The following is a 55,255-nucleotide window of genomic DNA, read 5'->3' as shown; positions in this document are numbered from 1 at the left end:
CACCCTCAACCTGCACGCCCTGACCACGTTGGGCACGGACCTGCTGGCGGCGGTACTGCGCTGAGACGCCGTCCGCTCACCGTTCGACAGACCTGACCAGTCGAACAGGGTTCCTGACGCGGTCCGCTAAGTCGTCGACGACGACGCCAAATGGGTCAACCTGCGCTGCTGCTTCCCGCCGTATCGGCGGCTGCACGGGTTCACCCGCCGTCGGCAGGTGACGGGCTTGCTCACCGAACTCCGCGACCGGCTGCACGGAAAGAAGGGTGCGCCAGTGGCTCTGCTCGACTCGTCGGCCAGGTAATGGACCTCGCCAGGCTGCCTGATGATGCCAGACACTGCGGAGAAATTCCGCGACGGGCCTCGCAGGCCGTGCCAGTGTGAGTGCGTGGCAAAGATCGAGATGGCAGCTGTGTTTGCGGCCGGTCGCGGGGGTGGAAGTGGGAGTCTCTATGCGTATCGGGTGCGGGGGCTCGGCCGCAGCGGGGTAGTTCTGTGGATCGGTGGCAGGGATGACGAACCCGATCGGGTGCTGGCGTTGCCAGACGCCGATCACTGTCAGGTGCCGATGTTCATGACTGTTCGGCAGGCGCGGGTGTATGTGAGACGGCGGGGGCGGAGACTGGCCGCTTCCGAGACCGACACCTTGGAACTCGTCCGTGTCCAGCATTGGCTGGAGGCCCCGGAGCGCCGACGCGTCCCCCCGGGTGCGCTGCTGGATGCGTGGAACTTCTTCGAAGATCTGGCCCGAGGACTCGGTGAGGTCCACCGGCTGCCCCGGCAGAGCGCGGTGCACAACAGCGCCTACGAGAAGCTGTTCGGAGGCGAGTGCTCGGCATGGACTCCCGAGGAGCAACACGCGGTACTGGAACTGATCACGGCCGGGGTGGAGCTGTGGAACTCCTGCCCAGTGCTCATCAAGCCCTGTTCGAGTATTGCCTTGGACAGTGGGCGGGGAGTTCCCCGAGGCTGTTGAGGGCGAGGGGGCGAAGGGCGGCGAACTCGCCCTCGATCCGGTTCAGCCAGGAGCCACGGGTCGGCAGGAAGACCAGCGCGGCCTGATGGTCGGCCGCCCGGGTGCGGACCTTGTCATGCTTGGCGCTTGCGAACCGGGGCACCACGGCCGGACCGACCCGAACGGTATGGCCCTGGCAGACCATCTATGAGCGGTTCACCCGTTCGGAAGCGGACGGCTGGGTGCCGACCACATCGACCTCCACCAGCTCCACCGCGTCGACCCCGAGGTGCCCATCGAGGAGGTCTGGGACGCCGTGGCCGAGACCGTCACCGTCGGCAAGGCGCGTCGCATCGGCCCGTCCGAGATGAGCGCGGACCACGGAGGCCGCCCTGACCGCCCCCGTCGGCGCCCGATACTGACCGCCGACGCCGACCAGCATCCCATGACCACGAGGGCGCGGCAGCCTGCCACGCCCTTGTGGTGTGTCTTGCTTCGGAATGCAGCGAGACCACCGGTCATTGTCGGCCGGTGTGCGGCCCGCACCGCTGTATGGGGGACTGGGGCCGACCAAGGGCCGTGGCATCCCGACCGGCGACTCAGGAAACGAGGCACGCCCCGGCCCTGTCTCTCGTCGGCCCGCTTCAGCGGCGCGTCCAAATTCCGCTTCACCCGGTATGTGCTTATATGCTCTCTTTCGTGCTCCGGACTGGATGGATGTGGCCTCGTCGTCCTTTTCGTGGACGGTGGAGTCCTGCCCTGCTGTCACCGGTGATCTTGACCGCGGTCATCACGGGCCTGGCGTTCTCCACTCCGAGAAAGATCGCTTTCAGTCGCCTCCTGACTGCGGCACCCGCCCTCGCGGCGTCCGTCTGGCCCGTGCTGCCCACCGTCGTACTGGGAGCGGTCTGCGTTGCGATCATGATCGGGTTGAGCCTTGTCTACCCCGACCTGGGCACTTGGTTCACCGTGGGTGCCATTGCCACGGTCACTGTGGCCGCCGCGTACGCGTCTCGTGTCCGTATCCAGAGGGAACAGGCGTACGTCCAGCTCCGCCTGGTTGCGGAAGCGGCACAGAAGGTCCTCTTGCGCCCCCTGCCTCGTCGGGTCGGTTGCATCGAGATCGAGTCGATGTACGTCGCAGCCGCCGCGCAGGCCCGCATCGGCGGGGACTTCTACGAAGCCGTCTCCACCCCGTACGGTGTGCGACTGATCATCGGCGATGTGCGGGGCAAAGGCCTGCCCGCCGTAGGCGCGGCTGCGGCGGTGGTCAACTGTTTCCGGGAGGCCGCATACGACGAACCGACCCTGGAGGGCATCGTCCACCGCCTGGACGTCAGCAGCACCCGCCACAGCTGCACACTCCCCACCGGGGAACTGCTGGAGCAGTTCACCACCGTGGCGCTCGCCGAGTTCCCGCACCAGGGAGGCCGCATCAAGCTCCTCAACTGCGGACATCCTCCCCCACTGCTCCTGCGCCACGGCAAACTCCACGTCCTGAACCCCACCGCCGCCTCGCCGATGCTCAACCTTGCGGCACTCATCGGCACCGACTACATCACCGACACGATCATCTGTTGTTCCGGTGACCAGCTGCTCTTCTACACCGACGGCGTCATCGAGAGCCGCAACAGCAGAGGCGAGTTCTTTCCCTTGCAGGACTGGATGCGTCGCCAGACCTCAGCTGACCCCAGGGAACTGCTCGACACCCTTCATCGGGATCTCCTCCAGCACAGCGGTGGCGGACTCGACGACGACGTCGCGGCCCTCGCGCTGCGCCTTCATGACAACCCGACGGAGGGGATGGCCTGAGATACCGGTACGGAGATCGGGCCGAGCGCAGGCGCCGATCTCGATCAGGGAGTCCAGCCGCACCCGGCCGGCGCCGTCGATCTAGCCGCAACCGCCACCACGGCCAGCACGACGATGCCGCCACGTTCCAGGGCAAGGTCACGAACACCAGTACGAAGCCCCAGTGCAGCAAGGTCTGGTGGGAGACCTCGTTCGCGTCGCCCACCAGGCGAGCCTCCTGGCAGTCCCACACCGAGTCCCCGGTTCGGGTGTCTGAGCCTGGGGTGACATCACTGCACAGGGACATCGATGGGCCCTACGTCGAGGTGCTGTACGCGGATGCTCGGATGCTCCTCATCAGGCCAGCAGTGCGGACACCGCGGGCGGGCGGGGAATGGTGCCGGCTTCACCGGAACGGCCGTGTCGTTCCGGTGAAGCCGGTCGATCAGCGTGCGGTGCTCTTGCGTCGGTCAGCGGACCACGCGGACGGTCACTGGCATGGAAGTGCGATCCGTCTTCGCGTGCTGGTGGCGCTTGTCGGTCGAATACAGAACGGACCGGAACTGCAGCTCACCCGTGTGCGTGGTCTTGATGTTTGCGCGTGCATTGCCGTTGAAGCTCCGTGCGACGGCCTGCCAGTGGCCCCAGTGGCCGGGTTTGCCGGACCGCTCCTGTATGACGAGCACGGTGTACGGCTCAGCGTCGTCATCGCCCTGGCCATGCACCTTCACCACGTGACCGGCATGCGCGGTGTGGGGGGTGGCCTGAATCGAGATGTCGCTCTTCGCGAACGCCGGGGATGCCGCCAGCGCTGCTGCGGTCACGCCCAGCGCGCCGACCGCCACGAGCCGCTTCATACCAAGCTTCATGCTCGGGTCTCCTTGGATCTCTTTGCTCCCTTTGCACCAACTAGGATTCAAAGCTAACTAATTGATGCACTTTCACCGAAGAAGAGAGGCTGGCGCGCCAAGAAGTTGACCCCCGATTGTCACTACCTCGTAACTGGTGTCGGATGCCCACCGCGCTGCCTCACCGTGCGCTCACCGAGATGGGCTGTTTGACAGTCAACCCAGTTGTCCCAGGTCAGAGGCACTGCCTCCGCCTGGCTTCGTCGCCGAAGGACAACTCATCTCGAAACGACACAGCAGGCCGGGCTCCGGTGGACCGTGTGGTCCTCGGTCGCGGCGAACAAGCCGACGCAACGCTGACCAGCCCCAAAGGTAACAGGCCGGTCCAGATCGCACGTGCCACGAGCACCCGCTCCGTCTCGATCAGCTTCGCTTGTGCAGACCACGCTGGCACTCGGGCACCCACAGCGCGCGCCGGACGCGACCCAGCGAGTGACGTGACGCATGAGCCATTCCATCGGGCGCGCTGTCGAAGAGGTACGCACACAGCCGTCATCCGTCACTCGTCCGGACGACCCACCGGACATGTCGACCACCGTTTCGGGAACGGGTCACCCATGGGTCTGAACCACGGTGAGGCACCCGTCCTCGACGTGCTCGCTCGCAATCACGAGCCGACGAGCTGGGCTTCACGCCACCCGGGCACAAGCAGGCCCGTGGTGCGGAGCCGCGCGCCCGGGCCGTACTTTGGGACGCCGTGTTCTTCGGCGACGTCCTGGCCAACAGCGGCCTCGACGACCTGCTCGCCCGCGCCCGTGCACTGGGACGGGCCGAGGAGAGGAGCTGATGGCCGACGCGGTGCAAGCCGACCACACGTTCTTCTCGACGTGCGGCAGTTCTCTGTCGGTGAAGGCCACCATGCTGACGGTGACCTGCCCCCATGGAGCAGGTCACGCTGCCTGGCGACGCCTATTGCACCCGGCATGCAAAGGCCCCCGCCGACCGGGCTCCCGGCAGGATCGCCGCCGAGATGATCACTCCCTACCCGCCCGGCATGCCCGTCGTCCTGCTCTGCGAACGCCTGACCGAGCCCGTACTGGAGTGCCTGACCACGGGACTCGCGGAGCGCGGCCGAGGCAACGAAGCCGCGTATCGGGGCTACGCGTCACTTGCTTAAGCAGGAACCCGTCGCCCTTCCCAGCCGACGGTGCTTGGTGCCTCTGGGGTGCTCGGGCGAATGGCTCCGCGCCTGCCCCTCCGGTTCCGCCAGCGCCTCCTCACGAGGTCCGGTGATGTGCGCCGGCACGTGTGCTTCCAGGGGTTGCTCTGCCTGGCCTCGGCGGTCGGCTCGATGACCAGCCCTCATGTCGCCAGGTTCCTCGCCCCTCTGCCCCCGTATCACTTTCCACGCCAGGAGGCACGACGAGACCGGCGGGGCGGCATGCCCTGAGTGCAACCGCGTCGCTACGGCCCGACCTGGCCGAACGCGAGATGCTGCTCCACCGGGAACCGGCGGGGTGGCGGCCCCTGCCCCGCAGGTCGCGCGGGCAGGGGCCGTCCGGGCGGTTGCCAGAACCGCTTGATCAGATCACTGGCCGGGGACGCACCGGTACAGCGTCTGTGCGGTGGCTTCTCCCTCAGCCGCGCCGGTGACGTCCGGGGCGGTGGAGGCGGCGCCGGAGGAGTCCGAGCCTCCGTAGGCGGTAGCGGGGACGTGGGTGCAGGTGGACCGCACCCAGTCGGTGATCTCGGTGCTGGTTGTCGTCCCGCCGCCGAACCGTGATCCCATATCGCGGCCGCCGCCCAGCAGCACGTACTGGAGCTTGCCGGAGCTGACCAGCTGCCGGAACTGCGTTTCCGTCGGGAACGGCACCTTGCCGCTGAAACCGCCCAGCGGCAGAACACGCGCGCCGGTGCCGAGGATGTAGGGGGATGCGCTGTTCCAGCTAGTGGCGGCGAAAACATAGGCGGCCGAACCCCGACGCGCGGTGGTGTAGTCGAGCAGCTTCCGTTGGCTTGCGGTGAGTTTGCCGTCCTCGCTGAAGCCGCCGAAGCCGCCCATGCCTCGGCGGCCCGCACCGATGTCCCGCGCCGTGCCGCCTCCCCAGGGCGTCCGGCCGATCCGCGGGGCCGCCGAAGTCACCGAGCGGTGGCCGCGGTTCATGCCGGAGGGGCCGACCGCACCCATGCCGGAACTACCGTACGAGGGGTTGAAGATCTGCACTGCCCACGCGCTCGGCGCGATCAGTACGGCCGCGAGGGACGCGGCCAGTCCGGCGAGGGCCAGCCGCCCGCCGGAGGCGGCGCGACCAGGAAGGGACAGCACCAGGAGAACGACGGCGACGAGACCGAGTACGCCCACCGCGGGCCCCAGCCACGGCAGGAACGACGGGAACTCGCCGGCCAGGTACGCGCTCCACGTCGCCGTCGCCGCCACCGCGGCCGGCAGCACGCAGGCGCGTCGGCCGCCGGCCCGGAAGGCGCGCCACATCAGCGCGACGCCGCCCCCGGTGAGCGCGGCGAGCGGCACCGCGATCACGCCCATGTAGTACGTGTGGCCGCCGACGCTGCCCGCGCTGAAGACCATGAAGTATGTGATCAGCCAGGTGCCCCACAGCGCGAACCCGGAGCGGATCCGGTCGGTGCGCGGCTTGCCCCGGCGCCAGAGCAGACCGCAGACAAGGGCGATGGCGGCGATCGGGTACAGCCAACCGGTCTGCGAAGCGAGCGCCGTGTCGAACATCTTGGACCAGCCGTTCTGGCCTCCGCCCAGGCCGCCACCACTACCGCCACCGGCCTGGCCCTTGGCGCTTGCCCAGGATCCGCCGGCCTGACCGCCGGCTTGCCCCTGGAAGGCTTGGCTGCCCTGCGCGCCGGCCACACCGGTGTGCCGGTGATGGGTGCCGCGAATGGCTCCGGTGCCGTTCTTCTGGCCATTCCCCTGGACGGCTCCGTCCTGCCGGCCGCTGCCGCCGTACCGGCCGGCACCGGACCCGCCGTTCAGGCCGTACTGCCCTGCCGGGCCGCCCTGTCCCATCCGGTTGGCACCCGCGGCCCCGTTCGGCCCGCCATGGCCGCCCCCGCCGCCCTGCGTCGCGCTCACACTGCCCGTGGAAGCGGCGCTGATGCCGAGCGACGAGAAGCGATTCAGGAAGTTGTAGCCGACCACCATGCTGAACGCGGAGTTGTTGGTGGTGCCATCCACGTAGGGTCGGTCCTTGGCGGGGGTGAGCGTGACGGCGAGCATCCAGGACGCCGACACAGCGGTCATCACCAGGGCCGACAGGCCCAGATGCGCGAGCCGCTTCCGCCGCGCGATGGGCGCCGACATCAGGTAGACCAGAGCGAGCGCGGGAAGCACTGCCCACGCCTCCAGCATCTTGGCCTGGAAGCCGAGCCCGACCCACACACCGGCGAACATCAGCGGGCGCAGTCGGCCGTCCCGGGCCGCGCGTTGCGTGGCCTCAGCCGCAAGCAGCACGCACAGCGTGAAGGCGGGGTCCTCGACCGCTGTGCGGAAGAGTCCCACGGCGACCGGGGTCACCAGAAACGCCGTACTGGCGATCAGCGCCGCCGGTACGCCGGCCCAACGGCGCACCAAACGGTGCAGGACCAGCAAGCTCGCCACTCCCTCGATGACCTGAGGCAGAGTCAGCGCCCATGGATGGAATCCGAAGATGCGAGCGGAGAGTGCTTGCGGCCACAGGAATCCCGGCAATTTGTCCAGTGTGATGGAATTGCCAGGGTCGAAAGAGCCGTAGAAGAAGGCCTTCCAGCTCTCCGTCATGCTGCGAGCGGCGTTCGCGTAGAACGTGTGGTACTGGCTGTGCTCGATCCCCCAGGTGTAGAGCACGGCCGCGAGTACGGTGATGACCAGGAGCGCGGGGCGCGCGTACACGGGTTGGTCCACCGGCGATCTCCAGGGCGCGCGACGATCGGCACTGGTAGGGCGGGCGGACAGGTCGAGGACAGTTGTTGCCATGCCCAGCAGTCTTCGATACCAGACGAGCTCGCCACGCCAAAGAGGCCCGATTTCAAGGAAATTCTTGTGAGACTCAGGGAAATCCTTTGACTGGCCTGGGTGAGATTTCAATCTGCGCAGTACAGATCATTACCTGCCCCACTAACCCGCGGAACACAGGAATTACACAGTGGAGACACAGTCTGTTTCCTGCGAACTGAGGAGGTGGCGAGTCCGGGGAATGGCCCGCCCATCGCATTTCGCGCGATGTCTGGTGACAGACTGCGACTCCCGGCCAGGGCGGCCATCGACTCTCTGGGCGGGTTCCGATGCCGCAGCGCTCGCCGCCGTCGACTCCGCTCGAGGACCACCTTCAGGTCGGGAACGCCGGGGTTCGTCCGCCGGCGTGTCTGGATCGGTGCGAAAGGAGCAGACAGCGGCTGACGCATTCCTGATGAGTCGTCAGTCTTAGGCTCCCCTCTTTTGCAGTACCTCGGCGAGAGGCCGTGCGCTGCTCGGGTGCTGTCCGTTCACCTACCGGTGACCGGAGTCGCGGGCCGCGCTGACGATGAGATCCGTGACCGCCTGGGGGTGGGAGACCAGGGACACGTGCGAGGAGTTGATCTCCACCGTCTTGCGCGCGTGCGCGCGCTTGGCCTCGTACCGCTCGAGGCTCGGGTCTATGGCCCGGTCCTGCTTACCGACGAGCACGTAGACCGGCTTGTCCCGCCAGGCCGCCTCGGTGAGCTTGTCGGTCAACGCCGACTGCGCGATCGGGCGCTGTGTCGATGCCATGACGGACGCTTGTTGCTGTGAGAGGTCCTGGGCGAAGGTCGCGTGGAGCTTGGTGGGCTCAATGTACACGTCGGTGCCCGTCGTGCCGTCGCCGTTGCGGAACGGCACCTGCTTGAAAGCCTGGGCGATCGGGGCGGCCGGGAACTTGCCCGAGAGGCTGGCGAACGACTCCCCCTTGTCCGGCATGATCGCGTTGACGTACACCAGTGCGGTGACGTTGTCGACACCGGCTGCGGCCTGCGAGATCACCTCACCGCCGTAGGAGTGTCCGACGAGAACGATCGGCCCCTTTATGGTCTTCAGGAGGCTGTTGAGGTACGTCGAGTCCTGGGGTATGCCGCGCAGCGTGTTGGGCGGGGCGATGACCCGGTAGCCGTCCCGCTGCAGGCGCTGCACCACGGCGTTCCAGCTGGAGCCGTCGGCGAATGCTCCGTGCACGAGCACCACGGTCGGTTTCTGACCCTCCGACGCCCTGCCGACGTCGTCTGCGGCGTCAGCCGGCACCAAGGTCAGGGCGGAGAGCACCGCCACTCCGAGGGCCAGTCCGCCCTTGCCTGATTTCGATATCCCAGAGACGGTCATGTGCGTCCACTTCCTCGGCGTATCGCGTCCACTTCCTCAGCGCATAACGTGAACTCGGCTGTGAGCGGCTCCAGCGCATCTCGGGCCGGACTGCGGTCGGTCGGGCGGGCGGTCGTCAGCCGGCGACGGGAGTTTCAGGCTGCATCTCGTAGGAGTGCTGAATGGCCTGATGCCTGGTCCCGAGGCCATCCGTGACCTTGCGCTCCCAAGGAGCCTGCTGGAGGCGCTTGGTCTCTTCGATCATCGACTTGGGCTCCAGATTGCGGAAACTGTCGACCTCTCCGGCAGCGACGGACGTCAACGTCGCATAGACCGCTTCAGGATCGAACTGCGCTCGGGGGAAGGCGAGCTTGGAGTAGTCAAAAAGCCGCTGAGACGGGTCGTCCTCCCAGCTCTCCCAGGTCTGGAACATCCGGTCGTTGAAGCCGGTCAGGAATGGCCCCGGGTTGACTGTGGCGACTTCGATGTTGTGCTCTTGCAGCTCGTAGGCCATGGTTTCAGCGATCGCCTCGATGGCATGCTTGGAAGCGGAGTAGATGCCGGTGAAGGGGTTGACGTTCAGACCCTCCCGGGATGAGACCCAAACGATTCTTCCGGCGCCACGCTTGACCATCTGCTTGGCGATCCCCTGCGTGAGGAGCAGCGGTCCGGTGACGTTTACCTCGAACTGGTGCCGGATGTTCGGTGCGGGAATGTCGACCGTGGAGCCGCCTTCGCCGGCTCCTGCGTTGTTCACGAGGATCTCCACACCCCAGTTGAGGGCCTTGCGGCGATCACCGTCGTTGGTCACATCGAGCTTTTCGACCTGCAGGTTCACCTCTCGCTCGGCCGCCTGCCGCTTCAGCGTCTGGACCTGGGCGTAGATCTCCACCGCGGCGATCACGTCGAAGCCCTTTTCCGCCAAGCGCATCGCGGCTTCATGTCCGAAGCCGGTGCCCGCTCCGGTGATGAGGACCTTCTTGAGTGCTGCACTCGCCATGTCGATGTGCGTCCTTTCGTGCTGGCCCGGCGGTCATCTACGCCCTTGCCCCCGAATGCGCTCCACGTGTAGCGGACTGAGGCATCCCGGCACGCTGTCCGTCTATGTGAGCATGCCTTCTCTCACAGGTACCGGCGACTCGGCGAAGAGCCTGAGCAGGTCGGCGTTGAGCTCGGCGGCGTGTCTGAAGAGGCGCGGAACTCCTCAATCCCCCAGCCCGTCGCCGCGTTCCGGGGTGCTCGGGCCAAGGCATGGTCGGGGGCGCGGTCGGGCGTGCTGGTGAGTCGGGCTATCAGAAGTTGCGGAATGCCTTCAGTCGCGGCCCGGGATTCGCGGGTCGCCACCGGTGGAGGGGATCGTCAGCACGGCAGCCACTGCCCTGCCCGGGTCCACGAGGACGACGACGGAGGGCAGGACTGACCGTCATCAGCCAGCCATTGGCGCCGGTTGCTCCTTGCGAGCGTTCTTCCGCCCGGTCTTCGTCCTCGTTCGGGCACGCCGGCAGGCTCGCGTGCTGGGCCTAGACAGTGCCTTCGGCTTCGGTTCGGTCGGCCGGGGCCAGTGGCTTGCGGCGGCCGGGCAGGAGCAGGCAGAGCGGTACGGCTACGGCGGTGAAGGCGATCGACCACCAGAAGGCGTCGCCGAAGCCATCGGCCAAAGCGTCCACTGTGCGGGAGCCGCCGGCTGTGTGCTGGAGGATGACGGCGAGCACTGCGGTGCCCACCGAACCGCCGATCTGCTGGGCGACACGGGTGATGATGCTGGCGTCGGGAATCCCCGAATGCTCCAGGCCGATGTAGGCGGCGCCGGTGAGCGAGACCATGGCGGCGCCCATGCCGATGCCGCGCACGAGCAGTGCGGCCGTGAGCAGCACCTTGCTGGTGTCGGCGGTGGCGAAGGCGAACGGCACGGTGGCTGCGGTGACAAGGGCGAATGCGGCGAGGGCGACCCAGCGGGAGTCGATGCGGTCGGTGTAGTCGCCGGCCCGGGTGCGCGCGATAAGGGCGCCGACGCCCTGCGGGATGAGGAGCAGTCCGGCGCCGAGCGCGTCCTCGCCGCGGACCTGCTGCCAGTACAGCGGCAGCAGCAGCATCGATCCGTACAGGGTGACGCCTGCCAGGAAGACCAGGGCGGAGGAGGAGGCCAGCGCGCGGTGGCGGAGGAGCCGAAGGTCGACCAGCGCGTCGGCGCGCCGCGGTGCCCAGGCGGTGAAGCCGACGACCAGGGCGAGTCCGCCGATGAGCGGCACGAGCACCTCGGCGCTGGTGAAGCCCGCGCTGCCTGCGACCCTGGACAGGCCGTAGATGACGGCGGCGACCCCCGGGGAGAGCAGGAGCAGGCCGACGAAGTCCAAGCGAGCACGGGGAGGGGTGGGTGCGGGACGGTCGTCGGGCAGGTTGCGCCAGGCCAGCCAGCCGCCGACGAGGCAGAAGGGGATGTTGACGAAGAAGATCCAGCGCCAGTCGGCCAGGCTCAGGATGACGCCGCCCAGGACCGGGCCGAGGATGGGGCCGAGTGCGGTGGGCAGGGTGACGGTGGCCATGACCTTGCCGATGTTGCGGCCCTTGGCGGCCTGGATGACGAGGGTGGCCATGAGCGGCATCATGATGCCGCCGCCGATGCCCTGGACGACACGGACGACGATGAGACTGGTCGCGTTCCACGCCAGTGCGCTCAGGATCGAGCCGAGCAGGAACATGCCCAGCGAGGCGATCCACAGGCGTTTGCCGCCGAGCCGGGACTGGGCCCATCCGGCGAGAGGGATGGTGACGAACACAGCCAGCAGGTAGCCGGTGCTCACCCACTGGATCGTGGACAGCGGGGCGTGCAGTTCCCTGGCCAGCTCGTCGAGGGCGACGGTGACGATGGTGGTGTCGAAGACGACGGCGAGGGCACCGACGATGACGGTGAACGCCAGGCGCCACACGGCAGGATCGACGCGGTCGGAGTCCGGCGCCGCAGACACGGTCCGGGTCCCGGGTGGAGTGCTCATGAAGAACCGCCCTAAGATATAGAGTCCTATCTTGCGGGCGTCAGAGTAGGGCGCCGAAATAAGATAGGAAAGTCTATCCAAGGAGGGCATGGATGCCTGAGCGGCGCCGCGGAGCGGCACTGGAGAAAGCGCTCCTCGATGCGGCCTGGGAAGAACTCACGGCCAACGGCTACGCCAGGTTCACCATGGACGCCGTCGTCAAGCGCGCCGGCACCAGCCCTCCCGTGCTCTACCGCCGCTGGCCCGACCGCGACGAGCTCGTCAGGGCGACCATCACTCATGTCCTGCAGCAGAACCGGGTCGACACCCCCGACACCGGGAGCCTGCGCGAGGACGTCCTCACCCTCATGCGGACGATCAACGCCACCCGCGTCGAGGCCATCACCCTCATGAGCGTGCACCTGGCCGGCTACCACCAGGAGACAGGCACCAGTCCCGGCGACCTCCTCGCCGCAGGACACGAGAAATCCGCGGACGTGCTCTTCGACCGCGCCGTCGACCGCGGCGAGATCACACCGGAACACCTCAGCGAACGCATCAAGTCCCTCCCCTACGACCTGCTGCGCCACGAGATCCTCACGACCTTCGCCCCCGTGCCCGACCACGTTCTCGAGGAGATCGTCGACACGATCTTCCTCCCCCTCCTGCGCTGACCGCGGCGCCTCTCGACCCCGACACCCTGGCGCGGGCATCCGCATCGGCCATGCCCGCGGGGCTGCCTTGGTTGGTGGCCTACTGTGCCGGGACCTGTCTCGTGGGCGGATGGTGGGGGCCGACGTCCGGCTGGCGGTGCGCGATGTGCCGCCGCACTCCCCCATCATTCCCGCACACGGTGATGGTGCGCGGTGAGGTCGGGAGGGGGAGACCTTTCCTCCGGGGCGGTGGCGAACGTGGTCAAGGGGCGTGCAGTGCGTGCACGGCATCCGATGTACGCAACGGCCCGTGAGCGCACCGCGTGTGGTGGACCGGGTGAAGACCACTGCCGCAGCATCGTGGTGCGCACCGTGAGCGTGCGCAGCGTGGTCGGTACGCACCGACTGAACCGGCCCCTCGCTTCGGCGCTACGAGCATCGCGGCCGCCTGGCCGGGAGGCGCGCCCGAAGGTCTCCCCCTCGGGGTCTCGGCGGCCACGAGCGCCTGAGAACGAGCGCCGGACGTGCCTGTGAAGCGCCTCGTTCCTAAGCGACCGTGAGCACGATCTTGCCTTGGATATGCCCTCGGGCGGCGCGTTCGTGCGCCGCTCGGGCATCCGCGAGCGGGAACGTACTGTCGATCACGACTCGAACCGTGCCCGCGTCGAGCAGGCGTCCCAGTTCGGCGAGCTGCGCGCCGTTCGAGCGGACCTGGGTGCCTGAGACCGTGACGCCCAGCTTCGCGGTCTCTTCGTCGTCGTATTCGCCGAAGAACACGGGGAACAGGGCGCCGCCGCGCTTGAGCGTGCGCAGGAAGCGACCGCTGTCGCGGCCGCCGACTGTGTCGAGAACAAGGTCGACGTCGTTCACGAGCTCCTCAGGACGACTCTTGGTGTAGTCGATGAACTGGTCGGCGCCGAGCTCGCGCAGGAACGATTCATGCGCGCCCGATGCCACCGCGATGACATGTGCGCCCTTCCATTTCGCCAGCTGTAGTGCGAAGTGCCCCACGCCGCCCGCGGCGCCGTTGATGAGCACCGTCGTGTCGGCGTCGAGTGCCATCGGACGATGCTGTGCCGCCTGGAAGGGCGAGGGGTGATCGTGTCCGAGCTCGATCAGGAACTGCCATGCCGTAAGCCCGGCCATGGGCGCCCCGGCGGCGTGCACGTGATCGATGCCGGCCGGCTTGCGTGCGAGGTCCGACGCGGGCGCCACCACGTATTCGGCGTATGCACTGCCGTCGAAGCTGGGGAAGCGAAGGAGACCGAAGACTTCATCGCCGACGGAGAGGTCGTCCACATCCGCGGCGACGGCCTCGACGACGCCCGACACGTCGGTCCCCGGAATCACGGGCAAGTCGAACTTCGGCCTCGTCTCCGGAGGTATGTTGCTCAGCCCGTCGCGCAGGTACCAGTCCGGAGGATTGATGCCTACCGCGTGAACGCGAACGAGCACCTCACCCGGCCCTGGCTCGGGAATCGGCACCTCGTCGTAGCGCAGCACCTCAGGGCCGCCGTGCTCATGGACCCGGATCGCCCTCATCGTGTGTGTCGGCATCATTTTCCCCTGCCCGCGCCGCGGGATAGACTTTCGGATCAGTGATCCGAATATCCGGACCACTGATCCGAATATATGGACCACCGATCCGGATAGTCAAGAGGGACAGATGCGGGCCGACGCCAGAAAGAACCACGACCACCTACTCGCAGTCGCGGGCGCCGTCATCACCGAGCAAGGCGTCGACGCATCGCTGCGCGACATCGCACGCAGGGCCGACGTCGGGCTCGCCACTCTGCTCCGTCACTTCCCGACACGCGAGGCGCTGCTCGACGCCCTGCTCCGCACGAGCTTCGACGAGCTGACGACAAAGGCAGCCGAGCTCGAAACGTCGAGCTCGCCCGAAGACGCGCTGGTGTCGTGGCTACGCGACTTCGTCGCCTGTGCCCGCGACTATCGCGGCGTCGTCACGTCGATGATGACGGCCATCGAGGACACCCAGTCCGCACTTCACGCTTCCTGCGTCACGATGCGCGCGTCCGGCACGCGACTCCTTGCCCGCGCTCAGGCTGAGGGCACGGCACGAAGCGACATCGACGGCACCGACCTGTTTGCGCTGGCCGGGTCACTCGCGTGGCTCGGTGATCAACCCTCGCTCGCGCCACGCGCCGATCACCTCTTCGATGTTGTCACGAGCGCGATCCTGACGAGTACGGGGAACAGCGATGCCGAGGCGGAACGCCACCCTCAGGCCCGTAGCTGAAACCGTCGCGCACGGAGCGGCGGACTCGGCCGCGCGCTCGGCAAGGAACGGTTCGACGCCGAGATCGCCAAGGCGGTCAAAGGCACCCGCAACGAGCCGTGCGCTCCCGGAAGCGCACGACCGCCGCCAAGCGGCTCAAGGCCTTGGTCGGCTCCCGACGGCCAGTCCTGCCCGCCGCCGTCCTCATCAACCACCGGCACATCCGGGTCGCGCAGGGGACGCAGCACACCATCACGCTGACCCGGTTGCCTGCCATGTCCAACGGCCGCCTGGCGCGGGTTGCTGTCTTCAGGCATCCACGATTCCGCGAACCCGCGCGTCTCGCATTTTCGCCTGGATCAACAGGGTCAGTCGGGTCCAGCCAGGCCGCTCGTCTTCTCCGTGGTGAGTGAGCAGTTCGTAGCGGGTCGCGCCGTCGTCGCGGTTCTGGAGGCCGCTCAGCGTAGGCAGCAGTGAGGGGTCGGCGAGGAAGTGGGCCGCCACCTCCTCGGCGAGTTCCTCGATCCGGGGGTCGTCGGGGTCCCAGTTCCCGGCGCTCCAGGTGAGCTTGATCAGGGCGACGTGCCGAGGATCATCGAGGCCGTTCTCGATCTGGGAGAGGTACTCGTCGAAGCCCTCCGGCATCAGGGCCCTGACCAGGATCAGGGCCTCTCGTGCCGTCGTCACGTCGTCCGCGGTGAATCCGAGCGCAAGCATCCGATCCAGCAGCGCGAGAGCACGGTCGGGCAGCAGAACCCGGTCGCCGTGGGCGAATTGGCGCAGCGTCTCGCGCCGCGCGATCAGCTCGTCGATCCGGCTGGTGAGGCTCTCCTCGACATCGACGAGCGCGGCCGCGAACTGATCGGGATCGGCATCGAGTATGGTGCCGATCCCGGCCAGCGGTACACCTGCGCCGGCCAGTGTCCGGACCTGGACCAGCCGCAGCAGGTCGGCCGTTCCGTAGCGTCGGTAGCCGGAGCTGTCGCGGTGGGGTTCGTCGATCAGGCCGTTCTGGTGGTAATGCCGGATGGTCTTCACCGTGACGCCGGCGAAGGCTGCGGCTTGGCCGATGGTGATTCCGTCTGTCATAGCGTCAGTTGACCCCGGTGTGCGCCGCGTCGGCAACTTCTCGAACGGCCGTGGCGATGGCCCGGAAGTCCTTGCGCACGATGGTCGTGTGCTTGCTTCCGACCGTCGCGCTCACCTTCACGTTGGGGTTCCGGGCGAGGATCGGGTCCAGCGTGGCACGCATCGCCGCCAAACCTTCCGCGGTGCCACCGAGGCTGGCACCCGAGGCGACGAGAAACCGCATCGGGAAGGTCACGAGGTCGAAGACCGGGTCGCTGGCGGCGACGATCTCGTTCAGCTCTATGTTGACCTCGGCATGCTGGGAGGCGCTCATCCTCGCGGCCATGCCCAGCGGGCGGACGAACGGCATCATCCAACCGAAGCGCCGGAACATCTTCCGGATCTCCTCCCGGCCGGCCTCTGGACCTCCCTCGACGGTGGCGAGGTAGTCCCACGGGTAGCCGCCGTCGACCATGACCACACCAGCGACGCGGTCCGGGTTCCGGGTGGACCAGTGCAGCGCCAGCGCCGCACCGTAGGACCATCCCACCAGCAACGGCCGCTCCGCCCCGGTCGCATCAAGAACGGCGTCGATATCGCGGATGCAGGCGTCGAAGGAGTAGTCCGCCGACTGCTTCGACCGCCCGCGGGCCCGCTCGTCGTAGGTGATGTGCCGATACTGGTTTCCCAGTTCGACGGTGACGTGCCGCCAGTTCTTCTGTGTGGCGTAGGAGCCGTTGAGGTAGACCACGGGCTGACCGGGACCACGAGTGTCGGTGACGGCCAGTGCCGTGTCCTCCACCGACACCATGCCGGTCCAGGGGGAGTTGGGAATCAGGTCCGAGTTCGAGTTCGTCATACGTTCAGCGTGAGGCCTGACCTTAGGTCAAGGTCAACCTCGAAATTCCCACAGTTCGCTACACGAGCCTGTGCCTGTGCCTGTGCCGAGCGGACCGGGTCCTCGCTCTTCGTGACCGCTTCTGTCCGTCACGCATGCCGCAAGTCTCCACTGCCCGGGAGTGGTTGACGGCGGTGACCTGACGCCGAAGCCGCCGCAGAGTTCGTCGGCACTGGGCCGCTGATGCCGGCCAGGCCCTCGATGCGCACCCGCACCGGCCGGTATGCACCCGGCGCGCCGCACGATCGTGAAGTGCGCGCCGGAACGCTGCCGCATTGCCGATGCGGTAATGCCGGGCACGGCGGCCGGCGGGGCTTCCTGCGGCGAAGTGGCGGCGCCCGGCTGCGCGGAGCCGTTTACGCTGCTCGCGCAGCCGTTTCTTCTCCTCAGCCTTGTGACGCGAGGTGTGGCACGGCACTTCACAAGCCGGGGCGGTCGACGTCCCGAAGTTCACCACGGCGTCCGTCAACGCCCTGCCCGGCCCACGCCCCGAGGTCAACTGGGAGCAACTGCGCAACTTCGGGAAAGAACGACGCTCCCCGCTCACCACTCTGGTGAAGGCCCAGCAGCAGGAGAAAGGGGCCGCCGCGGTGTGAGCCGATGCCTTGTTCCCGCAGGAACGCAGCCGGCGCGGTGGTGCTCAAGGCGTCGACGCGGGTCTTGGTGACCGTGTGGGCGGCTCGCCCGCCACGGAGCAGGGGGTGGACACGTCTTTCTCCGGCGCCGCCATGGCCAGGGCGCTGGCCTCGCCCACGGAAGTAAACGCCTTGCTCTGGGCGGACACGGCCACGAGGGGCTCGGGCGTGCAGACAACGCGTTCGTGGACCCGATGCCAATGGCGCGCTTTGCCTTCCGGGCTCCGGGCCGGGGTCCCCCTGGTACCAGCCGATAGGCTGCTCCGGCCCTGGGTGCGGATCGATAGGATGAACTTTCAGATGCGTGTTGCTTGGCGTGTGACCACGACTTTGTCCCTCATGGCACTTGCCGGCTGCAGCGGTTCGGCGGCTCCAATTGACCATGCCGCTGGGTCAGATGTTAGTGCGGGCCCATGCGTGAACGATGAACGTTCGGAAATCGGTGGTGTCTCCACACAGTTCTTCCGTTGCGCACTCACCGTGCATAACCGGAAGAACCATACTCAGGCATACACGATCGGACTCACCTGTTCCGGCGACACACTCGGGACGTCCCACAACGCGGGAACTGCCCTGTACTACGTGGCACCGGGGCACTCGACTTTTTCCAGCGTCGGGATGATAGCCAATGCCCCCGAGCCCGACGCGCCTACCTGCCATGTCTCCAAGGCGACCCGCCGCGACCTGGACCCTGGCCTCGCAGGCGTTACACCCGAGCCCTCACCTACAGGCGCCCTTGCCGAGGCACTGACCTCGCAGACTTCGCAGCACCCTTCGCCCCCAACGGACACCCCTACCGACAACTCTTCCGTCGGACTACCTACGGGGGACGCCCCGAGCCCAACCCCGACAGACGACCCGAATTCCGACGTCGCGGCGCCGATGCAGACACCTGACGGCAAGAGCTTCGCGGCGGTCGTACTCAATCAGGACAGCGTTCCGCACGGTTACCGCATCACATACTCATACAACGCATATACGGACGCCACCGGCAAGTACCACCCAGCGTTCAAGATCACCGTGACGGTGCCGCGAGCCGACCCTGGCCGTGAAGTGGACGCCCCCACGTTCAATGCCGGCGACGGACCAGGTACGCCAGACGGAGGTGAAGGCACCTGGCACTGGCAGGCAGCCCTGCTGCCGCCGAAGTAGTCCCCGCGAGTGGGCGCGGCAGTGAGACCCAGGGCATGTCTCCTTGAGAGCACTCCCCCAACAGCGGAGCCATCGCGCCGCGCGAAGGCCCATACCATGGCGCCTTCGATAGTCCGTGGACTTGCTCTGTCGAACCAAACTGACGTCCCTCATCGATCACGGCCTTGGCCGTCACTCGGGCGATGCCGTGGTGCCGGAGAAATGTGTCGAGTTCCCAGCCCAGCATCCACTGAGCGCTCGAGGCCGCCCGGAGGCCAGCCGGCGGGACAGCGGCGGAACAGTCGCCTCGCGGATGAGACGCGACCGTCAGCTCGATCATGACAAGGTGAACCACGGCTTCGGATCGGGCGGCCAACATCTCGTGGTCGCGTGTGAGACGCCGATGAAGGACCAGCCACCGCCGTTTCGCTCCACGGCCCAGCGCTTGGGCAGTGAATCCCCTGGTCCCGAGGCTGCGTCCGACGACTTCCGGGTCGATGCCGAGCCGGCCGGTGTGCTCGACGAGTTCCTGGCGGTGGCCACCGTCCACCCAGACATTGCGAAGGGTGGGCGGCGGCGACGCGGGCTGGTCGGCCGGGCCGCATCGCAGCCCCGCCGTTACCCCGGTGCCATACGTTCAGAGGACGCGGGCAACCCCCGCGTAGATACCGCTCCCTTCTGGCACGGAACCCGAAGCGGACGGGACCCACTCCGTAGCCGTCACCAGGCCGGGAGCCACGAGTTCCAAACCGTCGAAGAACTGCTCCACCTCGGCGCGCGCACGGAATCCGAGCTGAATGCCGCCCTTGGCGTACTCTGCGGTGACCTGGGCGGCAAGTTCCGGATACAGATCGGATGCCGCGTGTGACAGCACCAGATAGCTTCCCGGAGACAGCTCGGCCACCAGATCCCGGACGATGCCGTGGGCGATCCGCTCATCGGGGATGAAGTGCATCAGCGCTATCAGCGACAGCGCGATCGGGCGGTCGAAATCCAGGATCCGCCGGGCGTGCTGGACAATGCCTTCCGGCTGCCGTACGTCGGCCTGGATGTAGTCGGTCACTCCCTCGGGACGGCTGACCAGCAACGCCTCGGCGTGGCGGAGCACGATGGGGTCGTTGTCGGTGTATACGACCTTCGCCGTCGGCAGAATGTCCTGAACGATCTGGTGCAGATTGGGCGCGGTCGGAATCCCCGTGCCGATGTCCAGGAACTGGTCGACACCCTGCTCGGCGAGCCAGGCAGCGGCCCGGTGCATGAACTGCCGGTTCTGCCGGGCCGCGGCCTTCGCCTCAGGCGGCAACTGCTCGCCTACCGCCTCATCGACCGGATAGTTGTCCTTGCCGCCGAGCAGCCAGTCGTAGACCCGCGCAGGATGCGCTTTGCCAGTGTCTATCGGCACGGACGGCTGTGAGGCGGTCGTCATAGCAACTCCATGGAGCCGGTGAATGGATCAGACCAGTACGGGGACACCTTATCCAGGAGTGCGAAGCAGTGTGCGCGGGAGCGGAGACCGCTGGTATGCCTCGGGTTCAATGGGGCCGGGTTGCTGGAGAATTGACTACCCATCGGCCTCCGGAGGCCGTCATGCCCCGCAGCTATCCGCCCGAGTTCCGCCGCCGTGTCCTCGATCTGGTCGCCTCCGGCCGGAAGATCGCCGAGGTAGCCACGCTCCTCCGGATCAGCGAGCAGACCATCTATGTCTGGCGCCGGCAGTATCTGATCGACACCGGGCAGATGCCCGGTGTCCCAAGCCATGAGCAGTCCGAACTGACCGCAGCACGCAAGCGGATCGCAGAGCTCGAGGCCGAGCTGGCCGTCCACCGGCGGGCATCCGAACTACTCGGAGAGACCACCTCCCCAAAAGGCGGTTCGCGGCCATCCGAGTGATGGCCGGCGAGGGGCGATCGGTGCAGCGGGCCTGCCGAGCACTGCACGTGGCGGAGTCGGGCTACTACGCCTGGCGCGACTGGCCACCCTCGGCCCGTACGGTGCGGCACGCCTGGCTGACCGAGGCCATCGTCGGCATCCACACCGCATCCCGCGGCACCTATGGCTTCCGTCGCATCCATGCCGAACTCGACCTCGGATCAGGTATCCGCGTCGGCCACGGCACCGTAGAACTGCTGATGCAACGAGCCGGTCTGCAGGGCCTGCCCGGCAGCCGTCGCCCCGCCGCATACGGCAAGCGCCCTCGGCCACGGATCTGGTGGAACGGAACTTCAACCGGCACGCCCGCGACCAGTTGTGGGTCACCGACATCACTTGAACACCCCACGATGGAACACAAGGAGTACTGCGCGGTGGTCCTCGACACCTTCTCCCGTAGGGTGGTGGGCTGGTCCATCGACGCCTCGCCCACCGCCGCCCTGACCACCAACGCGCTGAGCATGGCCATCGGCAACCGCCGTCCGCAGCCGGGCGGCACGACCATCCACTCGGACCACGGGGTCCAGGGCGGATTCAATCGGTCGTTGCAACACCTCGTCCTCGGAGGTGTTGATGGGCAGGCCAGCAGGGTGGATGGCGGCGTTGACCGGACGGTCGCCGATGAAGTCCCCGGGTGCGCCGGCGCTTCGACGGGAAGTCGAACGTCAGTTCTGGCGGGAAATCGCGAAGGGGTTGCTCGCCGAGGAGGCGGCAGCCGCGGTTGGCGTGTCCCAGGCGGCGGGTTGCAGATGGTTCCGTCACGGTGGCGGCATGCCACCAATGGATCTTGCTCCGCAATCCGGCCGGTACCTGTCCTTTCACGAGCGTGAAGAGATCGCGATCCTCAAAGCGCAGGGCATCGGAGTCCGGGAGACCGCACGGCGTCTCGGCCGTGATCCATCGACGGTATCCCGGGAGCTGCGGCGCAACGCCGCGACCCGTGGTGGCCGACTGGACTACCGGGCTTCGGTCGCGCAGTGGAAGGCCGACCTCGTGGCCAGGGGCCCGAAGACAGCGAAGCTGGCCGCGAACGACCGGCTGCGCGACTAGGGTGAGCGGCTCAGCCAGGCGGTCCTGCATGATGCAGCGCCTTTGCGGACGTCAGCATGCTCACTGCCCGCAACGCCTGGGTTCCCGGCCTTGGGACAACAGGTGGTCCGCGGGGAACGCCGCAGCCGACTCGGCATATATGTCACCCGCCTCCCGTTGGGCCGGCAGCGAGCGCAGGAGGTGTTCGACGACCGGGTCGGCCTTCCCCAGTCCAGCGGACATCGCTTCGAAGTCCGGCTCGCGTCTGCCCAGTTAGCGGCCGTCTGCCTGATGACGGCCTGCGGGATGTGCACCTGGACGGTGGACAGGGCCGATGTCGCCGCGTAGCTGCGCACTGTCGACCGGCCTGGCACCATGAGTTCCAGCCGCCCGGCCGTCCAGCGGCGCTTGGCCGATGGCCCTCCGGAGTTGACCTGCATGACGGCTTGTCCGGCCGTGCACAACACCAGCCTGCAGGCCGGAGGTTCCGGGTGGCAGCAGGTCCTCGACCTGGCGTGCGTGCGCGAGACACTGCACGAGCAGCAATCGCCGGTAGTCGGCGTCAGTCCAACTGCATTGACATCCTCGCCGCTCTGAAGGACGGCGAGTCCCACCTACCGCGCTGTTGTCGGCTGCGGTTTCGGGTGGGTTCCCGCTTCGCCGCACTGTGCCGGGACGAGTTCCGGTCTTACCTGCGCTTCACGGGCTGACGCAGCCAGTCCCGCCGGCTTGGCGACGTTGACCGCCGCGTTGATGTCCCGGTCCAGGAGCGCCCCGCGCGCCTCACAGGTCCACGTGCGGACGTGCAGGGGCTTCGGGCCGTCCTTCACGCCGCATGCCGAGCACACCTGGCTTGTGGGCTCGAACCGGCCGATCCGGATGAAGGTGCGCCGATACCGGGCGGCCTTGTACTCCAGCATGCTCACGAACGCCGACCATCCGGTGTCGTGGACGGACTTGGCCAGGCGCGTGCGCGCGAGTCCCTTCACCGCCAGGTCCTCCACTGCGACCGCTTGGTTCTCGCGGATCAGCCTCGCGGAGAGCTGGTGTTGGAACTCGCGACGCGCGTCCGCGACGCGAGCGTGTGCCCGTGCGCCGCGGGGCCTTGCCTTGTCCCGGTTCCTGGAGCCCTTCTCCTTGCGGGACAGGGCCGGCTGTTGCTTCTTCAGCCGCTTCTCCGCCCGGCGCAGGAAGCGGGGAGAGTCGATCTTCGTCCCGTCCGACAGCACCGCGAAGTGCCCCAGGCCGAGGTCGGTGCCGATCTCGGGCGTGGTCTGCGCCAACATCTCGGCCGGGCCGGTGTACAGGCCGTCACTGTGTCTTCCGTAAGCATGTTCACTTGAATTTCGTGAACAAGTACCGGCATTCCGGCTTCGCCGACTGGAATCTGACGCGCTGTGAGGAGACCACGCGAAGCGTCAGGACTTCGAGGCCGAGCTGACGGAGTTCAACGGCGAGGCCAACCACGTCCACCTGCTCGTCAATTTCCGCCGATAGTCGCCATCTCGAAGCTGGTGGCTTCGCTCAAAGGCGTGTCCTCACGCAGGCTCCGCCAGGAGTTCCCCGACCTCGTCCGCCACTACTGGCAAGCACGCGCCGTGGTCGGACTCGTGCTTCGCCGGGTCCGACGACGGCCACGGCTGATACGCGCTAGTCGGCGTGAGGACGCATCACTAATGTGAACTCCGCTTACAGCGCGACCAGTTAGCGATCGCGGCCTGCGTGACCGTCCTCTGGTCAGCCGGTCTTGGGCCCGAAGGGGCCGCCGTCGCCAAACGCGAGCCGCCCGAAGTTCTCGCCGATGCGGCGGTGTCCTGCCGGATCAGGGTGGACCTCGTCGGGCAGCGGGAATTCGGCATAGTCCCTCTCGCCGTAGAGGTCACGGCCGTCGAGGTAGTGCAGGTTCGGGTCGTCCGTCGCCCGCTTTTCAACGATACGAGCGAGTTCGTCGCGGATGACGTTGAGCGTCAGGCGCCCGGCGGCGCGTTCGGCCGGATCGCCCGTGGCCTTGAACCGCAAGGTGCCGCCGTCGAAGTCGGGTGCGAGGGGGCCTGGGGTGTCCTCCTGGACCGGGCACAGGATGGGAGACACGACCAACAGGGGTGAGGCCGGGTGTCCCTCGCGGATGGTGTCGAGGAAGCCGTGGACCGCAGGGGTGAAGGCACGCAGGCGCATCACGTCCGTGTTGACGACGTTGATGCCGACCTTGACGCTGATCAGGTCCGCGGGTGCGTCCCGCATCGCGCGCGCGGTGAACGGGTCCAACAGCGCGCTGCCGCCGAATCCCATGTTGACGAGTTCCACGCCGCCCTGGGCGGCTGCCATGGCCGGCCAGATGGCGGTCGGATGCGTCGCGTTGGAGCCGTGGCTGACGGAACTGCCGTGGTGCAGCCACACCCTGCGCCCGCTGTCCCGCCTCTGCTCCACGGGGGCGTTGGTGCGCAGGGCGATCAGCTCGGTGATCTCCGTATGCGGGAGCCAGATCTCGATGTCCTTGTCACCCGTCGGCAGATCGGTGAACCGGGCGGCGCCGACAGGCCCCTCCGACAGTTCGGAGGACTGGGTGACCATGTCGGTGATCGTGCGTACGTTGCCGCCGACCACCGTGGCCTGGGCTGCGAGACGGCCATCGACCAGCAGGTCGTACACGCCGTCGGCGGGGGCCGGGAAACCTCGGTAGACACGCTTGGTGGGCAGCGTGTCCAGTTCGATCGTGGTGGCCCGGGTGCGGAAGACCAACCGCACGCCGGAGGGCTGGGCTTCGGCCATGGCCAGTTGGTCATCAGGGATCTGGCGGCGCGCCCGGGCGGGCAGTCGATGCGGCAGCAGACCGTGCGCGGTCGCTTCCACATCGAGGAAACCGCGCAGGATGTCCGCGGTGACAGGTGTGGTGATCATGTCGTGCTCAGTGTTCATTGTCTCAACCTGTTGATCAAGATTTCCGGAATGTTTCAGATGCGCCGGTGCCCGGCGCGGCGGTCCGTCTCCAACGCCGGACGGCTGGTCGGGTGTGGTCCGGTTACGCAGTGGAGCGTCGAGGGAGTCCACGATCCGGGCTCAGGACTCCTGCGCGTCGGGGGCGCGCGCTGCACTCGAAGCCTCCGGCCAGTTCCAGGCTGACGTAGCCGTGGAAGACGCTGCCCAGCATCCGGACCGCGTGCGTCTGGTCCGGCTCTGTCAGGTCGTGGCCGCGCAGGATCGCCCGCGCCATCTGTGCGTGCCGCGCCCCGGCGCTGGCTGCCGCCGTCTCGGGATCGAGCCGGAGGCGGGCGGCGGCGTAGTGACCAGCGTGCTCCCGGGCGTAATCGCGGTAGACATCCGCGAAGGCCGCCAGGGTGTCCTTGCCGGCCCGCCCGGCCAGGGCATCGGCGGCCCGGTCGGCGAGTTCCTCCAGCGCGAGCGGGGCGGTCCTGGTCTTGAGCTCCCGGGAGTTCTTCACGTGCGAGTACAGACTCGCGACCTCGACGTCGAACCGCCGGGCGAGCGCCGAGACGGTCGCCTGATCGAAACCGTCGTCCAGTTCCGCCCCCGCCAGGGTCAGCCGCTCCAGGGTCAGTCCCGCCCTAACCATGACCTTCCTTCCATACAACGACATGCATTAAGTATTTGCCTAAAACTTTTAGGCAAATGAGCTTCCGCCCATGAGACCACTACCCGAGCGGGAGATCCGCACCGCCTTCGCGAACTGCACCAAGGGCGAGGCCAAGCGCCTGTCCGTCCCCCAGGACCCCGCCTAGCGCCCCTGGGACGACCTGGACTCCTCGGCTGGAGAGACCCCCAGGCCCCGGGTCGGGCCTACCCGCCACCCACCTGTCAGCCGCCCGGCGCGAGGCCGTCGACGGCCTGCCACCGCTACCTGACCGGCCACCTCGATGAGCTCCACTACGACACCGCGCTCAACGGGGGGTGGCCGATCGCCACCGGCGCGGTCGAGGGCGCCTCTCGCTGCCTGATGAAGCTTCTATATCCCGTCAACCCGCATCGCCGTAGCGGCGCTGTTGAGGTGGCGATAGAAGCGTCGGGCGAGGTATCGCTTGAGACAGCGGCGGATCTCGCGGTCCGTCTTGCCTTCGGTGCGCCGTCGGTCGGCATAGGCGCGGGTTTGGGGGTGGTGCACCATGCGGACCATGGCGATGACGTTCAGGGCGCGGTTCAGGCGCAAATCAGAACGGTGTTCAGTTCGGGGGCGGCCACAAGCACGGGGGTCGTCGTCGGCGCGATCATCAATCCCGAAGACGGATGTCACATGGGGAGGTCCGGTCGCTCGGTGACTGCCAAGACAGCCGCCGAATCCCTGCTCAGGTGTAGTTCACATGCACTCCAGCTCGCCTACGCCATCTCGTGGCCGCCGGCTTGCCGACACGTTCGCCCGCCGCCATGTCCCGGACTGCGAGGGTGACGTTCGCACCGGAGGCCGCCACGGCGCGGGCCGTCTCCGTCCCGAGACCGGAGGAGGCACCGGTGACCACGGCGCGGCGGCCGGTGAGGCCGATCCCCTCCGCCACCTCGGTAGCCGTGCTGGAGAAACAGAACGGGGTGGTGATGGTACTCATGAGTGAACGCCTTGCTGAGTACTGAGGTGTGCGTGACGGCCCTGGCCGTTCAGGGCGTCAGCATCCGGTCCTGCTCCACCGGAGGTGTGCCGTCATGCCAGGGCAGGGCCTTGCCGAAGCGGACCAACTCGCCGTAGAGGGCGGGATCGACGTGTTCGGCGAAGACCAGGTCGAGCACGGCCGCGGCGGCCTGGGCCGGCGACTGCGCCTGGCTGTAGTCACTGAACCACGGGCGCGAGGTGGCGGTGTCGACCATGCCGGGACACACGGAGGCGACCAGAGTGCCACTGGCGAGGTCGTGTACACGGCGTTCCGCGGAGAACGCGCGGACGGCGGCGACCTGAGCCACCTTCGAGGGCACGTTCAACCAAACCGGCCAGCCCGCCTCCTGCGCGCTCCCGCTGTGGATGGCACTGCGCCACGACTCCACGGCGTACTCGACCTGCTCCAGGCTGGCGCCGTCGAACCACTGGTGCAGCCGCGGGTCGAGATGGCCGAGGGTACCCAGGCTGCTGGCCACGACGAGCAGCCGGCCACCCGGACGCAGGGCAGGGCCGAAGGAGCGCAGGATCGCGTGCGTGGCGGTGTTGGAGACGTCGATGAACTCGTCGGCCCGATCGGCCTGTGACTCCTCGGGCAGCACCCGGGCCACCGCGTTGGAGATGACGATGTCGGCCCCTCCGCACCGAGCGCGAAGGTCCTCGGCAAGACGGGCGATCGCCTCGGTGTCGGCGACGTCCAGGACCCTGCCCTCGACACGGGCGCGGGTACCGGGCAGCCCGCCGACCTCGCGCGCGGCGTCTGTCACGCGCTGCCGGCTGCGGCCGGTGAGCAGGACCAGGTCGTCCGGGTTCATCCGGGATGCCAGCCCTTCGACGAGAGCGCGGCCGAGGCCTTGGTTGGCGCCCGTGACGAGGGCGATACGGGATGCGTTCATGCCCACCACGCTAGAAAGACCCGCGGCCATGAGTCCAACGAAAGTTCGGCACGGCTAGTATGCGCAAACGTCATGGACTTCACGGATGTGTCACTGACCGCGCTGCGCGTCTTCCGGGCCGTTGCCGAACAGGGAACGTTCACCGCGGCCGCCACGTCGCTGGGCTACACCCAGTCGGCGGTGTCCCGACAGATCGCTGCGATCGAACGGGCTGCGGGGGCGGAGTTGCTGGAGCGGCGGCGCGACGGCGTGCGGCTCACCGCGGCCGGTCGCGTCGTCATGCGCCGCGCGACGGTCGTGCTCGACGAGATCGACGCGACCGCGCGCGAACTGTCCGGCCTGCCCGGGCAGGCCGGCACGGTCCGCCTGGGCTGGTTCCCCAGCGCCGGCGCCGTCCTGTTGCCCCGAGCCCTCGCCTCCCTGCGCCGGACGGACCCCGGCCTGCAGGTTGTCGGCCGGGAAGGCAGCACCCCGGCGCTGGTGCGTGCCCTACGGGCCGGCAGCCTCGATCTGGCCCTGCTCGCGTCGGGGCCGCCGTTCCGGCCGCCGGACGCCGAGTCGCCCCCGCTCGCGCTGCAGACGCTCACCGAACGCGCGCTCTGCCTGGCGGTGCCCGCGACCCACCCGTTGGCCCGCGGCGACTTCGTCGACGTGGCCGACCTGCGCGGCCAGCGGTGGATCGCGGGCTCCTCCTCGGGAGAGGACCGGCTGATGGGCGTCTGGCCGGGCCTGGACGAGCGGCCCGAGATCGCCCACACCGTCCGCGACTGGCTCGCCAAGCTCCAACTGGTCGCCGCGGGCTGCGGACTGACGACCGTGCCCGCCATCCTCGCTTACGCCACGCCACGGGGCGTCCGCGTCCTGCCCGTTCGCGGCGGCCCCCAGGAACAACGACGCCTACTCCTGGCCCGCCTTCCCCACCCGCCTGCCGAGTCGGTCACCCGCGTGGCAACCGCCCTCCGCGCGGCGGCCCTCGACGCCGACACACCCGCTCCCTCCTCGCCGCCCTCGTGACGACGGAGCGAGCATGTGCGGCGTTTCCCGGCTGCACGGCGGCACTGTGGTGGATCGGCGCGGGCCGTCAGTCGTTCTTCGGCGATCTACGCCACCTGCTCGCGCGAGTCCTGCTCGTACAAGGCCGCCGCCGGCTGTCTCGGCCACCCTCACCGACCCCCCGGTCCAGGGTGCGACGCTCGCGCTGATCCTGGAGACCATCCGCCAGGCCCTGGCTCCGTACGGTGCGGGCTTGGCCGTGGTGGCACAGCTGCCCGGCAGCGTCGTCCTCGGCCGTAGAGGTGACGGCTACAGGACGTTCCTGCTCTCCCCGTGTCCAAGCTTTCTTGGCATGCCCACTTCCATACTAAGCGGCTGCTTGCTATCAACCGATGGTCCGCTTCTCACCTCTGGGAGGCCCCGTGGGAGCGTCACAAGCACTCGCAGTGCTGCTCTCTGCCTCGACGCAGATCAGTCCGCCGCGCGCTCCCGCGACGCCCGATGCCCAGCTTCCCTCGGCACACCCCCGCTTCCGTCACTCCCGAACGCAAGGAGCTCCGATGCCTTTCGCGATGGCGCGAACCTCTCCATGGCGCCGCAAAGCCCGCGTTCTGGGGGCCGCCTTACTGCTCAGCCTGGCGGCCCTGCCGTGGACCTCGGCGACATCCGGCCATGCCGCCACAGCGAATTCCGGTACGGACACATCAACGTTCGACGACGTCCCGCTGAATCAGCTCTCGGTGTCCGGACTTCACAACGCCTACGAGCAAGCAAAGTCCAAGTCCCTGACCAAGGGCCTCGACCTTGGTGCGCATCTGTTGGAGATCGACACCTACAGCACCTACGGCAACCCCGGCGGATGGGTGGTCAGCCACTCAGACCCCCTGGCCAACGACAACAACTGCACCTACACCACCGGTTCAGGCGTGTTCAAGAAGACCTGGGAGAACGGCAGTCTGAGGACCTGTCTGGACGACCTCAGAAGCTGGAGCGACGCGCACCCCGATCACGACCCCGTCTACCTCAAGCTCGAACTGAAATGGGGCTTCCGCTCCGGCGCGGGCATGGGCCCTGCCCAACTCGATCAGCTCGTGGCCAAAAACCTGGGTGCCGACCATCTCTTCACCCCCGCCGACATGCTCGGCACCGCCTACTCCACCCTTGATGACGCCGCCAAGGCAGGAGCCTGGCCCACTTGGAAAGAACTCCGTGGCAAGTTCATCGTCTTCCCCATCACCGGCACGATAGAGAACAGACTCGCCGGCTACGACCTGGACAACCTCTCCACCGAACAGGAATACGCCCAGTACGTCGCCGACCTGGCGGCACACGGCCAACTCGCCCACGCATCCATGTGGCCCGCCATGACAAAACCGTCCCCCCAGGGCGATCCCCGCCTCATCTACAGCCCCACCCTGCGCCCGTGGTTCGTCATCTTCGATACCCAGGCCACCCGTTGGCTCAATGACGGATACAGCCTGTCCTGGTACTGCGGCAATCACTACCTGACCGTCGAAGGCTCAGCCGAGAGCGTCCCCCCGGCGCTCGATGACACCAACCCCGACCCCGCGGCCGCCGCGCAACGCGTTCAATACCTCGCCCAGCAGGGGCACTCGAGCGTCACCACGTTCGACTGGATGAATACGCCCGCTGCATTCACCCTCTGGCCGCGCGACTGCTGAGACTCCGCCGACGAGGGTGTACGACTGCGACCGCCGACAGGAGCCGGTAAGCAGCTCAGGCGCCCAGGGCCGCTACGGCGGGCGCCCGGGCCGCGGCCGAGGCTGTCGGTGGACCGTTCGCCGTCGGCTGTGTCCAACGGCGAACGACCTCGGCCGATCAGGAGTCGGCGATGCGGACCAGTCCGCCTATACAGCCCACGTACGCCGCACCGTCGGCCCCGATCGACACCGGGGCGTAGTGGTTGTTGAACAGTGGTCCGGCACCTGCCAGCCGGCTCCATGCCCGATTGCCCGTCCGCACGTCCACTGCCGTGAGGTACCAGGCGTCCGGAGCCCCGAGGGAGCGCTCTTTGGGCTTGAAGGCCAGTTCCGCTGCGGACGGATGGGTGTAGGTGTACAGCAGCCCGTTGCCCAGTGCCGCCTTGCTGACCACGCTGGGGATGCGCTCCGTGGTGTTGGACCAGGCGGTGGTGCAGCTCTTGCGCGCGTAGTCGACATGGACCCGGACCAGGCCGGGGACCGTTTCGGGCAGCCGGTGTCCGAGGAAGCCTTTGAGGAGCGCGTTGCTGCCGACCACGTACCCGTAGTTGTTCTCGGCTATCAGGTCGCCGTCCACGGCTATCAGGCTGTTCTCGTCAGCTCCTTTCCACGCCGGGAAGACCGGCTCGGCACACACTCTGGTGGGTCCGGCCTTTCCGCGGGCCATCACCAGCACGTGCATCTTCGGGTCGGCGTTGTCCGTGATCGCCACATAGCCGCCACCCGGGCCGGACGCCGGACCGATGAGAGTCGGAGTGGTACCGCTGCCCTGGCTGAGCTGGCCAGGCTTCTGCCGCGTGCCCCGGTCGTACACCGCACGCCAGGTGGCCTGGGGTGCTCCCCCGAGGCCCGCGTCGAACCGGTAGAGCGCATGGTCACTGACTACGAAGACTCCACCAGACTCGTCGACCGCGATGCTGTTGGCGATCTGCTCGCCACGCAGTGTCCGGGAGCGCACCGCGCCGGTGGTCAGGTCGACGGTGCCGACGACACCGCTCCTGGTGACGAACCACAGCAACCCCGACCAGTCAGGCAGGGCAGAGACGATCCCAGCGGTGCCGATGACCGGCTTCAGGTCATAACTGCGCCGGGTCACGAAGGTGTTGCCCTGGATCGCCACGACCTGGATGCCACCGGTCTTGGTCGGCACGACCACGCGGTCGTTGTTGTCCAGGTAGAAGTATCCGCCGCCCGGCACGTCCGTCGGACTTGTGCCGACGGTTCCCGAAAGTTCCAGGCTGGCGATCGTGCTGAGGTTGTCCGGGTCCAGCAGCATCAGTCGTGGCGCGCGCCTCGGGGCCATACAGACGGTGACCAACCGGCCCCTGGAATCGAACGTGACAGAGCCGCACAGCCCGCCCTGCAACCGGGTTCGGACGCTCAGGTCGCGTCCTGCGGGGCCCGCTTGGGTGTAGGTGTCCGTCTGATAGGCGTCGTCGTGCAGATTGCTCGTGCCGTTGGGAGCCATGAAGGGATGCCTCGGAACGGCCGGGGCATCGACCGGGTGAGGCGCAACCGCATGACCGGTGAACGGCTCGAGGTGTGCCGCACGAGGATCGGCGGGTATGGGTACGGCGGGTAAGCGGACATGCCCTGCCGACGCGGTGGCCGGCAGGGCAGCAAGCCACACTGCGGCCGCCACGAATACCAGGAAAATACGTCTTCCGCACACCACGTGACCACCTTTCAGGAATCAGTGGGCCCGCAAGCTACCGACAACGCCGTTCAGGCACAACAGAATGTGGCGGATTCTCATCTCACCCCCGCCGTTTCAGCCATTGCAATTGTCGACGGTTCGCCGCCTGTCTCCGACCAGGAATTGTTCTGTTCAATCGCTCGCGGAGTTACTACGTGCCATGGCAGGGCGTACGCCGCTGGGGAGGGCTATGATCGAATCGCTCGTCGTGCTCGGTGGCGATCCGGCCCGTCACGTCCTGCGGCGGCACGGTGACCCTGGTCGAGCGGTCGGCGGCGATGGCCGAATCGCCGACCTTGACGGAATCGATGTTCTTCATCGAGCCATTCGTCAGCCGAGCCATGATGCCGCACGAATATCGCCTGCCGCACCGGTCATCTGGACGAGAAGCGCTAAACGAGCGTCGCCCCATCGGAATTCCGGAAGGGAGTGCCTGAAATCTTCTGGCCGATTACGGCCCGACCCACCGGCCTCTCGGCGGCAGTTGTCCGTCGACATGGTCAACGGCATACCGCCCGGCACCGTTGAGCGCTGGGCGGCATCGCGATGGGCGCCTTCGGATCAGGAGTGCGGAACCAGGGATTGCGCGGTGCCCACGTGATCCTTGCCGGTGTCGGCGTACATGGTCGTACCGCCGTCGGACGAGCGGACGACGAGGTCGTCGGTGCGGTGGTTGCCGGTGTAGTTGCCGGCGGTCATCACCGTGCCGTGCGTCCAGAGGCCGTGGGGATTCTTGACGCGCACCTTGGTGCCGAGGCCGGAGGCGGTGGTGCCCACGTAGTTGTCCAGCTCGCCGTCCGGCCGCTGGAGCATCAGGTCCCACTTCTGGTTGCCGGAGAACTCACCGTTGGTGAGCAGCGTGGAGTCCTTCCAGGTACCGCTCGGGGCCTTGAGCTTGTGCTCCTGCCCGAAACGTCCCGCGCTGACGTTGGTGTAGAGGCTCAGACTGCCGTCCGACCAGCACACTGCCAGGTCGGTGACATACTGCGAGGTGCCGAAGCGGCCCGCGACGATCTGGGCGGCCTTCTTCCAGGTGGCGTTGGGGCCGACCATCTGGGCGCCGGGCGCCTTGAGGCCGTTGCTGCCGACGTCGCCGTAGAGCGTGACTTTACCGTCGGGCCAGCGGACCATCAGGTCGAAGCTGTTCGATCCGGTGAAGTCGCCCGCGGTTATGATCGCCGCGCCCTTCCAGGTCGGGTTGGGGGTCAGCAGCTGTCGTTCGGCGACGAAGTGACCGTTGCCGTCGCTGCTGTAGAGCGTCACCTCGCCGTCGTCCCAGACGACGACCAGGTCGCTGTGGCCGACGCCGTTGAAGTCGCCGGAGGCCATCAGCTTCGCGTGCTTCCAGGTCGTGCCGTTGCCCATCGTGTAGGGCAGAGGCGGCTGCTGGTAGGGGCCGTAGTCCGCATGGAGGCCCTTCTGAGCGTCGGCGTAGAGCTGGAAGAAGCGGTCCCCGTGCAACGGGCTGTAGGTGATCTGGTTGTACAGCGGGTCGCTGGGCCTCACATCGGGGCCGCCCCCGTTGAAGCCGCCGACGTTGCCGATGATCTGGCCGGTGTTGCCCGAAGCGTCGAACTTGGAGAACCACGGGCCGCCGGAGACACCGCCCCACATTCCGCCGCAGTCGATCTGCATCTGGTAGTAGGACGTCAGCACGGTCGTCCGGACGTCGGCGCAACGGAACGCCTGGTCCTGCGGGTTGTGTCCGATCGACGGGTAGCCGATGACCGTAACCTCGTTGGCGAAGCCGGGTGTAGGGGCCAGGGTGTTGCCGCCCACGACGTCCTCGATCTCCCTGCCACCGTTGGACTCCAGGCCCGCGAAGGCGAAGTCCAGGTCGGAGTTGGCACTCTTGTCGGAGGCGTACTGCTTGTCGCGGAACCATTCCTTGACCGGCCAGATCCCGTACGGCTGCTGGGCCGCCGACTTGGTGTGGTCGTACTTCGGAACGAACACGGCGTTCTTGCCTACACAGTGTCCGGCGGTGAGGATGAGATCGTGTCCCTCACTGCGCACCACGCTGGCCGAACAGTAGTGGGCCCGCATGTTGCTGTCCGTGTGGAAGAGCATGCCGACGGACGTGATGCCGTCGAAGTGCTGGCCGGTGAGCCCGGCTCGGGTCAGCCCGTTCCTCCGCGGAGCCGTCCAGCCGCTCGGCTGGGGTGCACGGCCCGAAGGGTCGGTGGCCGACGCCATCCGCTGAGGTGTCCAGAACCGGATGGCGTCCTGAACCGTCCAGATTCCGCCGGTGGACGGCGAGGCGGTGACCGACTCCGAGGCGCTCGGTACGGATGTGGCCTCGGGTGAGTCCGCCGACGTGGCGGACGCCCGACTGGTGGTGGCTGGGGCCTGCGTGGCGGCCTGTGCCGACGCCGCGCTCCCCAGCAGCACCGGGGTGCACAGCACACCCACAGCCCCGAATATTCGTCTCTTGTACAACGTGGTCTTCTCCAAGTGAGGCCGGCACGGTAGGTCGCCGGCTGTGCGTGTCGACGGCAGGCACGGCGAAGTCATGGGCCAGGCCGGCCCCGATCCCCCACAGCGGTCCACTGCGACGCAGCACGACGCGGATGTTCCACCGGCCGCCTGCACGCGGTGCACCACAGGCTCACGCACCGCGAGAAACGCCACGGCCCATGCGTACTGCGGGCAGGCGTGGACGTCCCGCACGGCTCACTGCACAGGGCTCACCGCATAAAACAGCGCACCCCGTTGCATGCCCCCGTGCCGCCGAAAGGCGGTTTCCAGTCGACCGTGGTCAGCGGTCGTGGTCACCATGATCGCACGGATGAATGGGCATACGCACGATAAATAGCCACACGTTTAACGCAGTTGAGGCGACCCCAGCTGGATGGCGGTCCCGCATACCTGCGCCGGCACGCGGCGGCCGTTCGCGTCGGTCAGCTGCGCGAAGGCACCGTAGTCGTGAGCGGCGGCGTGCGGCGGGCGCACGGAGACACGGGGATCGTTGTCACCCGGAATGAAGCAGCCCCCGTGCCGGGCGGGGGTCGCCACGTAGAAGAGCGGGAACACGACGGCGTGGCCCGCGTTCAACGCCAGCCTGACTGAAGTGCTTTTCTTCGGCTTCGACGAGACGCTCGGCCCCTTGCCCACGTAGACGTCGATGTCTGGGTAGCCGTCGAAGGCGCATGGCCGGGAGCCGGTGTTCGTGGCGCTGAGCAGGGCCGTCGGCGCGTTGTGCCGCTTGTCGTCGAGGCGCGTCAGTTTCCACCGCAGGTGCGGCGTCCCGCAAGCGGCGGTCCCTTTCGCGTGCGACGAGGCCGAGGGTGACGCCGTTGACCCGGTGGCGGGAGCGGTGGTCTCCTGCGGTCCCGCGGTCGGCCGGGTGGATACGGTCTCACCCCGCCCACAAGCGGTTGCGGCCAGAAGCACCGTCAGGCCGACCACGGAGACAGCTGCTGTCCGCCGTGCCATGAATTCCCCTCTGGGTGAAGACACCCCAGCGCCGGCCGGGCGCCGCCGCTTCTGCCTTCCCGGACAGAGAGATGCAGCTCCTGCCGAGGAGGTTCCACGGTTGGCCGCCCGGCTCGAGGGCACGGGCGTCTCGGTCTTCGCGGCAGACCCGGGCGGCGCCGCCACCGACATGACCAACGACACGGTGAGCGATCCGAAGATCGTCTCGCCGGGGCTCCGGCTGCTCTGGCCACTGGTCCGGCGCAAGTTCGAACGCTCCACCTCAGGCCCGGCGTCCGTGGCGGCCAAGCCCTCGATCTTCGCCGCGACCGACGGCTCGCTGGCCGGCCGGACCGGTGTCGTCATCGGACCCCGGGCACATCCGGTCGCCCCCTTCCGTCCGGCAACGGATCCCCGTATCGCCGAAGCCATCCGCCACCTCAGTGAGCGCCTCGCGCCACTCACCGGGTGACAGAGGCCGAGGCAGCTCAGCCACGACCACCAGGCGGCCAGATTCCTGAAGGCAGCGGGGCAGGTGTCCGACGAAGAGCGCCGACAGGTCGGCGACGACGCTCGCTCCCTGCCCTCGGTCTCCTTGCGCAGGCTCGACACAAAGTGCGCGAGGGGGTGACGGGCGAATCGTCCGATGCGCACGCCACGGATCATTGCCGTGGCCCGCGATCTCGTCGACGAAGGCACACCGCTGCAGCTCAACGACATCGCCCGCCGGGCCGGAGTGGGTGTCGGCACCGTCTACCACCACTTCCCCACCGCCGAGGCGCTCCTGGAGACCGTCGCCGCCCCCTGCCTTGCGGAACTCGCCGCCCACGGCGAGCAGGCTCTGGCCGACACCGACCCCAGGCGCGCCCTCACCGGCTTCCTGACCCGCACCGTCGAAGCGCAGGTCACCGACGCCTCCCTCTCCCCGGTCACCGCCGCGTCCACGGACGCCCTGCCCCGCACCACCGAACTGAAGCGGGCCCTGAAGTCGGCCTGCGCGCAGTTGCTCGAGCGCGCTCGCGAAGCCGGGGTGGTCCGCGCCGACCTGACCTCCGACGACGTGGTCCCGCTCATGTGCGGAATCGCCTACGCCGCACAGATGCACAGCGCCCCTGCCGCACGTACCGAGACCGCCCGCCGCTATCTGACCGCGCTCCTGGAAGGCTTGTTCATCGGCACGGCACGGCACGGCAGGTCGAATGATGTTGGTGGCCTTCGGGCCGGGCTTCCTCGCTGAGGATCCCATTGCCCTTGCCTCGGCGTCGCTGCGGCCGTGGAGGCACGGCAGGGGGGCGGGACGATGGGGGCACCTCCGTGGCTCAGCAGCCCCCTCAACGCTGCAGCACCTCGATCAGCCGAGGCCATGGCGTCCACCGGCACATAACGGCGGGCCTGCTGGCCCGCCATGATCACGACGGGAGTGTGCCAGGCCGCTGTGTTGGTCAGGCCGCCCATCGCGTTACCCATGCCCGAAGCGGTGTGCAGGTTGAGAAAACCTACGGTGCCCGACACCTGCGCATATGCGTCCGCCATGCCTATCGCGGCGCCCTCCTGCAACGCGACGTTATAGGGAATGTTGGACGGGAGCCCGGTCAGGAAGGAGAGTTCGTTCGAGCCCGGGTTACCGAATACCGCACTTACTTCGTGCCGCTGGAGAATCGCGTAGAAGGCGTCGCTCACAGTGACCATGGGCGCTCCTCATGCTCGACGCCTCTCGCCAGTCACCCGTACAACCGATCCGCGATCGGAAGCATCAAGGCGAGCGCCATACCAGCGGGTCAATCAACCGCAGGGTCACGGGACACAACCAATAGTTGTGCCGATAGGGTGTCGACATGGACCTCAACGCCGTCCGGACCTTCGTGTCCGTCGCCGACACGGGGCAGTTCCAGGAGGCCGCCGCCGAGCTGGCGGTCACCCAGCAGGCCGTCTCCAAGCGCATCGCCGCGCTGGAGCGCAACCTCGGCGTGCGACTGTTCACCCGCACCGCGCGCGGCGCCGAGCTCACCATCGACGGGCAGGCGTTCCTGCCCCACGCGCGGGAGCTGCTGCGCGTCGCCGAGCGCGCGGTCGCGTCCGTGCACACCGGCCGCCGACCGCTGCGCGTCGACATCATCGCCTCGCGCGGCGCGGCGTCCGGCCTGATGCGCGCCTTCCACCGCGCGCACCCGGAGATCGACCTCGACGTGGTGATGCTGTTCGAGATCGAGACGGCCGTCGCCGCCATCAGGTCCGGCGCGATCGACGCGTCCTTCCGCGCCGTCACCATGCCCGGCCGGCCCCTTCCTGACGACATCGAGTCCGTCCGGGTCCTCGACGAGCCGCTCCAGCTCCTCACCGGCCCTGCCCACGCGCTGGCAGGCGCCCGGTCGGTGACCGTCGCTCAGTTGGCGGGGCACCGGATCTGGATGCCCGGCATCGTCCCCGGTACCGAGTGGGCCGCCTACTACGACGACCTCGTCGCCGAGTTCGGACTCACCATCGAGGCGACCGGGCCCAACTTCGGCTCCGACGCGCTCCTCGACACCGTGGCCGACACCCCGGCCCTGGCCACCTTCATGGGCGAGTACACCCGCCTCGTCTGGCCCGCCGACCACGGCCTGCGCCGTATCCCGGTGACCGACCCGACGCCCGTCTACCCGCACTCGCTCCTCTGGCACCGCGACAACCCCCACCCAGCGCTGGCCGCCCTCCGCGCCCACCTCGCCGCCGCAGCGGCCGGCCACGCCGCCGCCGGGACCTGGACGCCGGACTGGGTGATGCCGCGCTGAGCGCCGCCGTATCTTCGATCATCGTGGTCGCATCGACGGACGGCGGCTCGGGGCAGGCGTGGCCATCGGCGCACTGCGGCTCTCCCCGCCGTGCGCCTCATATGCCTTGACGGTGATCAAGGCTGTGAAATGCCCTGGGGGGTCTACGAGTCGCTCGGTCAGGCGTGGCGGCCCCAGTCCAGGCGGTCGGCCAGGCCCGCGGCGGTGAAGGCGGCTGCCAGTTCGTCGCGGCCCTCGGTGAAGTGGGCCCAGCTGTCGTAGTGGGCGGGAACGACGCGGCGGGCCCCGAGGATCCGGGTGGCCTCGGCGGCCTGGGCACTGTCGAGGACGATCAGCGCGCCGTCGAAGAGGACCGGGAAGCGAGGGGGCTCCGGCGAAGAGGACGGCGGTGTCCACCAGGGCGAAGCGCTCGGCGATCTCCTTGACCGCGTCGAGTGAGGCGTTGTCGCCGCTGACGTAGACAGCGGGCAGGTCTTCTCCGGTCAGGACGAAGCCGACGACCTGGCCGGCGATCGGCTCGATCTCCTCGCGCGTGCCGGGGCCGTGGATGGCGGGTACGCCGGTCACGGTGATCGTGCCGCCGTCGGGGCGGTTCAGCTCGACGGACTCCCAGTCGGTCAGGCCCTTGGTCTTCTCCCCGAGGCGCTTGGCACCGCCGGGCGTGGTGAGAGTGAGCGGGACGTCGGCGAGCAGGGCCCGCCCGGACTTGTCGAGGTTGTCGGCGTGCTCGTCGTGCGAGAGCAGGACCACGTCGACGGGGCCGAGATCACCGGGGTCGACGGCCGAGGGGGCGGTCTTGGTCAAGACCGGGCCGGACGAGGGGTAGTCGCCTGGGCCGTCGAAGGTCGGGTCGGTCAGAAAGCGCAGGCCGCCGTACTCGAACAGGGCAGTGGGGCCGCCGAGGACGCGGACCGGGAACTGCTGGGCGTCGTGCAGGGACATGCTCGCCACTCCTCATTTCTCACGGAAGGACTCCGCTCTTTCCGTGTGGTCCACGCCAGGCAGGTATCACGGAAAAACGCAAGGGTTACCATGAGAGCCATGAACGAGGCCGTGGGCACCGACATCACGCGGGCTGCTCTGCCCCCGGCTCCGGGGGCCGACCGGCGCCGGTCCCTGGACTTCGTCGACACCGCCGCGACGCTGCCCGCCGGCCAGGGCTACGACCTGCTCGCCGCCCCCGGCTCGGCCATGCGCTGGCTCACCGCCCATGACCTGGCCACCCCGGACGTGCAGATGTACGACGGCTGCGCGCAGCGGATGCGCACGCTGCGCGATCACGTCCGCGCCCTGTTCACCTCGCGCGTCGACGGCGCGATCCCGCCTGAGGAATCCCTGCGGGCGGTGAACGAGGCGCTCACGGCCGTGCCCACGGCGCCCCTGCTCGCCTGGGACGGGGCACAGGGGCTGCGTCGCATCCATGCGCACCCCACCGACCAGGCCGTGAATCACGCGCTGGCGATCCTCGCCGCCGACGCCGCCGACCTGCTCACCGGCCCCGACGCCGACCTCCTCACCACCTGCGGCTCCGCCCCCTGCGACCGGTTCCTCCTGCGCACCCATGGTCGACGTCACTGGTGCTCCACCCGGTGCGGCGACCGGGCCCGCGCCGCCCGCGCCTACGCCCGGCGCAGCAGCGCCTCGGCGTGAGGCACCGCCCCACGATCCCCGCGGGAAACTGCCGAAATCTCCGCGAGCCTCGGCAGGGCACGTCATCCGCCGGTAGCCGTCGGCGCCGGCGTACTCGGTAGCGCTCGGCCTCAGGCCGCGTCGTGCTCCCGCTCCATGCCCGTCGTCGATGACTGACCCGGGGCCGTGATGACGGCCGTGCCGTGGGCGAGGTGGAGGACGACGTCGGCCTGGGCCGTCAGGCGGAGGTCGTGGGTGATGAGGAACGTCGTGCGCTGAGCGGTGAGGCGGCGCAGCGGCGCCATGATGCGGGCCGTGGAGTCGTCGTCGAGTCCGGCGGTGGGCTCGTCGAGGATCAGTACGGGCGCGGTGCGGAGCATGGCCCGCGCGAGGGCGATCCTGCGGCGCTGGCCGCCGGAGAGGTTGTTGCCGCGTTTGCCGACAGGACTGTCGTAGCCCTCGGGCAGCACGCTGACGAAATCGTGCGCGTCGGCCGCGACGGAGGCGGCGAGCATGTCCGCCTCGGTGGCGTCGGGACGGCCGTAGGTGATGTTCTCGCGGACCGTGCCGTCGAAGAGCATGCTGTCCTGCGGGAGCAGGGTGACGTGCCGACGCACCTCGTCCACCGGGAGTTCGGCGATGTCCCGGCCGTCGAGCAGGATGCGGCCCCGGGACGGCTCGTGGAACCGCAGCAGCAGCTTGCCGAGGGTGGACTTGCCGGTGCCGCTGGGCCCGGTGACCGCGACGAGCAGGCCGGGGGCGATGTCCAGGCGCACCTGATGCAGCACGGGTTGGCCGCTGCCGGGGTAGAAGAAGCTGACGTCCTCGAAGGTGACAGAACCGCGCACCGGTTCGGCCAGCGTCGGGACATCCGGTCGCGGAGCGGTCCCCTGGACCACTCCGGTGCGCAGCACCTCGATGAGGCGTTCGCAGGCGGCGGTCGCGGAGGAGGCGCTGACCACGATCTCGCCGAGTTCCTGGAGCTTGGGGTGGAGATAGCCGAGAAACGCGGCGAAGGAGAGCAGGCCGCCGACGCTGAGGTGGTGTTCGGAGATCTGCCAGGCCCCGGCGCCGATCACGGCCAGTACGCTGAGGGTCTCGACCAGTTCGCCCATCGGGCCGTACGCCGACGAAAGCCGGATCTGCCGCAGCCCGGCACGCATCCAGCTGCGTCCCTCGCGGTGCACCTTGCTGCGCTCGGCCTCCTGCCGGCCGTAGGCCTGGACCAGGGGCATGTTGGCCAGGCTCTCCTCCAGCAGGGTGGCCAGTCGGCCGTTGCTGTCGCGTTCGGCGCGGGTGGCGGAGCGCATCAGGGTGCCGAACCACCGGGCGCCGAACCAGATGAGCGGGGCTGCGGCCAGGGTGATCAGGGCCAGTTGCCAGCTGGTCCAGAAGGCCGCCACGCCGAACACGACCGCTCCGACGGCGGACGTGATCAGTTCGACGGGTGCGGAGGCCACCAGCGACTCGACGGTCTCGATGTCACCGGTCAGCCGGGAGACGAGGTCACCGGTGCCGAAGCGGTCCAAGGAGTCAGGGGGCACCTGTTGGAGGTGCTGGAAAACCCGGTCGCGCAGACCGAGCAAGAAGTGCTCACTGGTCCAGCCGGCGAGATAGCCGCCGGCCGCAGAGGCGATCGCGCCGACCGCGGCGAGCCCCAGCCAGAGGGCTGCGGGTCCCCAGAAGGCGGCGAGATTGCCGGGGGTGAGCACGTCGTCGGTGAGGACGCCCACGATGCCGATCGCGGCCGCGTCGCACCCGGCGGAGACCACCAGCAGCACCGCGGACACGACTACGGCCGTACGGTTGATGCTGACGAGCGGCCAGAACGTACGGAATGCGGCCAGCGGCGAGATACGCGCGTGACGCATCCGGGACGAGGCACCGGCCGTGGCTCCCGCCCCGGATCCGGCCAAGGCCGTAGTGATGGGTGCTGCGGTGTGCATGGCCGACGCTTCCTGGGCACTGCCCGATCCGACGGCGTGCCGGGATCCGCCGCGCATCTGTGCTGCGCGAGCGGACCCCGGCACGGTCTGCCTGTGTGGTCGTGTTCCGCGACTCCGCGCTACTTGGCGGCGGCCTTCTTGTGCTTGCGGTGGTGGTGCTTCTTGTGGTGCTTGGCCTTTGCGGCGGCGCCGCATTCCTTCTTCTTGGCCTTCTTGGCCAGTGTGATCTTGGCGAAGGACATGTGATTATCCCTTCCTGACGGAGCGTCAATCAGCGCTGATAGCCGCTGACTTCGTCTTGTGTCGCACCCATGAGTACGGGGACGGCTGACGTCTCACTCACAAAGGAAGGTGAGCGTTGGATTATGTTCCCTTACCGAATCCACGTATTCGAATGCGGCCGAAGCACGTAACCGTCCGACTACGGCAAACACAATGACGGCCCCAATCGCGGGGATAGCCCCACGGGCATGTCGGGTCGATTGACCGTTTACCGGGCGACTGTCCGAACAGTCAGCCCATTCCGTGCAAGCGGATGCAGAACCGCCGGTCAAAGACGTGTTGCTACGCGGATCAGGTCGGCGACCGCGCGAAGTCGGCTCTGCGACAGCCAGTCGATCACGGTTGTCACAGGCGGGGTGTCCAGGACCGGCACGGCGGCGAGATCCCGGCGCAGGTCGGTGCCGGCGGACTCGGGCATGATCACGGTGGTACGGCCGAGCGCGACCAACTGGCAGAGCTGTGTCAGGTTCCGTATCTCTGCCCCCGGCCCCTCCGGGTAGCTGCCGTCAGCACTGGGCCAGCGAGCCATCGGGAGTTCCGGCAATGCGGTGACCTCGGCCACCCGGATCTGAGAGCGGCCGGCGAGTGAGTGAGACGTGGGCAGGATCGCCACCTGTCCCTCGGTACACAGAATTTCGGTGTCGAGTCCGACCGCCGAATCGAATGGCAGGTGCAGCAGAGCCACATCGGCTTGCCCGTTGTGCAGCAATTTCTGTTGCTGATGCGCCTCGCAGGGCAACAGATCGACGGTGGCTGCGCCGGGCTCCGCGCGGTAGGCCTCGAGCAGTTTGGCCGGCAAATCGCCCGCGGTGCCGGACTTGACGGCGAGGACGAGACGGGGGTGCCGCTGTGCAGCCTGCTGGGTACGCCGCTCAGCTGCGGCCATCGCGCTGAGGATCGCGCGCCCCTCGGACAGCAGCACGGCCCCGGCCTCGGTGAGCGTGACCTTTCGGCTGGTGCGTTCCAGCAGCGTGACCCCGAGCTGTCGTTCGAGTCGGGCGATGGCGCGGGACAGGGGCGGCTGGGCTATCTCCAGACGCCGGGCGGACTTCCCGAAGTGCAGTTTCTCGGCGATGGCGAATCGGGTACGAGATCGCGGCCGGGCTGGGCGCATTGGGCTGGAGCGTCGGTGTCGGCGCTCGCGACGAGCAGCGCAGGGTGGACGCCGTGGCGAAACTGCGCACGGCGGGTGCCGACGCGTTCGGCGTGCCCTTGGACGTGACCGACGACGAGAGTGTGACCGCCGCTGCGGAGCTGATCGAGCGGCGAGCGGGACGCCTTGACGTGCTGGTCAACAACGTCGGCGTCGCGGGTGGTTGGCCGGAGGAGCCGACAACGGTCGACCTGGACACCGTGCGGCGGCTGGTGGAGACCAATGTCATCGGCGTCATCCGGGTCACCCACGCGATGCTGCCTGAGCTGAGCGGCACCAACATCTTGATCAACAACGCCTGCCCCGGCTACGTGGCCACCCCCCTCAACGGGTTCAGCGGTACTCAGACCCCTGAGCAGGGAGCGGCGATCGCCATCCAGCTGTCGGCTCTGCCCGACGACGGCCCCACCGGCCAGCTGTTCGACGACAATGGAGTCGTGCCTTGGTGACGTCGTGATGTGCTCCTGCTCGACCGGGCTCTTGCAGCCCGACGCGTTCTGAAGGTGGGAGGCGACGATGTCGCGCCCCTCATGGTTCCCCGACCCAGGATGCGCACGAAGTTTTGAGACACGTTTTACGCGACGCGCGCAACTGCTGACCCATTCTCTCTGTCTGACAGAAAGTCGGGCCCGCCAGGGCCGAACAGCGAGAGAGCGGGGTAGGTCGTGGGACGGCGCCAGGGCAGCATAGGGATCGCACTCGTCACGGCTGCGATGCTGGTGGGCGCAAGTGCCTGCGGCGGGGGCGGCAGTGGCAAGGCGAGCGGGAACGACGCAAAGGCCTCGGGCAAGCCCAGTGCGAGCGCCTCTCCGTCACCGACGAAGCCCGCAGGCCCGCCGATGCTTCTGGACACGATCACCCCGCAGACGGGAACCACGGTCGGTGTGGCCATGCCGATCTCGGTGATCTTCACGAACCCTGTGGCAGAAAAGGCTCGGGCCACGGTGGAGAAGCACATGAAGGTGAGCGCCTCGCAGCCAGTGGCCGGCGCCTGGCACTGGTTCGGCGACCAGCGCGCCGACTGGCGCCCGAAGACGTACTGGCGCTCCGGCACGAAGGTGAAGATCGACGCCGACATGAACGGCGTCAGCAACGGCAACGGACGCTACGGCGTGCGCAGCTACACGCACACCTTCACGATCGGCGACGACGTACGCGCGGACGTCTCGGTGACCGGCCACACCATGAAGGTGACCCGGAACGGCGCGGCGGTGCGCACCTTGTCGATCAATGCGGGTAGCGCTGAGTATCCGACGTGGAACGGCACGATGGCCGTCATCGACAAGCAGGAGAAGGTCCACATGACCTCCTGCAGCGTTGGCATCAGCTGTGACAAGGGCAGCCCCAACTTCTACGACCTGACGCTGCCCTGGGACGTCCACCTGACTCAGTCCGGCACGTACGTGCACTACTCGACCGGCGACCCCTATCCGGGCAGCGGCAGCGCTCGCGGCTCGCACGGCTGTGTCCACCTGTCCATGTCGGACGCCAAGTGGTTCTACGGCCAGGTCAAGCAGGGCGACCCCGTCACCATCACCGGCTCGCCCCGCGCCAAGGCCTCGCCCGACAACGGCTACGCCGACTTCAACCTGGGATGGGACCAGTGGCTCGCGGGCAGCGCGTCCGGGGAGGGGACCACCGCGACGCTGTGACGCGCCGCGGTGCGAGTGCACCCGCCGACCCGTGAGGCTGCCCATGAACGGACGGCCTCACGGGTCATCTCATTCGCGGCCGGTGCCGGCCACTGAGCAGCCGACGGATCGCACCTGCGCGGTGGACGGATCAGATCAGTCCCACTGCTCGTCCGCGAGAGAGCTGACCGGCTGCGGCTTGCCGATGACGGCCAGCGCGATGAAGAAGCCGATCTGGCCGATCGCGATGGTGAGGGTGGCCAGCGCCTTTTGGTCGTAGTGCTTCGCCACCTCGGCGTACAGTTCGTCGGAAACGCGCTCCCTACCGTGCGGCGCGGGCTGGAGCGTGGCCTCCACCAAGGCGAGGGCGGCACGTTCGGCCTCGCTGAAGTACGGGGCGTCCTGCCACGAGGAGACCGCGGTGATGCGCTCCTCCGGCTCCCCCGCCTTGCGCAGGAAGCCGGTGTTCAGGATCGTCAGGTAGGTGTTGCCCACGATCTGCCCGGCGCGAAGGTGGACGAGACTCATCGTGGTGCGCGGCACCGAGCGGTTGCCCGTGGCCCTGAACAGAGCGGCGCTGATGTCGTTCAGCTCGGGCACGAACTCGGCCGGGTTCGGCATCCGGGAGATCGCGGTGTTCGTCATGACTGCACTCCTTCACATCGGCCTGGTCGGCGACTTCACTCCACTGACGAACCGGCTCACCAGAATGTGACAGGGATCTGGAAATCTTTTTCGGGCACGCTCCGAACCTGGTGACGACACCGGAGGCCGGCCGCCGCGTACCCCGGGTCCGGGTTCGGACAGCAGTTCCGTGGGTCTCAGATCAGCGACGGGAACCTGGCGTCGTTTCGGGCGGATCCGCGCGCGAACGACAAGGTGTGCGTCAGCCGAGACGGCGGGGTCGGTGGCCGCCCTGTCTCAGGCTCAGCGGCTCGAGCGTCGCCAGGCGATGAGGACAGCGATGTCGTCGTCGAGCTCGCCGCCGCTGTAGGCGATCAGGTCGCGATGGAGATGGTCGAGGAGCTGGTGCGGCGCCTCGCCGCTCCATGAGCGGACGCGTTCGGTGAGGGGGTAGAAGGTGCCGGAGCGGTCGCGGGTCTCAGTGACCCCGTCGGTGTACAGCAGGAGCTGGTCCGCGGGCTGGAAGGGGGCAAGGTCGACGTGGTAGCCGCCGTTCACGAGCATGCCCAGGTTGAGCGGCGGCGAGGGAGCCGCGGCCTGCAGCTCCCGAACCTCGCCGTGGTGAAGGAGCAGCGGAGGCGGGTGGCCGCAGGTGACGGTCCTGACGACCGGTTCATCGTCCGGGATCTCGGCGAGGAGAGCGGTGATGAAACGTTCAGCGATCTCCGAGCCCGGAAGCCCCGGGTACTGTGCCGCGTGGCGGCGCATGCTCGTCTCCAGGCGGCACGCGAGGTAGGGCAGGTCGGGCGCGTCGTGAGCGGCCTCGCGGAAGGCGCTGAGCAGCGTCGCGGCCGTGTAGATCGCGAGCAGGCCCTTGCCTCGTACGTCACCGATGAGCAGCCGTACGCCGTACGGGGTGGGCATCGCCGCGTACAGGTCCCCGCCGATCCGGGCTTCCGCCGCGGCCGACAGGTACAGGCTCTCCAGGGTGACGTGCCCGAGGTCTCGCGGTACCGGATGCAGCACCGCCATCTGGGCGGCCTCGGCCACCGAGCGGACCTGGACCAGCTGATGGGCGCGTCGGCCGAGCAGACGGTTGAAGAAGACGGAGAATGCCGCAATCGCTGCGAGGGTGGCCAGCTCTGAGTAGGCGATCGCATCCCCCAACGAATTGAAGTCCACCATCAGGCCGACAAAGACGGCGCACGCGCCCACTCCGATGAGCACGGTCCCCCACAGGGGCAGCAGTGCGGCGGCAGAGACCATGGCCGTGGCGAGGAAGGCATCCGGCCTGACATCGCGAGGTGTGAGCAGGCCGATGAGCAGGCCGACGACCAGCAGCAGAGCAGGCAGTACGGGCAGCAGTCTGCCCCGCACTCCAGCACTGCGCGTGACTCCCCGTTCCTCAGGAGACCTCGCCACCGTGCCGCTCCCCAAAGTCGCACAGGTCGAGCGGCAGCCCAGGTCCGGGAGCCAGGCCACCGACTTGGGTAATTTTATCGCCGTTCGCCCGTACCTACGAACAATACGGTGAGCGGTCGTGACGCAGAGACGTCACCACCGCTCACCGTGGCGTCTGGCGACAAGATCGAGGCCAAAAGGTACGCAGAAGGAGGCCACGAGGGCTCTTCCTCGGCGGGCTCCACTCCCCCATGCCACTCATGACGGCCGCGATCGCCCCTTGTGAACGATCAAGCAATTCACGCGATCGTTCACAGATGTGTCGCGTGCGGAGTCACCGGCGCAGGGGGCAGACCAGTTCGCTCGATGATCAAGTGGTTCTCTGAGCCTTTTCCCTGCAGACCCTCGCTTCCGGCGTCCGTACCGGCTATGCGGAGAACGGAACGAAGTTGGGCGCGCGAGGTGATGCCGAGTTTGGGGAAGATCCGATACAGATGTGCTCCCACCGTGCGGTGCGACACATAGATCCGGCACATGCGCATCATCGGTGATGGCAGCTGCTCCGCGACCTGCTCCAACTCCCTCAGGACAGGGCGGGCTTCATCCTGACGTCCCAGGTGCCGTGCGGCGTCGGCGAAGTCGGGCGCAGCCCACCACCGCTGGTCGTGATAGGCAGGGCTGGTCGGCAGGAAGACCTGCTTCAGCCGTGCGAAGGCCTCCTCATGCCGGCCCGCGAGGAGAGCCGCTACCCGCGCGCATGTTGACGGGCGCACTGCATGAAGGCACGCCCTTGACGAGGGAGCTGCGCTTGAGCGCCAGCGTCTCGGCCGACTCATGGTCCCCGCGTTGACCGGCGAGCATTGCGAGGTCCACCTTTGCGGACAGACCCCGGAAGGAGTCGCCGATCTCCTCGGCCAGTTCGGCGGCCTCCTGCGCCTCTGCGCGTACGAGATCCCACTCCCCGGTCCAGACCCTGCACCCGTTCTTGGCGCCCAGTATCCGGGCGAGCAAGGCCAGCTGTCCCGATGCCCGACAGTCTGCGGCAACCGTACGGACGTACGAGGAGACACGGTGATGGTCGCCGAGGATCACGGCAGTGCTGCACAGGAATCGCAGCGCTTCCTCCTCAATGCGGGTGGGGCACTGCTGCTGCATGAAAGTGCGGGCTTGACGGCCGTAGACCTCAGGCTGCGCGAAGGCGAGGATCCCAAGCCGGCGAGGATCACCCGGGGCCAGGGGCAATGGCGCCACGGCTTCGGCACCGCGCCACGGATCTGCGGGGAGACGCACGCCCACCAGCAACGTGAGGCGACTCGCCACAGCAGGTTCGTTGCCAAGGTCGCGTCGCCTGCCTTCCTGGCGGCCTCCGCGTGGTCGATCAAAGCCTGAATCCGTGACTCGTCCCGCAGATCACCGGGAACGACGATCTCGTGGACCGCTATCAGCCGTCCACGTTCGACCGGACCCATGAGTTCAGGGTCTGCCTTCGCGGCGAGGTCCGCAGCAGTGCTGCGCTGTCCGACCTCGCTCGCCAGTTCAGCGGTGTAGAGAAACAAAGAGGTGCGACGAGACGCGTTCTCAGCGAGGTCGGCGGCTCGCCGGAGAGCGGCTACCGCTGCCATCACGGCCCTCGCTTCCGGGACCGTGTGGCGTAGGCCTCCAGCTGCACGGCTATGTCCTCGTCGGTTGCCAGGACGCCGGCGGCACGATGCCACAACTGCCGGTCAGGCAGATCGTCGAGCTGCCCGGCCAGGGCATTGTGGGTAGCCAGTCGTTCGGCCAGGGGAAGCTGGGCGTAGATCGCCGACCGCATCAGCGGGTGACGGAACTTGAGCCCGGTCCCGGTGAGTTCGACCAGTCCAGCGTCCAAGACCTCCTGTACTTCATGCGTCCCGACCCGGTTGCCGCAGGTCTCTGCCGCTGCCGCGAGGAGCCGCCCGGTGCCACAGGTGGTGTCGGCGGCGGGAGCGGCCAGCAGAGCGCGTGCGGCCACGCTGAGGTTGCCGACCCGGGCTGCGAATGCCGCCTGCAGCCGGGCGTTGAGAGGAACGACCGTGGTGGTCGCGACGTCGTCCCAGACCTGCGGCAGCTCGACAAGAGCGAGCGGGTTTCCGGCCGCCTACGCCAGGATCCGGGCTCTGACCGGGGCCGCCAGCGTCGGCGTCCTCATATCGAGCAGGGCGGCGGAAGCCTCGTCATCGAGGCGCTCCAGGTAGAGCTCGGGGAGGCCGGTACGTCGCAGCGGGTCGTTCCGGCTCACGACCCTCGTCACCCCCAGCATGAACACGGGCTCGTTGCCGATCCGCCGCGCGACGAAGGCGAGGACGTCGGTCGACTGGGGGTCGAGCCAGTGGAGGTCATCGACGAGGACGACGACCGGGCGAGTCGCCGCCGCCTCGACGATCAGCTTGAGGGCAGCCAGCGCCACCGTGTAGATGTCCGCGAAGCCGTCGTCCAGGCCCAGCGTGGTATGCAGTGCGCGACGCTGAGAAATCGTGAGCTCGGGCAGTCGGTCGAGCAGCGGGTACAACACCTGCTGCAGGGCTGCGTAGGCAAGCTCGCACTCCGACTCGACACCGCTTGCGGGAAGGACCAGGAGTTCCCGCACAGCCGGCTCCTGCTCGACAGGGCCCTGTGGACAACCCCTGACCGGAGCGCTTCAAATCGCGGAGCCGGTAATCCAGAAAACCCTGACAGTGCCACGTCCGTCCTCGCCGCCCTCCTCGAAAGCCTCAGGAACACGAGCTGGGGATGCGTACCGCCAGCAGGGCCACGTCGTCTTCGTTGTCCGGCGGGCGCGCCCGTGCCAGCAGCTGGTCCGTGAAGGACTCCAGGGAACGGTGCGCCAAGGACGCGGCATGCCTACGCAGGCGGTTCAGACCTTCGTCCAGGCTGTGGCCCGGGGACTCGATCAGGCCGTCGGTGTAGAGGAGCAGGGTGGCTTCGGGCGGCAGCTGCACCGTCGCATCGGGGCGGACCTGGTCGGGCGTGACGCCCAGCAGGATTCCGTGCCCCTCGGTCAGGTACTGGGCCAGGCCCTCGCGAGTGACCAGTAGCGGGGGCGGATGCCCCGCGTTGGTCCAGGACAGCTCGCACTGGCCGGCATCATTCACCGTCATGCGGGCGAAGATCAACGTGGCCATGGAGACCTCCGCGATGTGCACGGTCGCGTTGTCGAGCCATTCCACGATCTTGCTCGGCGGCTCCAGCTGAGACAGGGCGTACGCGCGGAGCATGTTGCGCAGCTGCGCCATCCCGGCCGCGGCATCCAGGTCGTGGCCGACGACGTCGCCGATGGCAAGGGCCGTGGCGCCGTCTGTCAGGGTGAACGCGTCGTACCAGTCACCACCGACCTGCGAGGCGTCCGGTGCGGGCAGATAGCGGACGGTCATGCCGAGGCCGGACCCACGCGGGAGATGCGGCAGCAGATGGCGCTGCATGGTCTCCGCGACCTTGCGCTGCCGCTGGTAGAGGCGGGCGTTTTCGAGGGCGAGGCTGGCGCGGCGGGCTATGTCCTCCAGCAGAGCCACGTCGGTCGATGAGAACTGCTCGGGCTGGTCGGCGCGGCCGAGGGTGACAGCCCCCAGTACGTCGTGCAGGCTGCGGATGGGAACGACGACGGCCGAGTGCATGCCGGTCACGTCGAAGAGGCGCCGCTGCTCGACCGCGATACCGGAATCGGGCGAACCTTGATAGGTCTCGGGGCCGACGAGGGTCGACGCGACGCCGCGCAGGGCACGGGACAGGGGCATCGGGGACTCCTGGGGCACTGGCGGCATCGGCCCCTGGAGATCTTCCCGGAACACCACGGCGCCGCCATCGGCATGGGCGACGGCGAAGCGAAGCACCTCGTCCTCCTCGCTGATCAGGTCGATGACGGCCCAGTCGGCGAGGCGGGGGACAAGGAGGCCGATCAGGCGGTGCAGCGCCTCGTTGATGTCCAGAGTGGAGGTGAGGAGGGTGGTCGTCTCGGCGAGCAACGCGAGTCGTTCCACGTCAGAGAGCCGCCCGCTGACCGGTGGCCGCTGGGCGGGCCGCGCGGCCCCGCCTGCGGCGTGGAAGAGGACCAGAGTGACCGTCGGCCGGACGCCGGTGTCACAGGGAGTGGCCAGCCACTCCACCGGCAGCAGCGTGCCGTCGCCGCGCTCGAGCCACTCGTCGGCACCCTGTTCCGTGCGCCCCGCGAGGATGCACTCCCGGAGCCGGCACTGGGCCCTCGGCATCGATTCACCGGAGCTGTTGCGGTGCAGCAGGTCGTGTGCATCCTTGCCGAGCAGACCGGAGACGGGACGCGCCAGGAGTTGTTCGCCGCGCCTGTTGACGCCGACGATGCAGCCACGCGCGTCCGTCATGTAGGCACCCGTACCGAGGGCCTCAAGAGCCCTGGAAACGACCGTCTGAGAACTGTTCGCGCCCGTCATGGCCGCCTCCCCTCACCGGAGGAACGCCTCGGTCGCACCCTTTCGTGTTCCCCACCAGGAGCGAGTGATGCCCCTGCGTCAAGGCGGTGCGACACACCTCTCGCCCGCCCAGCGTCCTCCGGTGGCGTTCTCACCCGGTGGTGAGCCGGCGGCCACCCGCAGTATGCCGGCGACCGGGGAGCCGCGGCTGTGGACGGAGGAGGAGCGCGCGGTCCCGGCCCAGTATCTGGCCGAGTTCAACGTCGGCTGGGGCTTCACGGGCTTGGGTATCGACTCCGGGAGTGCGAGGCTTCGGTTACTCAGCGTGGTGCCGATAGGAGCCGCCCAGACTCTGCCCATGCCGAAACGGACAGCGCACCGGGTCGAACCCCCAGGTCCCGCACGAGGTTGCGCATCGGTTCGTCGCAGACTTCGGCACATCCTGTCCCCCGTCGATGACGAGCACGTTCATGCTGACGCAGGGGCTGGCCATGAACAGCGGAGGCCGGGCGCGGGGCGCCGGTGCAGGAGCGGGCAACAGGTACCAGTCGCGCTGCACGGTGTGCCGAAAGTCATCGTCGGTCGCGCTCTCGCCCGGCTCGCCGTCAGTGGCGTGTGCGACAGTCGGACCGTGATCAACAGCGAACACGGCCTCCTGGAAGGCCTGGACGAGGTGGACTGGGCCGAGCTGGGCCACGCGTACGGCAGGGCGCAGGACGTCCCCGGACAGCTCACCGCGTTGTGCGGTCAGGACGAGGCCGCCCGTGAAGGCGCCTTGCGGTCCTTGTTCGGCAATATCTTTCACCAGGGCACCCGATACTCCGCGTCACCGTACGCGGTGCCCTTCCTGGCCCGGATCGCCCTGGCCGGCCCCCACCCGGTCCGAGAGGGTGCGCTGCGGCTGCTGACCAGACTCGCGATCGACTGGCACGACGAATACGACCTTCCCGGCGGCATCGACATCAAGGCCTGGCGCGCGGCGGCCGCCAAGCTGACCATGGACGAGGCGCTGGCCTGGTACGACGAGCAAATAGCCGCCGAACTGGACTAGGAGAGGCGCCGTAGGATCAGGGAGATCCGCGCGGAGTGGGCCGCCGGGCGGCTGATGGACTCCCGGGCGAGCGCCCTGCTCTCGTACGACGCGGTCCGGGCCGAACTGCCCGGCCTGTTCCCGCTCCTCGACGATCCCGACCCTGTCATCCGGACCAGGGCCGCCTACCTGTCGGCCTGGTTCCCCGAAGAGGCGGCCGCCGTGCTCCCCCGTCTACTCGACCGCCTGCAGGTCGAGGACTCCGTAACGGTGACGGCCACCGCCCTGGTGGCGGCCGGCCTGCTCGGCGACATCAGTCTCACCTCACGACTCAGCCCTCACCTGGACGCCACGGAGTCCTTGATCCGCTGGGCGGCGGCGACTGCGCTGGCCCGGATCGGCAGCGCCGACGACTCCACAGGGCTCGGCACCGGTCTCACTGGGCACGTGATCGCCGAACTCGCCGCGGCGGCGACCGACACCCCGAAGCCGGACATCGACTACAACGAAGGCGACATCCCCGGCTACATCAGTCGCTCTCTTCTGTCGCTCGCCGACCACAACCGGGAGACCGTGCTCTGCGGCGTGGCCGACTGTCTGACACTGATGCCCGACAACCACACGGACTCGACGGCGAAGACCGCACTGGCCGTGGCCTTCGCCGAGCCGTTCCACGACGGTCTCCCTCCTTTCACCGAACTCACCGAGGGGCAACAACGCCTCCTCCGAGCACTGGTGAAGGCCGGGCCCTGGAGCGCGTACGGGAAGAGGTTCGAAGAGGGTCTCGGGGACCTGCGGCTGCCCGACACCCGTGCGGCCCTGCGCGTGTACGCGGGTCTGCCCGACGACGGCCACGACGACAGGACCCGATGCATCTGGGGTTGAGCGTTGCCGGGGTGTTTGCGTCGTCGTGGTGAAGGCCGGTGACAGCGTGCATCGACGAGGCCGAGCCGCTGTCGGAAACCCTGCTCTCACGCCGGCAGGCCGCGGTGATGGCCTGAAGGGCGTGGCGTTGCCAGTTACGGTCCCTCCTGCCGCGTGACCGGGTCGCCCGTGCGGACCATGCCTGGTTCGAGAACGTCCAGGTAGACGCCAAGACACGCAAGCCGGCCCAGGTCGAAGACGGGTATCCGGTGCTCGCGGGAGATCGTGCGCATGAGGGAGACGTCGGGCCGAAGATCGACGTGGCCGAGGGTGGGAACCACGCAGCGGGGCGTCGGGACCACCACGCGGCACAGGGCCTCGCCCACGCGCACCCGGCAACCGCCACGTGTCCTCCACGAAAAAACCATGTCCTTCGCCGGTGTCGACGACCAGGTTCGGCCGGAAGCGGCGCGGATCGAGGTCGCAGTCGGGTCGGACGGCTCGAAGCGCGGCCAGGGAGGACGTTCTGACGAGGTGGACCCTGCCGAAGTCGAAGAACGTCCCCGAGGCGACCCTCCCGACGGTGATCTCCTCTCCTGTGCCGTCCACGTATGACGACACGCGCACGGTCAGTTCGGGATCCCCCACGGGGAAGGTGGCCCCGTCCGCGAGTTCGACCTCGACTGTGCCGCCTTCGGTCAACCGGCTTCGGCACCGCAGCAGTTGCCCCCACTTGCGCGGGTGCTTGGCACTCCCGATCGTGTCGGCGTCGTCGAGGACGGCGTGGGTCCGGTCTCCCGACAGCCCGGTGCAGGTGATGGCCGCGGACGTCAACGTCTCACCGAGCATGGATTTCACCGGATACCGATGCAACGCGATCACAGTCCCCATGAAGATCAACGATGGCGTCGGCCGTGCCCCCGGTCCAGGCCATCGGAGCCCTGAGCACGCGCGTGTCCGAACTCGAAGCAACCAAGTAGTCGTTGGAGCTGAGGGCTGGATGATGCAGGGACCATCCCGAGGCCGCCCGGAAGGAGACGCGCGGTACCATGGCATGTTTTCAGAACCAACGGTCCGGTCGGCGCAGTCTCTCCCTCGGCAGGAGGCACCGTGCAAGGCAAGGTTGAAGCGGTCCGCGATGATGACGCCTCGGAATGGGGCTGGTTCCTGGCCTGGCTCGCGGTGGGGGCGTGTGTGGCCCTCGGACTGGCCGCGCTGCTGTCGGTGGGCGTGGTCCTGATCGCCGTGGGCGCCGTGGCGGCGGTGTTCCTGCTCCGAAGGGGACACACGAACGCCCTCGTCGGAAGCATCGTGGGCGTGGCTCTGCCCCTCTTCTACATCGCCTATACGAACCGGGGTGGCCCGGGCGACGTGTGTCACACCACGGCAACCGGAAGCACGTGCACCGAAGAGTACGCGCCGGTGCCGTTTCTGATCGCCGGCGCCGTCTTGTTCGTCGGCGGCTTCCTGGTCTTCCTCGTACTCGATCACCGGCGAAGGGAATCCAGGTGACTCACGGGTCGCGGGAAGTTCGCGGCACGACTGGGCCTGACGGACGGCAGTCGGTCCTCACCTCTCACCTTCCACTTGCCCTCAGGTTGAGGTCGCAGAAGCCTCATTGGCGCCACCGAGCGCGGTCTGACGTGGCCTGTCAAGGGCCTGCTCGAAGTGGAACGACTTGATGAAACAGTCCCGCGGCTGACCGAGGGCGAAGAACACGCACTCCGCCACGGAGTGGGCCGTCAGCATGTCATCGGAGCCGCGCGGAGTGTCCTCCCACTGCGGGGACAGCGGATCCGGGTTGCAGAAGTCCGGCGGGTACAGCGAGATGACCCGCACTCCTTGGGGTCGCAGCCGCTTGGAGAGGATTTCGGCGAAACCGGCCTGTGCGCTCTTCGCGGCGTAGAAAGCGGCATGCGCGTCGGAGCGCTGATGACCCGGTAGCCCGGCAGCGGAGATCATGTTCACCACGTCCGGCCTCTCGGATGCGAGCAGCAGCGGCAAGAAGCGCTTCACCATCAGAACCGTGCCGGTTGCCCCGGCGGCGATGGTGTCGATCACGTCATCGTCACTGGCGGAGAACAGATCCGGCCCCTCCAGCCAGCGTGCGCCGTTGTTGACCAGCACATCCACCCGATCAGTGCGCTCTGCCACTTCGGCGGCGAACTGCCGGATCGAGGCAGCGTCCGTCAGGTCGCACGCGAAGGCATGCACGTGTTCGTGACCGAGGTCGCGGATCTCGCCCGCCACACGTCGCGCCGCCTCCAGACTGCGGGCGGACATGAAGACGTCGGCACCGCGCTGGGCGAAACGAATGGCCAGAGTCCGGCCGAAGTCACGGGACGCACCAGTGATGACGACACGTTGCTGTTCGTAGCTCATGTAATTGCCTGTTGCCTTGCTTTCGGAATTGCCCTGCTGCCTTGCGGTCACGTGAACTTGACGACGCCGTGGAGGTCCAGGCACACCGACATCATCACGAGTAGATCGCATACCGGGAACCAGACCTTCGACCTAGATGATCTATTCCAAGGGGTGCCTGAAGAGACGAAAACGAGGGCGTCCAAGATCATGTTGTGACGCACAACTTGGACACCCTCGCGACAGCACTCTATGCGACGACCGATGACCTGCTGAAGGAGCGTCCGGGCTTGGCGCCGCGGCGACCGCCAGTCGGTATCGCCCCGCGGCTGGGCGATGCCGAACTGGTCACCCTGGCGATGATGCAGGCCATGCTCGGCTTCA

Annotated in this window: 49 protein-coding genes and 13 pseudogenes (1 of these 62 cut by a window edge); 28 read left to right on the top strand and 34 right to left on the bottom strand. The window is 68.0% G+C overall.

Translation table 11 applies throughout. The annotated features are described in order from the left end of the window. The 4 genes and pseudogenes from ACFYX0_RS35085 to ACFYX0_RS35070 form a co-directional block, all read left to right on the top strand. Positions 1-64 (top strand): annotated as a pseudogene (locus tag ACFYX0_RS35085) (ArsR/SmtB family transcription factor); its annotated part reaches 254 nt to the left of the window's first position; the annotation flags it as partial. Positions 65-574: 510 nt separating this feature from the next. Then, entirely contained in the window at positions 575-976 is a 402-nt protein-coding gene (locus tag ACFYX0_RS35080) for a hypothetical protein (protein ID WP_388976633.1), read from the top strand. A gap of 268 nt (positions 977-1,244) precedes the next feature. After that, positions 1,245-1,730, top strand: a complete 486-nt coding sequence (locus ACFYX0_RS35075; RefSeq protein ID WP_388976630.1) for a hypothetical protein — start codon at positions 1,245-1,247, stop codon at positions 1,728-1,730. After that, positions 1,727-2,767: a PP2C family protein-serine/threonine phosphatase gene (locus ACFYX0_RS35070; RefSeq protein WP_388976627.1), complete on the top strand. Its 1,041-nt coding sequence runs from the start codon at positions 1,727-1,729 to the stop codon at positions 2,765-2,767. The genes ACFYX0_RS35075 and ACFYX0_RS35070 overlap by 4 nt, the downstream gene beginning before the upstream one ends. A 449-nt stretch (positions 2,768-3,216) precedes the next feature. Here the strand turns inward: ACFYX0_RS35070 and ACFYX0_RS35065 are convergent, their stop codons facing one another. Continuing rightward, a complete protein-coding gene (locus tag ACFYX0_RS35065; protein ID WP_388976624.1) occupies positions 3,217-3,615 on the bottom strand; it encodes a hypothetical protein in 399 nt (132 codons plus the stop codon). A 596-nt stretch (positions 3,616-4,211) separates the two neighbouring features. On the opposite strand from ACFYX0_RS35065, the pseudogene ACFYX0_RS35060 reads away from it, so the two are divergent. Then, a pseudogene (locus ACFYX0_RS35060) lies at positions 4,212-4,536 on the top strand (ornithine decarboxylase); the annotation flags it as partial. Continuing rightward, entirely contained in the window at positions 4,535-4,771 is a 237-nt protein-coding gene (locus ACFYX0_RS35055) for a hypothetical protein (RefSeq protein ID WP_388976622.1), read from the top strand. The pseudogene ACFYX0_RS35060 and the gene ACFYX0_RS35055, both read left to right, overlap by 2 nt. Before the next feature lie 411 nt (positions 4,772-5,182). Here ACFYX0_RS35055 and ACFYX0_RS35050 read toward each other — a convergent pair whose 3' ends face one another. From ACFYX0_RS35050 to ACFYX0_RS35035, 4 genes are all read right to left on the bottom strand, one after another. Further along, on the bottom strand, positions 5,183-7,576 hold the full coding sequence (locus ACFYX0_RS35050) for an ArnT family glycosyltransferase (protein WP_388976619.1): 2,394 nt from the start codon (positions 7,574-7,576) through the stop codon (positions 5,183-5,185). Positions 7,577-8,089: 513 nt separating this feature from the next. Continuing rightward, positions 8,090-8,932: an alpha/beta fold hydrolase gene (locus ACFYX0_RS35045; protein ID WP_388976616.1), complete on the bottom strand. Its 843-nt coding sequence runs from the start codon at positions 8,930-8,932 to the stop codon at positions 8,090-8,092. 115 nt (positions 8,933-9,047) lie between these two features. Continuing rightward, on the bottom strand, positions 9,048-9,911 hold the full coding sequence (locus tag ACFYX0_RS35040) for an SDR family oxidoreductase (protein WP_388976614.1): 864 nt from the start codon (positions 9,909-9,911) through the stop codon (positions 9,048-9,050). Positions 9,912-10,431: 520 nt separating this feature from the next. Beyond that, positions 10,432-11,904 (bottom strand): MDR family MFS transporter, encoded by a 1,473-nt coding sequence (locus ACFYX0_RS35035; protein ID WP_388976611.1) that lies wholly within the window; start codon positions 11,902-11,904, stop codon positions 10,432-10,434. 92 nt (positions 11,905-11,996) lie between these two features. Here ACFYX0_RS35035 and ACFYX0_RS35030 point away from each other — a divergent pair, with 92 nt between their 5' ends. Next, the gene (locus tag ACFYX0_RS35030; protein WP_388976608.1) at positions 11,997-12,557 is read left to right on the top strand and encodes a TetR/AcrR family transcriptional regulator; all 561 of its coding nucleotides are present in this window, start codon (positions 11,997-11,999) and stop codon (positions 12,555-12,557) included. Between the two features lie 525 nt (positions 12,558-13,082). On the opposite strand, the gene ACFYX0_RS35025 is transcribed toward ACFYX0_RS35030, so the two are convergent. Beyond that, complete coding sequence (locus ACFYX0_RS35025; protein WP_388976644.1) at positions 13,083-14,093, bottom strand: NADP-dependent oxidoreductase; 1,011 nt, start codon at positions 14,091-14,093, stop codon at positions 13,083-13,085. A 109-nt stretch (positions 14,094-14,202) separates the two neighbouring features. Here ACFYX0_RS35025 and ACFYX0_RS35020 point away from each other — a divergent pair, with 109 nt between their 5' ends. Further along, a complete protein-coding gene (locus tag ACFYX0_RS35020) occupies positions 14,203-14,796 on the top strand; it encodes a TetR/AcrR family transcriptional regulator (RefSeq protein WP_388976605.1) in 594 nt (197 codons plus the stop codon). A 288-nt stretch (positions 14,797-15,084) separates the two neighbouring features. Here ACFYX0_RS35020 and ACFYX0_RS35015 read toward each other — a convergent pair whose 3' ends face one another. Further along, the gene (locus ACFYX0_RS35015; RefSeq protein WP_388976604.1) at positions 15,085-15,864 is read right to left on the bottom strand and encodes a MerR family transcriptional regulator; all 780 of its coding nucleotides are present in this window, start codon (positions 15,862-15,864) and stop codon (positions 15,085-15,087) included. 4 nt (positions 15,865-15,868) lie between these two features. Further along, the gene (locus ACFYX0_RS35010) at positions 15,869-16,702 is read right to left on the bottom strand and encodes an alpha/beta fold hydrolase (RefSeq protein WP_388976601.1); all 834 of its coding nucleotides are present in this window, start codon (positions 16,700-16,702) and stop codon (positions 15,869-15,871) included. A gap of 443 nt (positions 16,703-17,145) precedes the next feature. On the opposite strand from ACFYX0_RS35010, the gene ACFYX0_RS35005 reads away from it, so the two are divergent. Both ACFYX0_RS35005 and ACFYX0_RS35000 read left to right on the top strand, forming a co-directional pair. After that, positions 17,146-17,337: a hypothetical protein gene (locus tag ACFYX0_RS35005; RefSeq protein WP_388976600.1), complete on the top strand. Its 192-nt coding sequence runs from the start codon at positions 17,146-17,148 to the stop codon at positions 17,335-17,337. A gap of 921 nt (positions 17,338-18,258) precedes the next feature. Next, positions 18,259-18,528, top strand: coding sequence for a hypothetical protein (locus ACFYX0_RS35000; RefSeq protein ID WP_388976598.1), 270 nt, complete (start codon positions 18,259-18,261; stop codon positions 18,526-18,528). 616 nt (positions 18,529-19,144) lie between these two features. Here the strand turns inward: ACFYX0_RS35000 and ACFYX0_RS34995 are convergent. After that, positions 19,145-19,933, bottom strand: a complete 789-nt coding sequence (locus ACFYX0_RS34995; RefSeq protein ID WP_388976595.1) for an SAM-dependent methyltransferase — start codon at positions 19,931-19,933, stop codon at positions 19,145-19,147. A gap of 161 nt (positions 19,934-20,094) precedes the next feature. On the opposite strand from ACFYX0_RS34995, the gene ACFYX0_RS34990 reads away from it, so the two are divergent. The 3 genes and pseudogenes from ACFYX0_RS34990 to ACFYX0_RS34980 all read left to right on the top strand — a co-directional run. Then, a complete protein-coding gene (locus ACFYX0_RS34990; RefSeq protein WP_388976593.1) occupies positions 20,095-20,397 on the top strand; it encodes a transposase in 303 nt (100 codons plus the stop codon). After that, complete coding sequence (locus tag ACFYX0_RS34985; protein WP_388976591.1) at positions 20,397-21,266, top strand: IS3 family transposase; 870 nt, start codon at positions 20,397-20,399, stop codon at positions 21,264-21,266. Before ACFYX0_RS34990 ends, ACFYX0_RS34985 begins: the two co-directional genes overlap by 1 nt. Then, a pseudogene (locus ACFYX0_RS34980) lies at positions 21,163-21,480 on the top strand (helix-turn-helix domain-containing protein); the annotation flags it as partial. The gene ACFYX0_RS34985 and the pseudogene ACFYX0_RS34980, both read left to right, overlap by 104 nt. Positions 21,481-22,079: 599 nt before the next feature. Here the strand turns inward: ACFYX0_RS34980 and ACFYX0_RS34975 are convergent. Further along, positions 22,080-22,748 (bottom strand): annotated as a pseudogene (locus ACFYX0_RS34975) (RNA-guided endonuclease TnpB family protein); the annotation flags it as partial. Positions 22,749-22,804: 56 nt separating this feature from the next. On the opposite strand from ACFYX0_RS34975, the pseudogene tnpA reads away from it, so the two are divergent. Continuing rightward, a pseudogene (gene tnpA, locus ACFYX0_RS34970) lies at positions 22,805-23,109 on the top strand (IS200/IS605 family transposase). Positions 23,110-23,202: 93 nt separating this feature from the next. On the opposite strand, the gene ACFYX0_RS34965 reads toward tnpA, so the two are convergent. Together ACFYX0_RS34965 and ACFYX0_RS34960 are read right to left on the bottom strand one after the other, a co-directional pair. Further along, a complete protein-coding gene (locus tag ACFYX0_RS34965) occupies positions 23,203-24,381 on the bottom strand; it encodes a GDSL-type esterase/lipase family protein (RefSeq protein ID WP_388976588.1) in 1,179 nt (392 codons plus the stop codon). A 144-nt stretch (positions 24,382-24,525) separates the two neighbouring features. Further along, positions 24,526-25,036, bottom strand: a pseudogene (locus ACFYX0_RS34960) (TetR/AcrR family transcriptional regulator); the annotation flags it as partial. 70 nt (positions 25,037-25,106) lie between these two features. Here ACFYX0_RS34960 and ACFYX0_RS34955 point away from each other — a divergent pair. Further along, positions 25,107-25,264 (top strand): annotated as a pseudogene (locus ACFYX0_RS34955) (FBP domain-containing protein); the annotation flags it as partial. 162 nt (positions 25,265-25,426) lie between these two features. On the opposite strand, the pseudogene ACFYX0_RS34950 reads toward ACFYX0_RS34955, so the two are convergent. From ACFYX0_RS34950 to ACFYX0_RS34940, 3 genes and pseudogenes are all read right to left on the bottom strand, one after another. Then, positions 25,427-25,630: pseudogene (locus tag ACFYX0_RS34950) on the bottom strand (IS110 family transposase); the annotation flags it as partial. 187 nt (positions 25,631-25,817) lie between these two features. After that, positions 25,818-26,018, bottom strand: a pseudogene (locus tag ACFYX0_RS34945) (SDR family NAD(P)-dependent oxidoreductase); the annotation flags it as partial. Between the two features lie 49 nt (positions 26,019-26,067). Continuing rightward, positions 26,068-26,955 carry an SDR family NAD(P)-dependent oxidoreductase gene (locus ACFYX0_RS34940; RefSeq protein WP_388976585.1) on the bottom strand — a complete coding sequence of 296 codons (888 nt, stop codon included), beginning with the start codon at positions 26,953-26,955 and terminating at the stop codon, positions 26,068-26,070. 72 nt (positions 26,956-27,027) lie between these two features. Here ACFYX0_RS34940 and ACFYX0_RS34935 point away from each other — a divergent pair, with 72 nt between their 5' ends. Continuing rightward, positions 27,028-27,969, top strand: a complete 942-nt coding sequence (locus ACFYX0_RS34935) for a LysR family transcriptional regulator (RefSeq protein WP_388976582.1) — start codon at positions 27,028-27,030, stop codon at positions 27,967-27,969. Between the two features lie 539 nt (positions 27,970-28,508). Next, positions 28,509-29,630 carry a Ca2+-dependent phosphoinositide-specific phospholipase C gene (locus ACFYX0_RS34930; protein WP_388976579.1) on the top strand — a complete coding sequence of 374 codons (1,122 nt, stop codon included), beginning with the start codon at positions 28,509-28,511 and terminating at the stop codon, positions 29,628-29,630. Between the two features lie 157 nt (positions 29,631-29,787). On the opposite strand, the gene ACFYX0_RS34925 is transcribed toward ACFYX0_RS34930, so the two are convergent. From ACFYX0_RS34925 to ACFYX0_RS34910, 4 genes are all read right to left on the bottom strand, one after another. Further along, complete coding sequence (locus ACFYX0_RS34925; RefSeq protein ID WP_388976576.1) at positions 29,788-31,137, bottom strand: hypothetical protein; 1,350 nt, start codon at positions 31,135-31,137, stop codon at positions 29,788-29,790. A 379-nt stretch (positions 31,138-31,516) separates the two neighbouring features. Beyond that, the gene (locus ACFYX0_RS34920) at positions 31,517-31,684 is read right to left on the bottom strand and encodes a hypothetical protein (RefSeq protein WP_388976573.1); all 168 of its coding nucleotides are present in this window, start codon (positions 31,682-31,684) and stop codon (positions 31,517-31,519) included. Between the two features lie 242 nt (positions 31,685-31,926). Next, a complete protein-coding gene (locus ACFYX0_RS34915; protein ID WP_388976570.1) occupies positions 31,927-33,819 on the bottom strand; it encodes an FG-GAP-like repeat-containing protein in 1,893 nt (630 codons plus the stop codon). 369 nt (positions 33,820-34,188) lie between these two features. After that, positions 34,189-34,800, bottom strand: a complete 612-nt coding sequence (locus ACFYX0_RS34910) for a DUF4232 domain-containing protein (protein ID WP_388976567.1) — start codon at positions 34,798-34,800, stop codon at positions 34,189-34,191. 100 nt (positions 34,801-34,900) lie between these two features. On the opposite strand from ACFYX0_RS34910, the gene ACFYX0_RS34905 reads away from it, so the two are divergent. Further along, entirely contained in the window at positions 34,901-35,251 is a 351-nt protein-coding gene (locus ACFYX0_RS34905) for a hypothetical protein (protein WP_388976565.1), read from the top strand. Between the two features lie 174 nt (positions 35,252-35,425). Further along, positions 35,426-36,016: a TetR/AcrR family transcriptional regulator gene (locus ACFYX0_RS34900; RefSeq protein ID WP_388976562.1), complete on the top strand. Its 591-nt coding sequence runs from the start codon at positions 35,426-35,428 to the stop codon at positions 36,014-36,016. On the opposite strand, the gene ACFYX0_RS34895 is transcribed toward ACFYX0_RS34900, so the two are convergent. Then, the gene (locus ACFYX0_RS34895; RefSeq protein WP_388976560.1) at positions 35,920-36,468 is read right to left on the bottom strand and encodes a thiamine pyrophosphate-binding protein; all 549 of its coding nucleotides are present in this window, start codon (positions 36,466-36,468) and stop codon (positions 35,920-35,922) included. The two genes, ACFYX0_RS34900 and ACFYX0_RS34895, sit on opposite strands and share 97 nt — an antisense overlap. A gap of 146 nt (positions 36,469-36,614) precedes the next feature. Between ACFYX0_RS34895 and ACFYX0_RS34890 the strand changes: the two genes are divergently transcribed. Then, positions 36,615-37,550, top strand: coding sequence for a LysR family transcriptional regulator (locus ACFYX0_RS34890; RefSeq protein ID WP_388976558.1), 936 nt, complete (start codon positions 36,615-36,617; stop codon positions 37,548-37,550). A 158-nt stretch (positions 37,551-37,708) separates the two neighbouring features. Here the strand turns inward: ACFYX0_RS34890 and ACFYX0_RS34885 are convergent. Next, a pseudogene (locus ACFYX0_RS34885) lies at positions 37,709-38,492 on the bottom strand (MBL fold metallo-hydrolase). Positions 38,493-38,591: 99 nt separating this feature from the next. Here ACFYX0_RS34885 and ACFYX0_RS34880 point away from each other — a divergent pair. Then, a complete protein-coding gene (locus ACFYX0_RS34880; protein WP_388976555.1) occupies positions 38,592-39,200 on the top strand; it encodes a CGNR zinc finger domain-containing protein in 609 nt (202 codons plus the stop codon). Between the two features lie 110 nt (positions 39,201-39,310). Here the strand turns inward: ACFYX0_RS34880 and ACFYX0_RS34875 are convergent, their stop codons facing one another. From ACFYX0_RS34875 to ACFYX0_RS34865, 3 genes are all read right to left on the bottom strand, one after another. Beyond that, on the bottom strand, positions 39,311-41,125 hold the full coding sequence (locus ACFYX0_RS34875) for an ABC transporter ATP-binding protein (RefSeq protein WP_388976553.1): 1,815 nt from the start codon (positions 41,123-41,125) through the stop codon (positions 39,311-39,313). A gap of 119 nt (positions 41,126-41,244) precedes the next feature. Further along, positions 41,245-41,367, bottom strand: a complete 123-nt coding sequence (locus ACFYX0_RS34870) for a hypothetical protein (RefSeq protein WP_256255708.1) — start codon at positions 41,365-41,367, stop codon at positions 41,245-41,247. 308 nt (positions 41,368-41,675) lie between these two features. Further along, positions 41,676-42,521, bottom strand: coding sequence for a LysR family transcriptional regulator (locus ACFYX0_RS34865; protein WP_388976550.1), 846 nt, complete (start codon positions 42,519-42,521; stop codon positions 41,676-41,678). On the opposite strand from ACFYX0_RS34865, the gene ACFYX0_RS34860 reads away from it, so the two are divergent. Both ACFYX0_RS34860 and ACFYX0_RS34855 read left to right on the top strand, forming a co-directional pair. Further along, positions 42,488-43,009: an SDR family NAD(P)-dependent oxidoreductase gene (locus ACFYX0_RS34860; protein ID WP_388976641.1), complete on the top strand. Its 522-nt coding sequence runs from the start codon at positions 42,488-42,490 to the stop codon at positions 43,007-43,009. The two genes, ACFYX0_RS34865 and ACFYX0_RS34860, sit on opposite strands and share 34 nt — an antisense overlap. 264 nt (positions 43,010-43,273) lie before the next feature. After that, positions 43,274-44,212 carry an Ig-like domain-containing protein gene (locus tag ACFYX0_RS34855; RefSeq protein ID WP_388976638.1) on the top strand — a complete coding sequence of 313 codons (939 nt, stop codon included), beginning with the start codon at positions 43,274-43,276 and terminating at the stop codon, positions 44,210-44,212. A 135-nt stretch (positions 44,213-44,347) separates the two neighbouring features. Here the strand turns inward: ACFYX0_RS34855 and ACFYX0_RS34850 are convergent, their stop codons facing one another. The 4 genes and pseudogenes from ACFYX0_RS34850 to ACFYX0_RS34835 form a co-directional block, all read right to left on the bottom strand. Beyond that, entirely contained in the window at positions 44,348-44,836 is a 489-nt protein-coding gene (locus ACFYX0_RS34850) for a carboxymuconolactone decarboxylase family protein (protein ID WP_388976547.1), read from the bottom strand. 282 nt (positions 44,837-45,118) lie between these two features. Next, positions 45,119-46,192, bottom strand: a complete 1,074-nt coding sequence (locus ACFYX0_RS34845; protein WP_388976544.1) for a PP2C family protein-serine/threonine phosphatase — start codon at positions 46,190-46,192, stop codon at positions 45,119-45,121. A gap of 458 nt (positions 46,193-46,650) precedes the next feature. Continuing rightward, positions 46,651-46,746 (bottom strand): annotated as a pseudogene (locus tag ACFYX0_RS34840) (LuxR C-terminal-related transcriptional regulator); the annotation flags it as partial. A gap of 190 nt (positions 46,747-46,936) precedes the next feature. Then, on the bottom strand, positions 46,937-47,227 hold the full coding sequence (locus tag ACFYX0_RS34835; RefSeq protein ID WP_388976541.1) for a hypothetical protein: 291 nt from the start codon (positions 47,225-47,227) through the stop codon (positions 46,937-46,939). Positions 47,228-47,287: 60 nt separating this feature from the next. Between ACFYX0_RS34835 and ACFYX0_RS34830 the strand changes: the two genes are divergently transcribed. Beyond that, positions 47,288-47,605, top strand: a complete 318-nt coding sequence (locus tag ACFYX0_RS34830; protein WP_388976539.1) for a hypothetical protein — start codon at positions 47,288-47,290, stop codon at positions 47,603-47,605. 232 nt (positions 47,606-47,837) lie between these two features. Here the strand turns inward: ACFYX0_RS34830 and ACFYX0_RS34825 are convergent, their stop codons facing one another. From ACFYX0_RS34825 to ACFYX0_RS34815, 3 genes are all read right to left on the bottom strand, one after another. Continuing rightward, positions 47,838-48,209 (bottom strand): hypothetical protein, encoded by a 372-nt coding sequence (locus ACFYX0_RS34825; RefSeq protein ID WP_388976536.1) that lies wholly within the window; start codon positions 48,207-48,209, stop codon positions 47,838-47,840. A gap of 126 nt (positions 48,210-48,335) precedes the next feature. Beyond that, positions 48,336-48,824: a hypothetical protein gene (locus ACFYX0_RS34820; protein ID WP_388976534.1), complete on the bottom strand. Its 489-nt coding sequence runs from the start codon at positions 48,822-48,824 to the stop codon at positions 48,336-48,338. 124 nt (positions 48,825-48,948) lie between these two features. Further along, entirely contained in the window at positions 48,949-50,637 is a 1,689-nt protein-coding gene (locus tag ACFYX0_RS34815; RefSeq protein WP_388976531.1) for a SpoIIE family protein phosphatase, read from the bottom strand. 610 nt (positions 50,638-51,247) lie between these two features. Between ACFYX0_RS34815 and ACFYX0_RS34810 the strand changes: the two genes are divergently transcribed. Further along, positions 51,248-51,667: a hypothetical protein gene (locus ACFYX0_RS34810; RefSeq protein ID WP_388976529.1), complete on the top strand. Its 420-nt coding sequence runs from the start codon at positions 51,248-51,250 to the stop codon at positions 51,665-51,667. 54 nt (positions 51,668-51,721) lie between these two features. Next, positions 51,722-52,531 carry a HEAT repeat domain-containing protein gene (locus ACFYX0_RS34805; RefSeq protein WP_388976526.1) on the top strand — a complete coding sequence of 270 codons (810 nt, stop codon included), beginning with the start codon at positions 51,722-51,724 and terminating at the stop codon, positions 52,529-52,531. A 134-nt stretch (positions 52,532-52,665) separates the two neighbouring features. On the opposite strand, the gene ACFYX0_RS34800 is transcribed toward ACFYX0_RS34805, so the two are convergent. Together ACFYX0_RS34800 and ACFYX0_RS34795 are read right to left on the bottom strand one after the other, a co-directional pair. Further along, positions 52,666-52,851 (bottom strand): hypothetical protein, encoded by a 186-nt coding sequence (locus tag ACFYX0_RS34800; protein ID WP_388976524.1) that lies wholly within the window; start codon positions 52,849-52,851, stop codon positions 52,666-52,668. A 133-nt stretch (positions 52,852-52,984) separates the two neighbouring features. Then, positions 52,985-53,359, bottom strand: a pseudogene (locus ACFYX0_RS34795) (MOSC domain-containing protein); the annotation flags it as partial. A gap of 261 nt (positions 53,360-53,620) precedes the next feature. Here ACFYX0_RS34795 and ACFYX0_RS34790 point away from each other — a divergent pair. After that, the gene (locus ACFYX0_RS34790; protein WP_388976522.1) at positions 53,621-54,022 is read left to right on the top strand and encodes a hypothetical protein; all 402 of its coding nucleotides are present in this window, start codon (positions 53,621-53,623) and stop codon (positions 54,020-54,022) included. 81 nt (positions 54,023-54,103) lie between these two features. On the opposite strand, the gene ACFYX0_RS34785 is transcribed toward ACFYX0_RS34790, so the two are convergent. After that, positions 54,104-54,892, bottom strand: a complete 789-nt coding sequence (locus tag ACFYX0_RS34785) for an SDR family oxidoreductase (RefSeq protein WP_388976519.1) — start codon at positions 54,890-54,892, stop codon at positions 54,104-54,106. Positions 54,893-55,086: 194 nt separating this feature from the next. On the opposite strand from ACFYX0_RS34785, the pseudogene ACFYX0_RS34780 reads away from it, so the two are divergent. After that, positions 55,087-55,255: pseudogene (locus tag ACFYX0_RS34780) on the top strand (IS982 family transposase); the annotation flags it as partial.

Origin of the sequence: Streptomyces sp. NPDC002573 (assembly GCF_042889625.1) — a bacterium.
Taxonomy (GTDB): Bacteria; Actinomycetota; Actinomycetes; order Streptomycetales; family Streptomycetaceae; genus Streptomyces; species Streptomyces gibsoniae.
This window is presented reverse-complemented; position numbering and strand designations above follow the sequence as displayed.

What these genes read in the sequence shown, in the direction of transcription:
- ACFYX0_RS34900 (WP_388976562.1), top strand. Translation starts at nt 35,426, where the DNA reads ATGCGCACGCCACGGATCATTGCCGTGGCCCGCGATCTCGTCGACGAA.
- ACFYX0_RS35050 (WP_388976619.1), bottom strand. Translation starts at nt 7,576, where the DNA reads ATGGCAACAACTGTCCTCGACCTGTCCGCCCGCCCTACCAGTGCCGAT.
- ACFYX0_RS34870 (WP_256255708.1), bottom strand. Translation starts at nt 41,367, where the DNA reads ATGTCCTTCGCCAAGATCACACTGGCCAAGAAGGCCAAGAAGAAGGAA.
- ACFYX0_RS34895 (WP_388976560.1), bottom strand. Translation starts at nt 36,468, where the DNA reads ATGGTCACTGTGAGCGACGCCTTCTACGCGATTCTCCAGCGGCACGAA.
- ACFYX0_RS35020 (WP_388976605.1), top strand. Translation starts at nt 14,203, where the DNA reads ATGCGGGCCGACGCCAGAAAGAACCACGACCACCTACTCGCAGTCGCG.
- ACFYX0_RS35030 (WP_388976608.1), top strand. Translation starts at nt 11,997, where the DNA reads ATGCCTGAGCGGCGCCGCGGAGCGGCACTGGAGAAAGCGCTCCTCGAT.
- ACFYX0_RS34920 (WP_388976573.1), bottom strand. Translation starts at nt 31,684, where the DNA reads ATGAAGAACATCGATTCCGTCAAGGTCGGCGATTCGGCCATCGCCGCC.
- ACFYX0_RS35025 (WP_388976644.1), bottom strand. Translation starts at nt 14,093, where the DNA reads ATGCCGACACACACGATGAGGGCGATCCGGGTCCATGAGCACGGCGGC.
- ACFYX0_RS34925 (WP_388976576.1), bottom strand. Translation starts at nt 31,137, where the DNA reads ATGGCTCCCAACGGCACGAGCAATCTGCACGACGACGCCTATCAGACG.
- ACFYX0_RS35015 (WP_388976604.1), bottom strand. Translation starts at nt 15,864, where the DNA reads ATGACAGACGGAATCACCATCGGCCAAGCCGCAGCCTTCGCCGGCGTC.
- ACFYX0_RS35000 (WP_388976598.1), top strand. Translation starts at nt 18,259, where the DNA reads ATGCAGACACCTGACGGCAAGAGCTTCGCGGCGGTCGTACTCAATCAG.
- ACFYX0_RS34855 (WP_388976638.1), top strand. Translation starts at nt 43,274, where the DNA reads ATGCTGGTGGGCGCAAGTGCCTGCGGCGGGGGCGGCAGTGGCAAGGCG.
- ACFYX0_RS34865 (WP_388976550.1), bottom strand. Translation starts at nt 42,521, where the DNA reads ATGCGCCCAGCCCGGCCGCGATCTCGTACCCGATTCGCCATCGCCGAG.
- ACFYX0_RS35065 (WP_388976624.1), bottom strand. Translation starts at nt 3,615, where the DNA reads ATGAAGCTTGGTATGAAGCGGCTCGTGGCGGTCGGCGCGCTGGGCGTG.
- ACFYX0_RS34890 (WP_388976558.1), top strand. Translation starts at nt 36,615, where the DNA reads ATGGACCTCAACGCCGTCCGGACCTTCGTGTCCGTCGCCGACACGGGG.
- ACFYX0_RS34815 (WP_388976531.1), bottom strand. Translation starts at nt 50,637, where the DNA reads ATGACGGGCGCGAACAGTTCTCAGACGGTCGTTTCCAGGGCTCTTGAG.
- ACFYX0_RS34940 (WP_388976585.1), bottom strand. Translation starts at nt 26,955, where the DNA reads ATGAACGCATCCCGTATCGCCCTCGTCACGGGCGCCAACCAAGGCCTC.
- ACFYX0_RS35035 (WP_388976611.1), bottom strand. Translation starts at nt 11,904, where the DNA reads ATGAGCACTCCACCCGGGACCCGGACCGTGTCTGCGGCGCCGGACTCC.
- ACFYX0_RS34875 (WP_388976553.1), bottom strand. Translation starts at nt 41,125, where the DNA reads ATGCACACCGCAGCACCCATCACTACGGCCTTGGCCGGATCCGGGGCG.
- ACFYX0_RS34910 (WP_388976567.1), bottom strand. Translation starts at nt 34,800, where the DNA reads ATGGCACGGCGGACAGCAGCTGTCTCCGTGGTCGGCCTGACGGTGCTT.
- ACFYX0_RS34785 (WP_388976519.1), bottom strand. Translation starts at nt 54,892, where the DNA reads ATGAGCTACGAACAGCAACGTGTCGTCATCACTGGTGCGTCCCGTGAC.
- ACFYX0_RS34935 (WP_388976582.1), top strand. Translation starts at nt 27,028, where the DNA reads ATGGACTTCACGGATGTGTCACTGACCGCGCTGCGCGTCTTCCGGGCC.
- ACFYX0_RS34985 (WP_388976591.1), top strand. Translation starts at nt 20,397, where the DNA reads ATGGCCGGCGAGGGGCGATCGGTGCAGCGGGCCTGCCGAGCACTGCAC.
- ACFYX0_RS34805 (WP_388976526.1), top strand. Translation starts at nt 51,722, where the DNA reads ATGGACTCCCGGGCGAGCGCCCTGCTCTCGTACGACGCGGTCCGGGCC.
- ACFYX0_RS34965 (WP_388976588.1), bottom strand. Translation starts at nt 24,381, where the DNA reads ATGAACACTGAGCACGACATGATCACCACACCTGTCACCGCGGACATC.
- ACFYX0_RS34930 (WP_388976579.1), top strand. Translation starts at nt 28,509, where the DNA reads ATGCCTTTCGCGATGGCGCGAACCTCTCCATGGCGCCGCAAAGCCCGC.
- ACFYX0_RS35045 (WP_388976616.1), bottom strand. Translation starts at nt 8,932, where the DNA reads ATGACCGTCTCTGGGATATCGAAATCAGGCAAGGGCGGACTGGCCCTC.
- ACFYX0_RS34850 (WP_388976547.1), bottom strand. Translation starts at nt 44,836, where the DNA reads ATGACGAACACCGCGATCTCCCGGATGCCGAACCCGGCCGAGTTCGTG.
- ACFYX0_RS34990 (WP_388976593.1), top strand. Translation starts at nt 20,095, where the DNA reads ATGCCCCGCAGCTATCCGCCCGAGTTCCGCCGCCGTGTCCTCGATCTG.
- ACFYX0_RS35055 (WP_388976622.1), top strand. Translation starts at nt 4,535, where the DNA reads ATGGAGCAGGTCACGCTGCCTGGCGACGCCTATTGCACCCGGCATGCA.
- ACFYX0_RS35080 (WP_388976633.1), top strand. Translation starts at nt 575, where the DNA reads ATGACTGTTCGGCAGGCGCGGGTGTATGTGAGACGGCGGGGGCGGAGA.
- ACFYX0_RS34880 (WP_388976555.1), top strand. Translation starts at nt 38,592, where the DNA reads ATGAACGAGGCCGTGGGCACCGACATCACGCGGGCTGCTCTGCCCCCG.
- ACFYX0_RS35040 (WP_388976614.1), bottom strand. Translation starts at nt 9,911, where the DNA reads ATGGCGAGTGCAGCACTCAAGAAGGTCCTCATCACCGGAGCGGGCACC.
- ACFYX0_RS35010 (WP_388976601.1), bottom strand. Translation starts at nt 16,702, where the DNA reads ATGACGAACTCGAACTCGGACCTGATTCCCAACTCCCCCTGGACCGGC.
- ACFYX0_RS34995 (WP_388976595.1), bottom strand. Translation starts at nt 19,933, where the DNA reads ATGACGACCGCCTCACAGCCGTCCGTGCCGATAGACACTGGCAAAGCG.